Raw genomic sequence first — 56,150 nt, forward strand, 5'->3', positions numbered from 1 at the left:
AGGACCACACGCCCGACGCCCGCCCTCAGGCACGCATCACCCAGCTCATCCTGCGAACGCGACGACCTGGTCAGACATCCATGTGCCGGCGAGCAAGCGAGACGCGCACGTCGCGCTCGTGCCGGCTCGCACGCGCTCCCCAGCGATGCTCCCCGCGCGCGATCAGTGCCAGCAGCCCCTTGCTCACGGCATCCCACTCGCCCATCACCATCGAGTAGCTCAGCCGGAACACGAGGTACCCGCGCATCGTCAGCTCGAAGTCGCGTCGACGGTCTCGTTCGAACTCGGGCCCGGTGTGGAATCCCTCGCCATCGATCTCGACCACGAGGCGATCCCCGACGAGCACGTCGACGCGGCCCACCCCGGCGATCTGCGCCTGCGTTCGGTGCGGAACCCGCCGTCCGCGAAGCAGCAGACGCACGATCGTCTCCGTTCCGGATTGGCATCCGGCATCGGCCCGGTCGACGATTCGGCGTCGACTCGGTCCGAGCCGGCCCCGGAGTTCGTCGAGATCGTCGATCTTCAGCGTGCCCAGCGAGAGGGCGGAGTCGATGGCGATCTGCGCATCGAGGAGCGGCGCGCACGAGGTCATCTCCGCAATGGCGAGTGCGACGCCGTCACGCGCGGTGGGTCGACCCGGCACCGTCCGGTAGTGGATGCAGACGCCGTGCTTCGCACGATCGAGCGGCACCCGGCCTTCCGTCGATCCTTCAGGCGACCACAACCGGCCGGCTGTACTCGGAACCCGAACGTGCAGCTGTCGGTCGTCCCGAATCCAGAGCCCTTCGAGTCGGGCGACGGATGCCGCGGTGAGGCTGCCGCCGACGCGCACGGCGCGAACGACGTCGACCGGCGCATCCGGGACGGCGAACCAGCGTTCCCTGACCTGAACGAGCTTCCGCTCGCTGAGCGCGGCCCTGAGTGCCCGGCGCGACACCCCGAGTTCATCGAGTGCCCGGTAGGACAGGGCGCCGCCGTTCGCTCGAAGGACATCGGCGGGACGAGCTGCTGGGGCGGCCGCAGCGGACTCGGAGGTGGGAACGGGAGGGGCTGCGGGGGCGGGACGGGCGGCGACCGGACGGGCGGGGGCGACAGCGGCGGAGGCGGGCACGCCCCGAAGTCTGGCCGACCGTCAAGCGCGAAGGCGACGGCTGTGCACAGGCGGACCGCGGCGAGGCATCCGTTCGCGGCAACGAGTTCGCAGGACCAGCTGGGTCATGTCGCCGATCGGAGCCCCATTCTGCGTCTCATCCTGCGAATCGACCACGACTCCCGCGCTCGACCGGCCGCCGGAGCACCTCGGTCCGAATGAGTTCGCAGGATCAGCGCGGCGATGCCGCCGCGGAGCGACCCGTGAGGCGCCCCATCCTGCGAACGCACTGCCCGGAGTAACCGACGCGCGAGGTCCGCCGAGGCCGACACCGACCCCGAGCGACACTGAGCGACGGAGGCCGCGTCAGTTCGTGTTCGCGTAGAGCCACTCGAGCGGGTCGACCCAGTACCCGTCGATGCCGCCGATTCGGATCTCGAAGTGGAGGTGCGGGCCGGTCGACATGCCCGTGTTGCCCGTGGTGCCGAGCACGTCGCCGACCTCGACCGTGTCGCCGACCTCGAAGCGTCGCGAGCCGTACTCCATGTGCGCGTACACGCTCGTGACGACCTGCCCGTCGATCACGTGGTCGATCATGGTGACGACGCCGAGCGACCCGCCCGCGTCGGTCGAGTTCGAGACGACGCCGTCGGCGATCGCCTGGATCTGCGCGCCGAGGCCCGGGTTGAAGTCCTGCCCGTGGTGGTCGGACGAGCATCCGTAGCAGTTGCGGTACCCGAACCGGTCGCCGATGTGCACGCCGACCGCGAAGGGCCACTGGATCGTGCCCAGCGGATTGTTCGTGAACGTCGCCTCGGCGCGGATGCCGGCGGCCTGCGCGTACTCCTCGATGGTCTGCGCCTGGTAGTCCTCACGCCCGATCCCCGCGGCGAGCGTTCCGCCGGAGATGTCGACGCGCTGCCCGTCGAGGGTAGTGCCCGTGGTCTGCGACAGCGCCATCGCCTGCACCTCCTCGGGGGTGAGCAGCGAGAGCGAGGGGACGGATGTCGCGACGGCGAGCATCGCGACGAATCCCATGGCGACGACGCTCGCGAATCGCGTCGTCAGCGTGCGCTTGCGCGAGCGCGGCGCCGCCTTCGACGCGAACGGGCCGTCGTCGGGGCGCCCTTCGGGCCGCTGCGGCGCGCGCCGGTCGGCCGGGGTCCGACGACCGACGGGCGTGCGGTGGGCGGATGCCGCGGCCTCGCCGCGCCGGTGCGAGCCCGCGTTCGGCGTGGTGCCGTGCTCGTCGGCGCGGGCGGCGGCGAGGCTCGCGTCGAGGTCGCGGTCCTCGCGTCGGCCCAGCCCGAACAGGTCGCTCACGTCGTTCGCGGTGATGACCGCGGGGTCGGATGCCGCTGCCCGCCTGGCTTCCGCCGGCCGTCCGTCGAGCGGCTGGAGTGCACGCTCGGCGCGACGGTCCCCGGGCTGACCCACGGGACGCGTGGGCCGCGGCCCACGGGCGGGCTCCGAAGCCGGCCGCGCCGCGAGACGCGGGTCGCGAGCCGCGGCCGGGGCGTCTGCGCGGTCCATCGGCGCGCCGGGGCGGGCGGCCGCGGGCTGTGCTCGAAGGTCGCGAGTGTCGCCCGGCGTGGCCTGGCGCGGATGCCGCTCCGCGCCGGCTTGCGGTCGGCCCTGTCGCTGGGCTGCCTGCTCGTGACCTGGACCCTGCCCGCGCTGCGCGTCGTCGGACGCGCCCGCCTGCGGGCGTCGCTGCGGCTGCGGAGCACCCGGTCGCGCGAACTGCGCGTCGGTCGAGGCCGGGCGCACGGACGGGTTGGCGGCCGAACCCGCGCGGGCGTTCGGCGCGTCGGCCGGGTTCGGGCGGCCGCGGCCCGGGTCGCCCTGGGCGCCGGATGCGAAGCGCGTCTCATCGGAGCGGAGTCCGGCGGGCGAGGCTCCGGGGTGCTGTCGTTCATGCACGCCATCCGGACGCGGGGCGCGCTCGAGCTGCGATGACGGCCCGCGCTGCGCGGCGTCGGGGCGGCGCTGCGGCGTCCATTCGGCCGACGGCGCCCCGGGCACGGGCCGGTTCGGCCATGCCGCGGCCGGGGCCGACGTGTGGCCCGGTGCAGGCGAGGAGCCCGGTGCCGGCGGGGAGTCCCGGGCCGCCGTGCGACCAGGTGCGGAGGCAGCAGGCCCGGCGCCGGCTGCCGGCGGGCGCGCGGCGGAGCTCGCGGGCGGGGAAGGTCGGGGGGCCGTTTCCGGGCGGTCGGCGCGAAGCCCTGCGCCCGGGACGTCGACCGGTCCGGCGGCCGCGCGACGGCCGCTCCGGGGAGCGGGGTTCGCGGGAGCGGAGGCGGTTCCGGCCGGGCTCGGAGCGACGGGACGGGCAGTGCTGTCGGTCGAGCCGGGCGTGGCGGCGCGCGACAGGCTCGGGGCGTCGGGCCGGGCAGGGCCGTCGGTCGAGCCGGGCGTGGACGGGCGCGTGGGCGCCGACTCTTGTGCGGGGAGCGGGTCGCGCCGCAGGCGGCGCGACTCCGTCGGCGGAGCGGGCGGCGTCGCCGAGCGCGCCGCGCCGGACGGGACGTGGGCCTGGCCGGCGTCGACCGCCGCCTCGCGGCGATCCCGCGGACGCAGCGGCCCCGTGGCATCCGCCCGCCGTCTCGGTTCGCCCGCGGAACCGGGACCCGCGGACCCCGCCGAACCAGCCGACCCCTGCCGCGACGGCAGGTACGACTCGAACGAAACGCCCCCGGACACACCGACGGCCGAGTCGCCGACCCGCCGGTCGGCCGGCTCGGCCGGTGAGGAGGAGTGGGAGCGGTCCCGCAGTTCGCGGCGCGACGGCGTGCGCTCGGACCGCAAGCGGTCTCTGGTGCCTGGCGCTGAATGGTCGGGCACGAGGGGGTTCTCGGGCACGTGGGGGACTTTCGCTCGTTCGGGGGGCTGACGGGGGCTCGTGCTCTCGGGAAGGGCCGAGGTCACGGATCGATAAAGCGTAACCGGTCGAGGGCGGGTTCGCCATGCCGACGCGGTATACGGAGGAGGTCGTCCGGATGGTGCGGCCGAGCCACGCACGCGCCGCGCGCGGGCGCACCGCGCACGCTCGCCCGGGCGGTCCGAACCGCCCTCAGGCGCCCGCCTCCTCCAGCAGCGCGGCGAGCTCGTCGAAGAGCGACGGCGCCGCCGCGATGAGCATCCGGTCGCTCTCGGCCGCCCCGCCGAGGCCGCCGACCCGCCCGCCCGCCTCGCGCACGATGAGCGCGCCGGCGGCGTGGTCCCACGGGTTCAGGCCGAGTTCGTAGAACGCGTCGAGCCGTCCGGCGGCGACGGCACCGAGGTCGAGCGCGGCCGAGCCGATGCGACGGATGTCGCGGATGCGCGGCAGCACGCTCACGAGCACCTCAGCCTGGCTCGCGCGCCGTTCGGCGGCGTACCCGAACCCGGTCGCGACGAGCGCCCGCGAGAGGTGCACGTCGTCGTTCACGCGCAGGGCGCGTTCGCCGAGCCGCGCGTCGACGAGCCGGGCCCCGCCGCCGACGCTCGCCTCGAACACCTCCCCCGTGACCGGGTTCACGACGACCCCGGCGAGCGCGTGCCAGTGCCCCGGGTCGGGCGGACCGTCGACGACCGCGATGCTCACCGACCACGACGGGATGTCGTAGAGCAGGTTCACCGTGCCATCGATGGGATCGACGACCCAGTTCAGGCCGCTCGAGCCGACGTGCGTGTCGTCCTCCTCGCCGAAGATACCGTCGTCGGGGCGCGCGTCGAGGATCATCGCGCGGATGCGCTCCTCGGTGTCGCGGTCGACGGCCGTGACGACGTCGGTCGGCGTCGACTTCGTCGCGGCGACCGAGATGCCGCGGCGACGTTCCTCGAGGGCGGTCTCGGCGACGTCCGTCGCGATCCGGCGGGCGATGGCGAGCAGGTCGACGGATGCCGCATCCGCGGCGTTCTGGGTCATGCCCCCACGCTACTGCGGGAGCACTGCGTCGCTCACCCGCAGCGGGACGCCCTCACGCTCCTCCGACTCGTACGCCGCCTCGACGACCGCCATGGTGTGCAGCACGTCGTCGACCGAGGTCGGCAGGGTCGGCACCGAGCCTTCCACGAAGCGCTGCACCGCGCCCATCGAGCCGATGAACGCCTCGGGGAACCACGAGCCGTCGAACGGCACGGGAACCCAGCCGCGCTCCTTCTCGGCGAGCAGGGCCAGTTCGAGCGCGTCGGGCCCGCCCGTCGGATAGTCGAGGAGCAGGCCCATCTGCGCGCGGATGGCACCCCTGGTGCCCTCCCACTTGATGAAGCTCTCCTCGTGCGCCGGGCCGTACGCATGGTCGTGGTTCGTGCTCACGGTCACCCGGATGGGACGGTCGCGGTACCGCATGACGATGAGGGAGCGCGTGTTCGCGACATCCGCCTTCTCGGGGTGGTGGCTGGTGACGGCGCTCACCGAGTCGGGGTCGCCGAGGAAGGAGCGGATGAGGTCGACGTAGTGCACGGAGTGCATGTTGATCTCGAGCCGCTCGAGCCCGAACACGTGCGGGAAGAGATGCCACGGCGTGTCCACCGAGACGCGGATCTCGAGGTCGTAGAGCTCGCCGATCACGCCGTCGGCGATGAGCCGCCTGGCCTCCGCGACGTAGGGGGCGAAGCGCAGCTGCGTGTTGACGGCTGCGACGAGCCCCTTCCGATGGCAGAGGTCGCGCAGTTCGACGCCCTGCTCGTACGTCTGCCCGAGCGGCTTCTGGATCAGCACGGGGGCACCATCGGGCAGCTGCTCGAGGGTCTCGAGATACTGCTCGGGCATGAGCGCGATGTCGTAGACGGCATCGACCGGCGCGGCGGCGACCGCCTCCGCGACCGAGCCGAACACCTGCTCGATCCCGTACTCGTCGGCGAGCGCCTGCGCGCGGGCGACGGTCCGGTTGACGAGCGCCCACACGGGGTAGCCGGCCTTCCGGTACGCCGGCAGGTGGGCGTCCTTGACGATACCCCCGGTGCCGATGATGACGATCGGGCGCGGATGCCTCGGAAGCTCGAGCGTGTACGCCTCGGCCGGGTGGAACTCCGGCCGGTCGGCGGGTCGGGATCGATCGGTCTCGTCGACGGGCGCGATCTGGTCGGTCACGGACGTCATCCCTTCACGGCTCCCACGGTCTGCCCGCGGATGAGGAATCGCTGCGCGCCGAGGAACACGACGAGCAGGGGCACCATCGAGATCACGGTGGCGAGGGCGAGCTGCGGCATGTACAGCTTCACGTCGAGGCCTGCGGCGACGGTGGCGTTGAAGAGCGGGCTCGCGCCGATGAGCTCCTGGATGCCGATCGAGATCGTCTTGTTGTCCTGGTTCGACGTGAGCAGCGCGAGCGGCAGGAAGAAGTTCGTCCAGTTCGCGACGAACGAGAAGAACGCGATCAGGGCGACGACCTGCTTCGAGATGGGCAGCGCGACCTGGAAGAAGATCGCCACCTCGCCGAGGCCGTCGATCCGGGCCGCCTCGACGAGCTCGGGCGGCATGGTCGTCATGAAGTGGATGTACGCGAGGTACACGCCGAACGGGAAGAAGCCCATGATGACCGCGACCGGCCACAGCTGCCCGACGGCGCCGATCGCGTTGACCTCGAGGAAGAGCGGGATCACGAGCACCGTGTTCGGCATCACCATCGCCAGCAGCGTGGCGAAGAGCCAGAACCGGCGCGATCCGAACCGCAGCCGGGCGAGGGCGTATCCGGCCGGCAGGGCGGCGACAAGGGCGAGCACGCCCCCGACGACGGCGACGATCAGCGAGTTCATGATCCAGCGCAGGAACACGCCACCGCCCGCCGGCCCGAAGCCCATGAGCTGCTGCCAGCTGTAGACGACGTTCTCCCACGACATCCCGCCGAGACCGAGGAATCCGTCGCCTCCGGCGACGATCCCCTCCTGGCTGCGGAACGCCATCGCGATGAAACCGATGATCGGCAGTACGAACAGCGCGGCGAACGCGAGCATGATGGCGATGCGGGCGATCCGCCCGACGCCCCAGTGCCGGGAGCCGACGATCTGGTGGGTCTCGTGCGAGGTGGTGGTCATCGGGCCTTCTCCTCGCGCTCGCCGAAGAGTCCGCTTCGGAAGACGATGATGATGCCGATCGCGAGGGTGATGACAAGCAGGATGATCGACATCGCCGCCGCGGCGGGGAAGTTGCGGTTGGTGAACGCGAACGCGTACCCGAGCTGGGTGGGCGCCCATTCGCTGTCGATCGAGCCGGCCGAGATCTGCCGCATGAGGTAAGGCTCGAGGAACAGCTGGAATCCGTAGGCGAGGTTCATGAGCGCGGCGTACCCGATCCACGGGCGGATCAGCGGCAGCTTGATGCGCCATGCGAGTTGCCAGGCGTTGGCGCCGTCGAGGGCCGCGGCTTCGAAGATCTCGTCGGAGATCCCGTTGAGGCCGCCGTTGACGATGACGATCCAGGTGCCGAGCCCCTGGAAGAACAGCATCGCCGTGAGGATGAGCGGCAGGTTCTCGGTGGTGACGACCTCCTTGAGGGTGGTCAAGCCGAGGTCCTGCCAGAGGAAGGCGATGGGCGACTGCGAGGGGTTCAGCAGGTAGACCCACAGCACGAAGTTCGCGATGCCGGCCAGGGCGCCGGGGATGTAGTAGACGAAGCGCATCGCCCCGCCGAAGCGGCCCGGGCTCGCGTGGATGAGCAGCGCCATCGCGACGATGCCGAGGATCATGATCGGCAGCCAGATGATCATGACCGTGAAGATGTTCACGAAGGTGCCGAAGAAGCGGTAGTCCGTGACCACCGTCACGAACGACTCGAAGCCGCCGAACCCGGTCTGCGGGTTCACGAGCGTCGGCGCCTTCTGCAGGCTGATCCAGAAGGCGTAGCCGATCGGGATCGCCGCGGCGACGACGAACAGGAGCAGGTACGGCGCCATGAGGATGAACGCTCCGCGTCGTTCGACGCGGTGGGGCGCGCGCCGCTTGGCGGCCCGGCGCTTCGCGGCCGCTTCGATCGGTCTCGACCGATCGGCCGCACGCGGCCTCTCGGCCCGGGTGGTCGCTGTCGTCATGTCGTCATCCTCTGTGATGCGGAACGAGTGGGGGTGCGCCCCGGGGGAGTCGCCGGACTCCCCCGGGGCGCGAGTCGTCACTGGACGGTGTAGCCCACCGACTCTGCCTGATTGACGAGCTCCTCGCCGAATGCGGCGATGGCATCGGGCATGGTGCCGCCGGAGATGAGCGTGGGGCTCACCTTCTCGGTCCAGACCGAACCCGTGTCGTACAGCATGTAGGCGTAGGGCTGGACTGCGGACGCGGCGTCCTTGAAGGCCTGCTGCACGGTCGGGATGTCGGCGAAGTAGGCGTCCGCTTCGATCTTGGCCAGCCACGCATCCTGCACGGGGCCGTATCCGGGAAGGCCCGTCGAGAGGTCGACCTGCCAACGCGGGTCCGTGGCGACGAAGGTCGCGAACGTGAGGGCGTTCTCGAGCTGCTTGCCCGTGATGTGCGAGGAGACGCCCCAGAGGCCGCCGCCCTCGTTGCCGGTCGACGGCGACGACTCGCCGTCCCAGGCGAGCGGCGCGACCGCGCTCATCTCGCCGGCCGGGATCTGCCAGGTGTCGCGGAAGAGGTAGTTGCCCCACCACACCGCTCCGGGGCTCATGACCAGGTTGACGCCCGCCTCGGCCGCGTCGCCGTCGAAGATGCCCTGGGTCGAGAGCGCACCGCCGTCGTACATCTCGGTGAGGAGCTCGGTCGCGCGCTCGCAGTTCGGGTCGGAGAGGTCGATGTGCGCCTCGCTCTCGGACACGCGATCGTTCGTCGGGCAGTTCGCGCCCTGCAGGTAGCGGTTGATCGCGTAGGCGTCGCCCAGGAAGCCGCTGATCTTGCCGGGGTGCTCCTCGGCGATGGTCACGGCGAGGTCGGCGTACTCCTCCCACGTGGTGGGCAGGGTGTAGCCGTTGTCGTCGAAGAACTTCTTGTTGTACCAGAAGACGTCCGGAGCGGCGTCGTTGCGGAGACAGCGGATCTGGCCGTCGATCTCGCAGAACGAGAGGACGGCGGGGTCGTAGCCCTCGATGACGTCCGGCAGGAGGTCGGTGAGGTCGGCCGCGTAGTTGCTCGACGAGTTCGTCGCCCACGCGATGTCGTCGTTCGACGGGAAGAAGATCGCGTCGGGCCATCCGGAGCCGGCCGAGTCGAAGTTCGCGAAGGACTGCTTGACCGTCTTGCCGCCGACCGTGCCGTCGATCTGCACGACGTCGATCTCGATGTCGGGATAGGCCTCCTGGAAGGCCTCGGCCGCGGGGACGCGGGGCGGGTCGACCCAGACGGTGATCTTGCCGCCGGAGTCGGTCTGGGCGGAGGTCTCGGCTGTGTCGCCGGCGGCGCACCCGGACAGGACGAGCGCGGCAGCGGCGATCGCCGCGACCCCCGCGCTCGCCGAGAGGAACCTCGTGGTCTTCATTGACACTCCTTGGATGAGGTGGCGCGGACATCACGCCGTCGTGGTTGTCGTGGTCGGTCGGAGCTTGCCGGGTCCCGGCCTTGGGGTGCTCAAACGTTATACCACCCTTGCACCTCAAAGCAAACGTTTGAGCAACTTCTGAGCCGGGAGTTTCCAGCGCGGTCGATCGTACTAGAGATCAGATGAATATGGGAACGGCAATCGAAAATCCGCCCCGAATCGGAATGATTGGTCGGAGAGATTGGATAAATCGGGTGCGAAGCGGCCGGAGGCGCAACCTGTCGCCTCCGGCCGCCCTCGTCTCGTCAGAGCACGCGGTGGCGGTCCCAGACCGCCCTCAGCGACTCGCCCGCGAGCAGCTCCGCGAGCACGGTCGACTCCCGCGCCGCTCGGTCGCGCGCCAGTGCGAGCACGGTTGCCTCGTGCTCGCGCGGCACGACCACCGCGCCGTCGTCGTCGGCCATGAGCAGGTCGCCGGGAGCGATGCGCACCCCGCCGAGCACCACGTCGACGTCGTGCGCGATGACGCGCATGCGCGCCCGGTAGTCGATCGGCCGACGAGATGCCGAGAACGCCGGGAACCCGAGCGCGGCGATCCGATCGGTGTCGCGCAGGTTGCCGTCGGTGACGACGCCCGCAGCACCCGAGCCAAGCGCTGCAGCGCTGAACAACTCGCCCCAGAACGCCGAGTCGTTGCTGCGATCGGTCGCGACGACGACGAACTGGCCCTCCCCGATGCCGTCGATGAAGTCGATCGCGTCGCGGTAGGGATCCTCCGGGTCGTCCTCGAGCGCGGGCGCGAACCGCACGGTGCGGGCCCGCCCGATCGCACGGGTGCCGGGCACGAGCGGTGCGAGCCTCTGCTGCAGCACCTGGTCGCGCAGGCCAGTCGCGTCGCACGAGTCGCTCAGGATGGCCGTGGACAGCCGCTCGTCGCCGGGCAGCGGCGTGAAGCCCGAATCACCGGATGACATGTCCACCCCCCGGGCGGAAGGCGAACCGCTGCTCGATGTCCGCGGTGAGCTGCACCCCGAGGCCCGGTGCCGACGGCGCGCCGATCGTTCCGTCGACGAAGTCGACCGGCTCGACCCTGAGCGCGTCACGGAGCGGGTTCGGCAATGTGCAGAACTCGAAGAGCTCGACCGACGGCTCGGCGAACACGGTGTGCAGGTTGGCCGCGAAGGTCACCGCGCTCCCCCACACGTGGGGAACGCAGTCGACGGATGCCTCGCACGCGATGGCCGCGACGCGCGAGAACGCGCGCGGCCCTCCGACGAACGTCACGTCGGGCTGGACGATGTCGACACCGGCGGCGGCGACGAGTTCGGCGAACTCGCGCACGGTGCCGTTCGACTCGACGCCCGAGACGGGCACGTCGACCGAGGCGCGCACGCGGGCGAACCCGGCGACGTCGTCGGCCTGGCAGGGCTCCTCGTACCAGCGTGCGCCGAGCCCCGCGGCATGCCGTCCCACGCGGATGGCGTCCTCGACCGACCAGGGCGATGACGCGCAGGCCTGGACCGCATCGATGATGAAGCGCCCACCCTCCGGCAGCCCGGCGACGACATGGTCGAGCAGGTCGATCGTCGTGTCCGGGTCGGACATCGCGCGGAACTTCACGGTCTCGAAACCGGTGGCGAACTGCTCCGCGGCCCATCCGGCGACCTCGTCGAAGGTCGTTCCGAGTCCGCCGCTCGCGTAGGCCTCGATGCGCCTGCGCTTCGCGCCGCCGAGGATCTCGTACGCCGGCACCCCCTCGCGCTTCGCGACGGCGTCGAGCACGGCGGTCTCGATGGCGCCGGCGACGCCGCTCAGGATGCCGCCGCGCGACCAGAACGCCGTGTAGGCGCGGAGGTGATCGGCGACGTCCAGCGGGGAGCCGAACGCGACGTCGACGAGGTACGGGCGGAAGGCCTCGACGATGCCGGGGACGGCCGTCGCGGCCATGATCCCGGCGCCGGCCTCGCCGATCCCGCGCGTGCCGTCGGCGAGTTCAACCTCGACGAGCGCGGCATCCCACGATCGGATCGTGCCGCCGACCCAGACGAGCTCGTCGCCGCGGTCGTAGCGGTGCGACAACAGCACAGCTCGGACATTTCGGACGGTTGCGGACAGGTCGCTCATCGTCGAGGCGCTCCTCAGGCTCTGGATCGGTTGCATGTCGGCGACGATAGCTGCTCAAACGTTTGATCACAAGAATTGGTCCGATGAACCTGGCGGATGGCCACGAGGCCGCGCCCTAGGATGACGCCATGTCCGAAGCGCCCGGCACCGCCCGATCCCAGACCGACGTCGTCATCCAGGGGATCAAGGACATGCTGACGCGGGGCGAGCTGAAGCCGGGGTCGCGACTGCCCATCGAGAAGGACCTCGCCGCGATGCTCAACGTCTCCCGCGGATCGCTGCGCGAGGGCGTGCGCGCGCTCGCGACGCTCGGCGTGCTCGAGACGCGCCAGGGCGACGGCACGTACGTAACCTCGCTCGACCCGGCCGCACTGCTCAGCCCGCTCGGATTCCTCGCCGACCTGCAGCAGCCCGCCCACGCCGCCGACCTCCTCGCCGTCCGCCGCGTGCTCGAGGCCGAGAGCGTCTCGCTCGCGGCGACCCGCATCACCGACGAGCAGCTCGAAGACCTCGAGGCGATCCTCGCGAGGGTCGACCGCACGCTCGAGGACGAGGACGAGGACGAGATGGACCTCGAGGAGTTCATCAACACCGACACCGAGTTCCATCGCGCGATCGCGGCGGCGAGCGGGAACCCTCCCCTGGCCGCGCTCGTCGACGCCCTCGTCGGGCGGACGTTCCGCGCGCGTCTCTGGCGCGCCATCAGCAACCGCGGGTCGGTCCGCGAGACCCAGCGCGAGCACCGGGCCATCCTCGACGAGCTCGCCCGTCGCGACCCGGGTCGCGCGAGCATCCGCATGTCGACGCACCTGCTCGGGGTCGAGCAGTTCAGCGCCGAGCACGCGGCCGAGGATCCGGAAGCGGGCTGAACGGCGGCCGTCGGCGGCGCGCGCTGCGCCCCTACGCCGCGGGCCGCGACACCGGCGCCGTCGGGTTCGCCCAGTACTCCCCGTCGGGGAAGGCGTACTGCGCGACGGACGCCTCGTGCATCTCGGCGCTGTATCCGGGCTGCGACGGCATCGTGTAGTGGCCGTTCTCGACGATGCACGGGTCGACGAAGTGCTCGTGCAGGTGGTCGACGAACTCCGTCACCCGGTTCTCGAGCGTGCCGGAGACGCACACGTAGTCGAAGATCGACAGGTGCTGCACGAGCTCGCACAGGCCGACGCCCCCGGCGTGCGGGCACACGGGCACGCCGAACTTCTGCGCCATCAGGTACACCGCGAGGATCTCGTTGACGCTCGCCAGGCGCGCCGAATCGAGTTGGCAGTAGTCGATCGCGCCGGCCTGGAACATCTGCTTGAAGAGCACCCGGTTCATGCCGTGCTCACCCGTGGCGACGCCGATCGGCGCGACCGCCTTCCGCACCGCCGCATGGCCGAGCACGTCGTCGGGGCTCGTCGGCTCCTCGATCCACATGGGCTCGAACTCGGCGAGCCGGCCCACCCACTCGATGGCCTGGGGGACGTCCCACACCTGGTTCGCGTCGATCATGAGGTTCGCGTCCCAGCCGATCACCTCGCGCGCGATGCGCAGGCGGCGGATGTCGTCCTCGACGTCCGACCCGACCTTGAGCTTCACGTGCCGATAGCCCTCATCGACCGCCTCCTGCAGCAGTCGTCGCAGCTTGTCGTCCGAGTAGCCGAGCCACCCGGCGCTCGTCGTGTAGCAGGGGTACCCGCCGCGGGACTCGAGGTCGGCGATGCGCTCGGCCCGGGTCGGCGCCTTCTCGGCGAGGATCGCGATGGCCTCGTCGCGCGTGAGGGCGTCGGAGAGGTAGCGGAGGTCCGCGGCGTCGACGAGCTGCTCGGGGCTCATCTCGGCGAGCAGGCGCCAGAGCGGCTTCCGTGCCACACGGGCCGCGAGGTCCCACATCGCGTTCATGACGGCAGCCATGGCGAGGTGGACGACGCCCTTCTCGGGGCCGAGCCAGCGCAGCTGCGAGTCGGACGACAGTTCGCGGTACACCGCACCGAGGTCCGCCACGGACTCCTCGACCGATCGTCCGACGAGCGGCAGCCCGCGCTGACGGGCCGCCTCGACGCACAGGTCGTTGCCGCGGCCGATCGTGAAGGTGAATCCGTAGCCGTGCACGTCGGGATCGTCGGTGTGGATCACCACGTAGGCGGCGGAGTAGTCGCCGTCCTTGTTCATGGCGTCGGACCCGTCCATGCTCAGCGAGGTCGGGAACCGGACGTCGTGCGCGGTCACGGCGGTGATGGTGGTCATGTCGTGGGCTTCCTGGGACTGCCGCGCGACGGGCGAGATCGCTGCACCGAGGGCGGGGACGGACGTGTGTGAGGTCGTTCGAATCGCCGACCGACGTACGGGGAACCGCGCCTCTTCGCGAGGGACCGCATCCGCGCCGTTCGACGATTCCCCACTCTAGCCGATTCATTGGATGAATTCATCGATTTTCTCGGCAGCACGAGAGAATCAGACCGGATGGTCGCGAATAGATCAGTCCTATCGGCGAGCGGCCGTCGGCTCGGCCGTGGACTCGCGCACGATGAGCTCGGGGGCGGGCTCGCGCACCACGTGGTCGGCGAGGTCGCCCGTCTCGATCCGCTTCAGGATCGCCTGCACGGCCTGCCGTCCCAGCTCCGCGAGGGGCATGCGGACGGTCGTGAGCGGCGGCCAGGCATTCGCGGCCGTCCACGCGTCGTGCATCGCCACGATCGACAGGTCGTGCGGGACGCCGAGCCCGAGGCGCCGCGCCTCCAGCAGGGCACCGTGCGCCGCGTTCACGTTCGCGACGACGATCGCCGTCGGCGACTCGTCGAGTCCGGCGAGGAGCGCCATCGCCGCTCCGCCCTGCTTCGGCTCGTATCCGAGCCGTGTCACGAGACCCTCCGCGACCTCCAGCCCCGCGTCCGCCATCGCCGCACGGAACCCCGCCTCGCGGCGCTGGCCCGAGTCGGAGCGCGGAAGCCCGCCGACGAATCCGATGCGCCGGTGCCCGAGCCCGATCAGGTGCTCGGTCGCGATCCGGATGCCGCGACCGTCGTCGAGGGTCACCGAGCCCACGTGGTCGGGGTGCACGGAGTTGATGAAGATGATCGGCAACGGCGCCGCGAGGAGGATCCTCAGGTCCTCGGCCCGCATGGCGTCGCCCACCTGCAGCAACACCCCGTCCACGCGGCCCTCGCCGATGAGCCGCGGGATGGTGTCCTCGCCCTCGGGCATGCCCTCGGTGCGCGCGATGAGCACCATGTTCCCGTGTGCGAGCGCCTCCTCCTCGACCCCGCGCATCAACTCGGCGAAGATCGCGTTCGTCACGTCGGGCACGACGAGGCCGATCACGTTGGTGCGCGAGGACTTCAGCGCGCGTGCGGCGAAGTTCGGTCGGTAGTCGAGTTCGCGGGCCGCGTCGTGGATCCGCTGTCTCGTCGCGGCACTCACGCGGGCGCTCGGCGCGTCGCTCAGGACGCGCGAGACGGCCGAGACCGAGACTCCCGCGCGGGCGGCGACGTCGCTCAGGGTGGCCATGCGCTCAGTGTAGGGACTCGACCGCGGCGCGACGGTTCACGAGGTAGAGGTGCGTCAGCACCAGGACCGTCTCGCCGCGCTGGTTCACGACCGTCACGAGCTCGTGCACGTACCCGTACTGGTCGGGTCGCTTCGCGTGGCCGGCCTTGTCGGTGATCTCGGCCGTCACCGTGATCGTGTCGCCGATGAACACCGGGCGGATGAACCGGATGCGGTCGTACCCGTAGCTCATCGACTGCGGATTGATTTCGCCGGCCGTCATGCCCACCGCGACCGACAGGATGAGCGTGCCGTGGGCGATCCGCTGTCCGGCCGGCTGCGTCGCCATCCACTCCGCGTCCATGTGGTGCGGGAAGAAGTCGCCCGTCTGGCCCGCGTGCAGCACGATGTCGGCCTCGGTGATCGTGCGGCCGACGGTCTCGCGCCGCTCGCCGATCTCGATGTCCTCGAACCAGCGGTCGATCGTCTGCATGTCAGTCCTCCAGGTGGCGCTCGGTCGCCTCGTCGAGTCGCGCGATGAGCTCGTCGTCGGTCAGCCGCCCCGCGAGGGCGGCGGTGATGAGTGGTCCGATCTCGTTCTGCAGATCGGGGTAGTCGGGATGCCGCGGGCGCACGTAGGCGGATTCGAGCGTCGCCCTCGTGCCGCGGAAGAAGTCGAGCGCGAGCTCGTTCGTCCGGTCGGACTCCCAGGCCACGGCGTTGCCCGGCTGCCCGCCGCCGTCGAAGTAGACGCCCTCCTGCACCGCGGCCGAGTCGAGCCAGAACGCGTGCGCGATCGCCGCTTCCGGATGCCGCGTGTGCGCCGACACCGCGATGCCGGCGCCGCCGAGCAGCGAGCCTCGGACCCCGGCCGATCCTGCTGGGATGTCGACGTACGCGAGGCGATGCTCACGGAAGCCGGCGCGCGAGTAGTTCGTGTAGCCGAAGAGCAACGGACTGTACGCGAACCGGTCGCCCTCGGCGAGCCGGTCGGCGACGTCGATCGGGTTGAGCCCGAGGTTGTCGTCGGGCGTCAGCTCCGCCAGCCGTCGCATGATCCCGAGCACCTCGAGCGCGGCATCGCGCCGGAGGAACACGCCGGGTTCGCGCATGGGCTCGGAGCCGTGGCTGGCCGCGATGGTCACGAGGCTCGAGAACGCGTCGACCGGCTTCGCCGGCCAGAGCACGCGGCCCTCCGCGGCGAGCGCGAGCACCTCATCCCACGTTCGCGGAGGCGCGTCGAGCAGGTCCGGCCGCCATGCGGCGACCTGCGCCGCGGCATCCGTCGCCAGGCCCCACTGCCGCCCCCGGTGCTGGTACGACGCGTGCGACGCGCCGACCGACTGCGTCGCGAGCACGGCGAGCTCGTCGTCGTGGCCCTGCCCGTCGAGCGGCAGCAGCAGTCCGCGCTCGGCGGCGAACGGGATGTGCGGGTGGTCGATGACGAGCAGGTCGTGCCCCTCGACGAGTTCGTCGAGGCCCTGGTCGCCGAAGGCCAGGAGAGAGCGGTACTCCCAGACCACCTCGACGTCAGGGGCGACCGCACGGTACGCCTCGGCCGCGGCGGCGACGCTGCCGTACCCGCGCTCGTGCTCCCAGGTGATGCCGCGGAGCACCGTGGTCATGCCGACACCTCCACGGGCGGGAACTCGGCCCGGACCCGTGCGTCGTCCTCGCCGAGCCTCGGCGCGGCCTTCGGGCTGGTGAGCACCTCGCCGTCGATGCGGATCGGACCTCGCGTCGTGGACAGGGTGGTGTCACCGCGGCGCACCTGCTGCGTCATCCGGATGGCGGCGAAGCCGTCGGACTCGAGGAGCTCGTCGAGCGTCAGCACCGGCGCGCACCACACGTCGGCGGCGTCGAGGACGTCGAGCCAGGACTGCGTGGTGCCGGTCGCGAACCGCTCGGCGAGCACGGCCTCGATCCACTCCTGGCGGTCCCAGGCCTCCTGCGGATCGACCATGGCCGCGAGTTCGGGGAGGTCGAGGAGCTCGCCGATCTTCGGGATGGGGTTCATCGCGAGCGCGATGTAGCCGTCGGCGGTCGGATACGTCCCGTAGGGCGCCGCGAGGAACGCGTGCGCCGAGTGCGGGCCCCCTCGCTGCACGCTGATGGTCTCGTCGTTCAGCCGCGTGCTGAGCAGCTCGAACTGCAGGTCGAGCATCGACTCGAGCAGGCTCGACTCGGCATGGCCGCCTTCTCCCGTGCGGAATCGGCGCACGAGCAGCGCGGTGACGCCCTGCGCGATGTGGCAGCTGAGCAGGTGGTCGGCGATCGAGAGACCAACGGGCACGGGACCGTCGTCGTGGCCGCCGCTCAGCCAGGGCAGGCCCGAGATCGACTGCGCGAGGAGGTCCTGACCCGGGCGGTCCTTCCACGGCCCCTCGGTGCCGTAGCCGGTGGCGCTCGCGTAGACGATCGACGGGTTGATCTCCCGCACCGACGCGTAGTCCAGTCCGATCCGCTCCATGACACCGGGCCGGAAGTTCTGGATGACGACATCCGCCCGCGCGACGAGCTGCTTGACGTAGGCCAGGTCGACCGGGGACTTGAGGTCGGCGGTGATCGACTCCTTATTCCGGTTCATGGCGTGGAAGGAGACGGTGTCGCCATCGGCCGTGCGCCCGGCGAACGCGAGGGTCCTGCCGATGTCGCCCGTGCCGGGACGCTCGATCTTGATCACGCGCGCGCCGAGGTCGGCGAGCCGCATCGCGGCGACCGGTCCGGCGAGGAACTGGCTGAAGTCCAGCACGAGGATGCCGTCGAGCGGCAGGGGCTTCGTTGCGTTCATGCAGGTGCCTTCGAGGTGTCGTCGCCCGACGGAGGCCGACGCGGCGATGCGTCGGGCCGTGGGGCGCAGTGGTGATCAATCGTTTGATTGCTCAATCGTTTGATCAGAGTAGACGATCGTGCGGCCGCACCGCAACCGGTTTCGCGGCGCGGCACTCGCGTGCCGGCGGTCGCCAGCGGCCGGAGTCCGGTACATGAGATTCCGTGCGCCGCCTACCCTGGGCGCCCCACCGAGCGGGATCTCATTGCATCACGCGGCGATCCGCGGCATCCGCCCCGGAAACGGAAGAAGCCCCGGCGAACCGGGGCTTCCAGATGGTGGCGAGTGAGGGATTCGAACCCCCGAAGTCGTAGACAGCTGATTTACAGTCAGATCCCTTTGGCCGCTTGGGTAACTCGCCGAACGCCCGACCACGTTCTTCACATGACCGGGGGCCACACAAGGATACCCGCGGCGGGCCGATGCGTGAAATCGAGGCGAACAGCGGGCCCAGCGACCCCGGCGGGGCAACCCCGCGGTCTCAGAGCCGCTGGATCGGGACCGTGTCGTTGGGGCCGAGGCCGTCGGGTCGTTCGGCGGCTCCGGAACCGTCGCGCGGTACCGCGCCCGTCGCCGACGCGGCCTGCGAACCGGTCGCCGCGGCGGACCCGCCCGGGCCCAGTGGCACCCCCGTCGCCCGGTTCACCGGACCGCGCAGACCGGCCCGCGCGATGACTCGCTGGATCGTGAGGTCGCGCTCGTTCGGCGAGCCCACGAAGCGGATCTCGTTGAGCCCCTGCCGCTGCGCGGCCGATTCGAAGATGATGTGGCCGAAGCCGAAGATGCGGCCGACGACGGGCCGGTGCACCGAGATGTCGAGGATCCGCGAGAGGGGCATGGTCGCGATGTTCTGGCTGAGGATGCCGTGGACCCGGAACACGCGCATGTTCGTGATCACGAACCGGTCCATCTGGGCCTGCAGGATCCGCCACAGGCAGTAGCAGGCGAGCCCGATCGCGAGCACCGCGGGCAGCCACCACGCTTGCGGCGGCACGACGAACGCGAGCAGCAGCAGCGGTACGGATGCCACGAGCCCGAGCACCGGCGTCACGATCGCCGCCCAGTGCTTCGCGACCTCGTCGACGACGACCTCGCCCTCGTCGGCGATGAGGAACCGCTCGACGTGGGGGTCGAAGATGCTGCGGGCGTCGGAGCTCACGGGGACTCCGTCAGGATGCGAGCGAGGTGAAGAACCGGCCGACCGCCTCGGCGGCACCCCAGACGGCGGCGAACGCGCCCTGGACGGCGTTCGCGGCATCCTCGGGCCGGGTGATCGTGTAGAACAGGGCGAACCCGACGACGAGCCCGATGGCGATGCGCTTGACCCACTTCACGGCGGTGTTCCCTTCGAGTAGAGGTGGGTATGGGCAAGCCAGGCCCCCCGAAGGCCCGCCCCGGACCCGCTCTTTTCTACCGCACGCCGGGGAGGGCCTCAACGCGCCACTCCGCGCGGCGATAGGATCGGCTGGCCCGGTCCGCGTTCCCGGCGGACGGCGTCAGGCGAGGAATCCATGGTCGGCATCGAAGAGGTGGCCAAGCTCGCGGGGGTCTCCACCGCGACGGTCTCGCGCGCCCTGAGCGGCCGCGGCCACGTCTCCCCGGCGTCGAAGGCGAAGGTGGTGGATGCCGCGGCGCAGCTCGGCTACGTCGTCTCGTCGAACGCGTCGAGCCTCGCGTCCGGGCGCACGCGCAACGTCGGCGTGGTGATCCCGTTCCTCAACCGGTGGTTCTTCGCGTCGGTGCTCGAGGGTGCGCAGCAGGCGCTGCTCCGGCACGGCTACGACGTGACGCTGTACAACCTGTCGGGCGACGGCCGCGAGCGTTCGAGCGTGTTCGAGCACTTCCTGCTGCGGCAGCGCGTCGACGCGGTCGTGGCGGTCTCGCTCGAGCTCACCGAGCACGAGGTGCAGCGCCTGCACGACCTCGGCAAGCCGCTCGTCGGCGTCGGCGGTCCGATCCCGGGCGTCCGCACGCTGACGATCGACGACGCGGCGGTGGCCAGGCTCGCGACCGAGCACCTCATCGCGCTCGGGCACCGCCGCATCGCCCACATCGGCGGCGACCTCGAGTTCGACCTCGACTTCCACCTGCCGACGAACCGCCGCCTCGGGTACGAGGCCGCACTGCGCGACGCCGGCGTCGAGCCCGACCCCCGCATCTTCGCGCCCGCCGACTTCACGATCCAGGGCGGCTACCACGCGGCGAAGCAGCTGCTCGGCGTGCCGCACGACCGGCCGACGGCGATCTTCGCCGCGTCCGACGAGATGGCGATCGGCTCGATCCTCGCGGCGCGCGACCTCGGCATGGTCGTGCCGCGCGACGTGTCGATCATCGGCATCGACGACTACGACCTCTCCGAGTTCTTCGGCCTCTCGACGGTGGCGCAGTTCCCGCGCGGCCAGGGCGAGAAGGCGGTCGACATCCTGATGGAGCAGCTCGAGCCCGGTCCGGATGCCGCGCCGCCGGCCGCGACTCCCCTGCCGTTCGAGCTGCGCGTGCGCTCCTCCACGGCGGTCCCGCCGGAGCGCTGACCCGCGGTGCGCCGAGCGCGCGTCAGGCGGGCAGGCGCAGGCGTGCCAGCGACGCCTGGATGGCGACGGCCGCCGCACCGCGGGCCCACGAGCTGAAGCCGGCCGAGTCGACGAACACCTCCACCGGGGTCGCCTCGGGGTCGCGGTCCGCGGCGAGCGCGGCGAGCGCCGTGTCGCCGGCGACCTCCCAGAGCCCGACGCCCTCGCCCGAGAGCACGATCGACTCGACCATCGTGAGGTTCGCGATGTACCCCATCATGCGGCCGAGCGCGCGGCCCGCGGCATCCGTCACCGATCGGGCGGCCGGATGCCCCGCCGCCGACAGTTCGAGGACCTCGTCGTAGCCCACCTCGCGTCCGAGCGCGATGCCGACCTGCGCGCAGATGCTCGGGATCGCGAGCATGGCGGTCGAGCATCCGCGGTGGCCGTCGAGGCACGGCGGTCCGCTGGGGTCGAGCGGCAGGTGGCCGCCGAGGCCGAGGCCCGTGTCGGGGGTCGTGACGACGCGGTCGTGCATGACGAGCCCGTAGCCGACGCCCGCGCCGACCGTCACGACGGCGAACGCGTCGTGCGCCCGGGCCGGGCCGAACCACTGCTCCGCGGTCGTCAGGGCGGTCACGTCGTTCTCGAGGTCGACCGGCACGCCGAGCCGCGCCTCGAGCAGGTCGGCGAGCGGCACGTCGCGCCAACCGAGGAACGGGGCGCGCGTCACGACCCGCTGGCCGGTGACGTTGCCGCCGATGCTGAGGCCGATGCCGCCGAGGTCGGAGAGGTCGCCCGGGGCAGTAGGGCCGGCGACGTCGGATGCCGCGGCGCTCGCCGCCGCGTCCATAGGGCCGGCACTGGCGCTACCGGCCGCCCCCACGAGCTCCCCCACCAGCCCCACGATCACGTCGACGACCGCGTCGACGTCGTGCCCGTCCAGCTCGCGCGACGCCTGCGCGACCGCGGTCGCGCGCAGGTCGGTGAGCGCACCATACGCCGCCTCGCCCGTGACCTTGATGCCGATGAACCACTGCGCGTCGACCCGCACGTCGAGCGGCCGCGCCGGCCGTCCGGTCGCGCCCTGCACGGCCTCGACGGCCTCGACGAAGAGCCCTCGGTCGAGGAACGGCTTCGACAGTCGCGTGAGGCTCGCGGGCGAGAGTCCGAGCCGGCGGCCGAGCTCGGCGCGCGAGATCGGGCCGTGGATGAGCACCTCGCGGGCCAGTTCGCGCGCGGAGTCGCCGAGTTCGAGCTGGGTCATCCGCGCCTCCTTCACCACGATTCGTTCCATGATGACACGAACCGGAGCCATTCGACCCACTTCGAGCAATCGGATCGCAGGCATTGACATCACGTTATTTTCGTCGTAGAAATTACTCATGCTCCGATCAGCGCCGATCCATCTCCGCAACGGCGGCACCAGCGTGGTCCTCGACCCCACCCGCGCGGCCCTCCCGACGATCGTCCACTGGGGCGCCGACCTCGGCGCGGTCACCGGCGACGACCTCGAGGCGATGGCTCTCGCGGCGCTCCCCCAGCGCGTCTCGGGCAACCTCGACCGCCCGGCACCTCTCACGCTCATCCCGCAGGAGTCGGCGGGCTGGCTCGGCACCCCCGGCCTCACCGGGCACCGCGGCGGCCGCGAGTTCTCGACGCGGCTCGCGACCGAGGCGATCGACGTCGACCTCGACGACGCGTCCGCCGTGATCAGGGCGACGGATGCCTCGGCCCGCCTCGCCGCGACGATCGAGCTGCGCGTGACCGACTCGGGCCTCCTCCGCCAGCGCATCACGCTCGAGAACCTCTCCCCCGAGCCGTACGCGCTCACCGCGCTCGCGCCGACCTTCCCGCTCCCGCAGTCCGCCGACGAGCTCCTCGACACGACGGGCCGCCACCTCCGCGAGCGCAGCCCGCAGCGGCACTCCTTCACGATCGGCACGCACCTCCGCGAGAGCCGGCGCGGCCGCCCGGGCTCCGACGCGAGCCTCCTGCTCGCCGCCGGCCGCACGGGCTTCGGCTTCGAGCGCGGGCTCGTGCACGCCGTCCACACCGCGTGGAGCGGCAACCACCGCCTGCTCGCCGAGCGCACCCCGACCGGCGACGCGTTCCTCACCGCCGGCGAGTTGCTCGCCCCCGGCGAGGTCGAGCTCACCGAGGGCGAGTCGTACACGACGCCCTGGGCGATCGGGTCGTGGGGCGACGGCCTGAACGAGCTGTCGAAGCGGTTCCACGACGAGCTCCGCGCCCGGCCGCAGCATCCGCGCCGCCCTCGCCCGGTGACGCTCAACACGTGGGAGGCCGTCTACTTCGACCACGACCTCGACACCCTGACGGCCCTCGCCGAGCGGGCCGCGCGCGTCGGCGTCGAGCGATTCGTGCTCGACGACGGCTGGTTCCGCGGCCGCCGCGACGACACCGCCGGGCTCGGCGACTGGACCGTCGACGAGGGCGTCTGGCCCGACGGGCTCGGGCCGCTCATCGAGCGCGTGCGCGGGCTGGGAATGGAGTTCGGCCTCTGGGTCGAGCCCGAGATGGTGAACCTCGACAGCGACCTCGCGCGCGAGCACCCCGACTGGATCCTCCGCGGCCGCGACGAGCTGCCCGTGCCCGCCCGGCAGCAGCACGTGCTCGACCTCGCGAACCCCGACGCGTGGGAGTACCTGCTCGACCGGCTCGACGCGCTGCTCGCCGAGTACGACATCGCGTACCTCAAGTGGGACCACAACCGCGACCTGCTCGAGGCCGGCGCCGCCGACACCGGGCGGCCGCGCGTGCACGAGAACGTCCTGGCGCTCTACCGCCTGCTCGCGGCGCTGAAGCGCCGCCACCCGGGCCTCGAGATCGAGTCGTGCGCATCGGGCGGTTCCCGCGTCGACCTCGGAATCCTCGAGCACACCGACCGCATCTGGACCTCCGACACGCTCGACCCGATCGAGCGCCTGCAGATCCAGAAGTACACCGGTCTCCTCGTGCCGACCGAGCTCATGGGCGCGCACCTGACGAGCCCCGAGGTCCACTCCACCGGACGCTCGGTGAGCCTCGACCTCAGCGCCGGCGTCGCGATGCTCGGCCACTTCGGCATCGAGTGGAACCTCACGAACCTCGACGACGCCGGCCTCGACGCCGTCGCCGCGTGGGTCGCACTGCACACGCGCCACCGCGACCTCATCCACTCTGGCGTGCTCGTGCACGGTGACGTGACGGATGCCGCGACCGACGTCCGCGGCGTGGTCGCACGCGACGCGGCATCCGCCCTCTTCACGTTCACGCAGGTGACCACCGGCGTGACCCTCCCGCCCGGCCGGTTCACGCTGCCGGGCCTCGACCCCGACCGCCGCTACACCGTGCGCGTCGCCGCAGGCAGCCCGGCGGCGGGCCCCGGCCAGTCGCCGCTGCCGTGGGCCGAGCAGCCGATCACGCTGACCGGCCGCCAGCTCGGCACCGTGGGCCTCCAGGCCCCGGTGCTGTTCCCCGCGCAGCTCGTGCTGCTCGAACTCACCTCCCCGTTCCCGCTGGTCGGGTAGGACGCGAAGCGCCCGTACCGAGACCGGGTCTCGATACGCGCTTCGCGCTACTCGACCACCATTTCCGACCACCTCGCGCAAGGAGGCGCATGATGACCGACCACCCCACCCGCCGGCAGCCGCATCGGAGACGACGCGCCCGCCGCCGAGCGCTCGCCGCGGCATCCGTCGCCCTCGCCATGGCCGCGAGCCTCGGCCTCGCCGGCTGCGCGAGCGGCAGCGGCGACGACCGCGTGAAGCTCGACTTCTTCCAGTTCAAGGGCGAGGCCCTCGAGGACTTCGAGCAGATCATCGCCGACTTCGAAGCCGAGAACCCCGACATCGACGTCGTGCAGAACCAGGTCGCCGACGCCGACACGCTGATCCGCACGCTGCTCGTCAAGGACCGCACGCCCGACGTGATCACCCTCAACGCGAACGGCAACTTCGGCCGGCTCGCGCAGGCGGGCGTCTTCCACGACTTCACGGGCGACCCGGTGCTCGACACCATCAACCCGGCTGTGCAGGAGATCCTCGCCGACCTCGGCACGTACGGCGACGAGGTCAACGGCCTCGGCTACGTCAACAACGCCAACGGCATCATCTACAACCGCGACATCTTCGAGGAGCAGGGGCTCGAGGTGCCCGAGACCTTCGACGAGCTGATCGCGGTGTGCGATGCGTTGGCGGATGCCGGCATCACGCCGTTCTACGGCACGCTCGCGGATTCGTGGACCGTGCTCCCGTCGTGGAACGCGCTCGGCGCGTACCCCGCGCAGGGCGACTTCTTCGACGAGATGCGCGCCGAGGGCGAGGACGTCGGCCCCGACTCCCCCGTGTCGTTCGAGAAGGACTTCCCGACCGCCATGGAGCAGCAGGCCGAGCTCTACTCGTACGCGCAGGAGGGCTACCGCGGCCGCACCTACGACGACGGCAACGCCGCGTTCGCGAACGGCGAGGCCGCGATGCTCATGCAGGGCATCTGGGCGGTGAATCCGATCCTCGGCATCGACCCCGACGTGAACCTCGGCATCTTCCCGTACCCGGGAACCGACGACCCCGACGACCGCCTGCTCGTCTCGGGCGTCGACGTCGTCGTGACCATGGGCAAGGACGGCCCGCACCAGGAGGAGGCGCAGCGGTTCATCGACTACCTCTTCGAGCCCGAGGTGATCGAGGCGTTCGCGGCGTCGCAGAACATGGTGCCCTCCGTCGAAGGTGCCGAGCTCAGCGACTCGGCGGCGATCCAGTCGGTCGCGCCGTGGTTCGAGGAGGGCCGGATCACGGGCTTCATCGACCACCAGGTCCCGCCCGGCATCCCGCTGGATGCCACGGTGCAGGAGGCCCTCTTCACCGGCGATCCGCAGTCCGCGCTCGCCACCCTCGACCGCGAGTGGGCGAAGGTCGCCGCTCGCACGATCCCCGTGACGGGAGAGTGATCATGTCCACGCTGACCCAAGCGGTGCGCACGTCTTCGACGGGCGGCACCAAGCGGGGCCGGGCGACGCGCAACCGCGTCGAGACCCGCCGCGCGATGCCCGCGTTCTACTGGATGGTGTGGCCCGCCGTGATCGCGTTCGCCGCGTTCCACACCCTCCCCGTGCTCATCGGCATCTTCTTCAGCTTCACGAACTACGCGGGCTACGGCGCGTGGAACTTCGTGGGCCTGTCGAACTACGCCAACCTGTTCCGCGACGACCGCGTGCTCGCGGCGTACGGCTTCTCGTTCCTGTTCGCGATCGTCGCGACGATCCTCACCAACGTGATCTCGCTCGCGATCGCGCTCGGGCTGAACGCGAAGATCGTCGGCCGGAACTTCTTCCGCGGCGTCTACTTCGTGCCGTACGTGCTCGCGATCCTGGTCATCGGCTACGTGTTCCAGTTCTTCTTCTCGAACTCGCTGCCGAAGATCCTCTCGGGCATCCCCCTGTTCCGCGACAACATCCTGACGAGCCCCGACTGGGCGTGGACGGCGATCGTCGTACTCGCCGTGTGGCAGGCCTGCGCGTTCGCGATCATCATCTACCTCTCGGGGCTGCAGACGATCCCGGGCGAGCTCTACGAGGCCGCGTCGCTCGACGGCGCCGGCGCGTGGCGCCAGTTCCGCTCGATCACGTTCCCGCTCATCGGCGCGTTCTTCACGATCAACGTCGTGCTGAGCCTGAAGGGCTTCCTGCAGGTGTTCGACCCGATCGTCTCGCTGACGAACGGCGGCCCGGGCACCTCGACCGAGTCGGTGACACTGCTCATCTTCCGGGGCGGCTTCTCGGGCGGCGAGTTCGCCTACCAGACGGCCAACGCGGTGATCTTCTTCATCGTGATCACGGTCGTCTCCCTCTTCCAGTTCCGGGTCCTTCAGCGCAGAGAGGCCGATTTCTGATGACCACCGCAACCACCACCCTGGCGCAGGCCGAGGAGGCCGTGCCCACGGGCGCCACCGACGCCGTCGGCGGCGGACGACGCCCCCGCCGCGGCCGCGGCCGCGAGACCGACGACACCCGCCGCATCAACTGGTGGGCGACCGCCCTCATCGCGGTGTGCTCGCTGACCATCATCATCCCGCTCTACCTCGCGGTCGTCGTCGCCCTCAAGACACCGGACCAGCTGGTGTCGGGCACCGGCTTCGAGTGGCCGAACCCCGTCAACTGGAGCAACTTCGCCGAGGCATGGGAGCGCACGAGCTTCCCGCAGGCGCTCACGAACACCGCCCTCATCACGGTCGGCTCGGTCGTGTTCACGCTGCTGACGAGCTCGATCGTCGCGTACGCGCTGGCCCGCAACATCCACCGGCCGTTCTTCAAGGGCGTGTTCTTCTACCTGCTCGCGGCCCTCTTCATCCCGTTCCCGATCATCATGCTGCCGCTCGTGAAGCAGACCGCGATCCTCGGCCTCGACAACCAGGCCGGCATGATCGTGCTCTACACGATCTACGGGCTCTCGCTGAACGTGTTCATCTACACGGCCTACATCCGCTCGATCCCGATCGAGCTCGAGGAGGCGGCGCGCGTCGACGGCGCCTCGACCTGGCGCGTGTTCTGGCAGGTGATATTCCCGCTGCTGACCCCGATGAACGCGACGGTCGGCATCCTCACCTGCGTGTGGGCGTGGAACGACTTCATCATGCCGCTCGTCGTGCTGACCGACCCGGCCGCGCGCACCCTGCCGCTCGCGCAGTACGTGTTCCAGGGCCAGTTCAACACCGAGTACACGACGGCGTTCGCGTCGTACCTCATGGCGATGGCGCCGCTGCTGGTCGTGTACATCTTCAGCCAGCGCTGGGTGATCTCCGGCGTGACCCGAGGCTCGATCAAGTAATGTGCGCGGATGCCGCGGGGCGGGCGCCCCACCGCCGGTCGAGGAGCGCGAAGCGCGTCTCGAGACCCGTCCCGCGGCATCCGTTCGATCTCTTCGAAAGGAACCACCACCGATGACCGACGCCCGGACCTCGACGACCGACGCGCCTGCTGCGGCCGCTGACGCCGCACCCGCGCCCGCTGCCGCCGACGCCACGCCCGCGCCCGCCGCCCTCGCCGACGCCACCGTGCTCGCCGCCGACCCTGACTGGTGGCGCCAGGCCGCGGTCTACCAGATCTACCCGCGCAGCTTCGCCGACGCGAACGGCGACGGCATCGGCGACCTGAAGGGCATCACGTTGCGCGTGCCGTACCTCGTCGAGCTCGGCGTCGACGCGGTGTGGCTCTCGCCCTTCTACCCGTCGGCGCTCGCCGACGGCGGGTACGACGTCGACGACTACCGGAACGTCGACCCGAAGCTCGGCACGCTCGCCGACTTCGACGAGCTGATCGCGGCGCTGCACGCCGCCGGCATCCGCCTCATCGCCGACATCGTGCCGAACCACTCGTCGAACCGGCACGAATGGTTCCGCGAGGCGCTCGCGTCGCCGCGCGGGTCGGCTGCGCGCGAGCGCTACATCTTCCGCGACGGCGAGGGGCCGGATGGCTCGGAGCCGCCGAGCGACTGGCAGTCGATCTTCGGCGGCTCGGCGTGGGAGCCCGTGGGCGACGGCCAGTTCTACCTGCACCTGTTCGCGCCCGAGCAGCCCGACCTGAACTGGGCGAACCGCGAGGTGCGCGACGACTTCCTGCGCACGCTGCGCTTCTGGTCCGACCGCGGGGTCGACGGCTTCCGCGTGGACGTCGCGCACGCCCTCGCGAAGGACCTCACCTACCCGCTGCGCTCGCACGCCGAGCTCGAGGCGACGAAGCTCGCGACCGACGGCTCGCACCCGCTCTGGGATCGCGAGGAGCTCGACGAGATCTACGCCGAGTGGCGTGCGGTGTTCGACGAGTACGACCCGCCGCGCATCGCGGTCGCCGAGGCGTGGGTCGCGCCGACCCGCCGTCACCGGTACGCGGCGCCGACGAGCCTCGGCCAGGCGTTCAACTTCGACCTGCTGCGCGCGAACTTCTCGGCCGCGGAGTTCCACGAGATCGTCGACCGCAACATGGCCTTCGCCGGCGAGACGGGCTCGTCGAACACGTGGGTGTTCTCGAACCACGATGTCGTTCGGCACGCGACGCGGTACGGCCTTCCCGACGATGGCACGTTCGAGTACGACCTCGGCAAGGCGTGGCTGCTCTCGGGTGGGGTCGAGCCTGCGGTCGACGCGGCTCGCGGCCTCCGGCGAGCGCGCGCGGCGACGCTCTTCCTGCTGGCGCTGCCCGGCAGCGCGTACCTGTACCAGGGCGAGGAGCTCGGGCTGCCCGAGGTCGCCGAGATCCCCGACGCGTCCCGCCAGGACCCGACGTTCTTCCGCAACGCCGGCGTCGAGGTCGGCCGCGACGGATGCCGCGTGCCCCTGCCCTGGGACGCCGACGCGCCGTCGTTCGGCTTCGGGCCCGCCGGCTCGGATGCCTCGCACCTGCCGCAGCCCGCCTGGTTCGGGTCGTACGCGGTCTCGGCGCAGGACTCCGACCCGGCCTCGACGCTCTCGATGTACCGAAGCGCGCTCGCGATGCGGCACCAGCTGCAAGGTGCAGAGAAGCTCGCGTGGATCGCGCTCGACGAGCCATCCGTTCTCGCCTTCCAGCGCCCGACCGGATGGACCGTGGTGACGAACTTCAGCACGACCCCGTTCGCGCTGCCCGCCGGGCTCGCCGGCCTCGAGGTGCTCCTCTCCAGTGCCCCGCGCCCCGACAAGGCGACGATCCCCGGCGAGACGACCCTCTGGCTCCGCTGAGGGCGCCCCCGCCACCCATCGAGATTCGACATGTGAGCGCCGGCTCACATGTCGAATCCGACGTGCAACCTCCGCCGACACGCGAGCCGTGGCATCCTCTCACCCCCTCGCTAGACTGGCCCGCATGGCTGATTCGACGTTCGACATCGTGAGCAAGGTCGACAAGATGGAGGCGGAGAACGCCGTCAACCAGGCCCGCAAGGAGGTCGAGCAGCGCTACGACTTCAAGGGCGTGGGGGCGTCGGTCGAGTGGTCGGGCGAGAAGATCCTGCTGAAGGCATCGACCGACGAGCGCGTGAAGGCGGTGCTCGACGTGGTGCAGTCGAAGTTCATCAAGCGCGGCATCTCGCTGAAGTCGCTCGACTCGGGCGAGCCCTACCCGTCGGGCAAGGAGTTCCGCATCGAGATCGCCCTGAAGAACGGCATCGACCAGGAGCATGCGAAGAAGATCGGCAAGCTGATCCGCGACGAGGCGCCGAAGACGGTGAAGTCGCAGATCCAGGGCGACGAACTCCGCGTCTCGTCGAAGAGCCGCGACGACCTGCAGGAGACCATCCGCCTGCTGAAGGCCGCCGACCTCGACGTCGACCTGCAGTTCGTCAACTTCCGCTGACGCGCGCTTCCCGGTTCGAGGGCGAGCGGATGCCGCGCTACGGCGTCTTCACGCGCTGGCGACGAGCGGCGTGATCGCGTCCAGTTCGCTCTGATGCGCCGCTCGCTCGACGTCGAGGTCGTATCGATTCTGGAGGTTGAGCCAGAACCGTTCGCTCGTCCCGAGCGCGCGCGAGAGCCTCAGCGCTGTGTCGGGCGTGATGGCCCGCTTGCCGTGGACGATCTCGTTGATCCGCCGCGGCGGAACTCCGACGGTGAGCGCGAGACGGTACTGGCTGATCCCGAGCGGCTCGAGGAACTCCTCGAGCAGGATCTCTCCTGGGTGGATGGGGTCGTGTGCGGTCGTCATCACATCACCTCCTCAGTGGTAGTCGACGATCTCGACGTCCTCGGCTCCCGTCGAGGTCCAACGGAAGCAGATCCGGTATTGGTCGTTCACTCGTATGCTGTGTTGTCCGGCACGATCTCCGCGGAGCGCCTCAAGGCGATTTCCCGGTGGCACGCGGAGGTCATTCAGTTCATCGGCTGCCTCGATCAGGAGGAGTTTCCGATGTGCCATCCGCTGCAGATCGTGGCCGAACCTCGCCACTCGCTCGCGGTCGAACACCTTCCGGGTCGCGTCATCTGCGAACGAACGGATCACACCACCGATAGTAACGCGCCGCGCTAATATCGCCAAGCGTTATTACTCCGTCAGCGTGACAGCGGGTCTGCCTCATTCACGACCGCGGCGCGTACCCCTCCAACCACCGCGTCACCGCCGCATACGCCGCCGCCCGCGCCGGCTCCCGCGACAGGAACACGTCGTGCAGCGCCCCGTCGATGCGCGCGACCGTGACGTTCGGCCCGAGCTTCAGCGACTGGCGCGCGATCTCGTCGACGACGAGCACGATGTCCGACGTGAGCATCGCGTCATCCCACGTCGCCTGCAGCACCGACCGCGCCGACACGAGGGTCAGCACGGGCGCCCCCACGTCGATGCCGGCGGCGACGGTCGCGTGCCCGGCGAGGATCGCGGTCAGCCAGGCCGGATGCGTGCGGAACCCGCGGTCGGGCCGCCACGCGTGGTCGTACTCCCACTCCCCGTCGAGCTCCTTCGCGACCGACCGCGTGTAGAACCCGAGGTCGACGTTCGGCAGCGGCCCCATGGGGTCGAGCCGCGCGCGGAACCCGATCATCGGCTGGATCGCCTGCCGCCCGATCCCGCTCAGCTGGAACTCCAGCCACGGACTGTTCAGCACGAGCGCCGCCGCCCGCCCGGCATTGCGCGCCGCCCACAGGCTGAGCGTGAGCCCGCCCGTCGAGTGCCCGACGAGAATCAACGGCCGAGCGGATGCCTCCGGCCCACCCTCGCGCGTGATGACGCCGAGCGCGGCCTCAATGTCCTCGTCGTACACGGCCAGGTCGGTCATGTACCCGGGCGTCTGCCACTCCCGCAGGCTCCGCCCGTACTTCCGCAGGTCGAGCGCGTAGAACCGCGCCCCCGCATCGCTCCAGAACCGCGCCAGCTCGGGATTGAAGAAGTAGTCGCTCCACCCGTGCACGAACAGCACATCGCACCGCGATGCCGCTGGCCGCCGCTCCGGCTCCTCCTCGCGTTCCCACGGCCAGCGCCACCGGCGCCGAGCGAATGCCGCGGCCTCGCCACTTGCGCCTGCGGTGTGCCGCACGAGCGTCGCGACGACCTCACCTTCGTCGTCGTCTTCGATCGTCAGCGTCAGCTGATCGAATCCGGGCCCGAGCACATCGGGTCGCCACTCGGTTGCATCCCCCATGCAAACCCCCTCAGGGGCAGCCTACGGAACGAAGTGGACTGGTCAGGAGAAGGCGTCGATGAGACCTAGGACCGCTGGGAACAGGAGAACGATGAACAGGACCGGGAGGATCGCGAACACGAGCGGGAAGACGACCTTGATCGGCACCTTCATGGCCGATTCTTCGGCGCGCTGGCGCCGCCGGATCCGCATTTCGCCAGCCTGCACGCGAAGGACGTCCGCGATCGCAATACCGTAGCGATCGGCCTGCTGTACCGCACGGATAAACCGCTTGAGGTCGTCGCAATCGGTGCGTGCCAGGAGAGCGGAATATGCGTCCGTGCGTGAGCGGCCGATCGACATGTCTTGGAGAGTCCGGATCAGTTCCTCCGCGAGCGGACCGCGGCCACCCTGAGCGGCTCTGGCCATCGCGCCCTCGAATCCCAAACCGGCCTCGACCGCGATCGTCATCTGGTCGAGCGTGTCAGGGAGCGCAAGCAGGATGGCCTTCTGCCGGTCGTCCGCGCGGCTCGTCACGATGACTTCCGGCAGCAAGAAGAACAGCACTGCGAAAAGCAACCCAATGATCTTTCCGACCAGGTTCGGTGCTGCAAGGAGGCTCGTCAGCCCGATGAGAAACGCCACAATGGAGACAACCACGCGGATCACCAGAAAGCCTCCGACAGACCATCGGCCGGCCATCCCTGCGTGGATGATCTTGCGCTGGACCCAGCCGACATACCCGGCAGGCATGACTGCCCGCAGCGTCTCCGCAAACGTCCGGCGTTCGACGCGCTGGAGCTCGGCCTCGCTTGCAGGTGCCACCACCGCTACAACATCAGACTTGACGGGTATCGCGCGAACAACGAGGTAGACCAGCACGCCGATGCCGAGCGAGACCGCAGTGATGGCGAGGATCGGAAGGAGTGTCATCGCATTGCCTCAGAACTTCACGCGGACGGCGAAGACCATCCATACGGTGCCGACGATCATGAGCAGTACGGCGACTGCCAATGCAAGCCACCCGAGCAGCGTCTCGAAGAATGGCGCAAGATACTCTGGGCGAACCACGACCACGAACGCGAATACAACGATCGGCAGCGCGATGAGAATGATCGCAGAGAGCCGGCCCTCTGCACTTAGAGCCTTGACCTGTCGGCGAATCTGATTGCGTTCCCGGATGGTCGCGGCGGTCCGCTGGAGCGTCTCGGCGAGATTTCCACCGGTCTCACGGTTCACCGCTATCGCTTGCGCCGCCCAATCGAAGTCCGCTGACTCCATGCGAGCGGCGGTGTTTGCGAGCGCGACATCAAGATCACGTCCGATACGCACCTCGTTCACGATCCGTGAGAACTCCTCAGACGTAGGCGGATCGGCGTACCGTGCAACCGAGTCGATCGCTTGAGTGAGACCGTGGCCGGCCCGAAGGTTGCCCGACACCAACGTCAGTGTGTCATCGAGTTGATCCGCAAACTTCGCGCGACGGCCCGCGGTTCGAACGGTCAGATACACGTGCGCAATGAGCGGAGCGAGCAGAGCGAAGACAACACCCCAGAACACCGCGGCCCAGCTGCCGAACCCAAGAATCACACCCAGCAGGGCGAGGACCGATGCCATGGAGAAGACAACGAGGACAAACGCGGAGGGCGTCATCCGGATGCCCGCGAGTTCGAGACGCTCCTCTCCGAAAAGGGTTCGGTCACGTCGCGACATGACGGCCTCGATCGTCTCAACCGTCTTGTCCGTCGCCTTGGTCAGCGGAGATACATACTCCTCACCGGGCGCCAACCTGCGCTGGACCGCAACGCGCCGCGCCGGTGGAACGATGACGAGGAATACCAATGCGAGCAGCGCGATCAGGCTGAGCAGAACGCCCGCGATCAGCAGGGCGTTCATCCAACTTCTCCCAGCACGACGCGGTCTCGGGGTTGGTAGCGGAAGATGCTCGCGGGCACCTCGATCCCAAGATCATTGAAGTGGTCGACGAATCGCGGCCTCACGCCCGTAGAGACGGCGTGGCCCCTGAATCGACCCTCCTCGTCGACACCAGCGGCATAGTCGAAGGCGAAGGCATCCTGGAGGGTAATGACATCGCCCTCCATTCCCTGGACCTCGGTGATGCTCGTCACGCGTCGGGTTCCGTCGCGGAGTCGGGTGATTTGAACAATGATGTCGATCGCCGAGGAGATCTGCTCACGGATTGCGCGGAGAGGCAGATCCATGCCTGCCATGAGAACAAGCGTCTCAAGCCGCGCAAGGGCGTCGCGCGGCGAGTTGGCGTGAATAGTCGAGATCGAACCCTCATGACCGGTGTTCATTGCCTGAAGCATGTCGAGACTCTCACCACCACGAACCTCGCCGATGACGATCCGGTCGGGTCGCATGCGAAGCGAGTTGCGGACGAGGTCACGGATAGTAATCTCGCCCCGGCCCTCGATGTTCGCCGGCCGAGACTCGAGTCGGACCACGTGCTCCTGTTGCAGTTGGAGCTCGACGGCGTCCTCGATGGTGATAATGCGCTCGTCCCCAGGTATGAACGCAGAGAGCACATTCAGCAGCGTCGTCTTGCCGGTGCCCGTTCCGCCGGAGACGAGGATATTGAGCTTGGCACGCACGGACGCGTCGAGAAGGGTCGCCATTTCGCGAGTCAGTGTGTCGAACCCGACGAGGTCGTCGACGCCGAAGGGTGTGCGCGAGAACTTCCTGATCGTCAGCGACGAGCCGTCGACCGCGAGGGGCGGGATGATCGCGTTGACGCGGGAACCATCCGCGAGCCGCGCGTCGACCAGAGGCGAGGACTCGTCGATGCGGCGGCCGACACGCGACACGATACGCTCAATGACGCGCCGGAGTTGAGCCTCGCTCGTGAATCGGCTCCGCGATTCATACAGGCGACCCGCCCGCTCGACGAAGATCTGGTTAAAGCGATTGACCATGATCTCTGTCACGGCGGCGTCGTCGAGCAGCGGCTCCAGAGGACCGAACCCGAGCACATCCGCACCGATTTCGGTGATCAGACGGTTGCGTTCACCGCTGGTCAGAGCGACCTGCTCCGACTCGACGATCCGGCCGAGCTCCTCGCGCGCGAGTGCATGAAGCCGTTCCTCGGTCAGCGACGGGTCATTCAATCGAGCGCCGATCCTCCGGAAGAGCTCCTCCGCCGCGCGCTCTTTCAGCTCGACCAGCGCGTCCGTCGGACCATCCGGCTCGACCGGCCCGGCAAGGGCATTCCAGGTGCTTGTGTGCTCGTCGGCGCGGTTATCGGCTAGCGACACGTCGGCCTTGTCTTCCGCGGCCTCCGACGGTAGCGCGTTGGTCACCGCAGGATCGGGGCCCGCCGCATCATCGATGGTGGGGGGATCGGCGGGGATGCCACCCGTCGATCGGTGTGCACCGCGTGCACGCTCAAGGCGATCACTGAGACTCACTTGGTCCTCGCTTTCCTGTGGATGCGTCGGCGAGTGGGGACGGCTGAGGGGTCGATGCGCTGCACGACCGTGCGGAACGCCTTCGCGGCTGCGTCGCGCACGTCGTGGTGAATGAGCGGGGCGCCTTCGTTGGAGGCCAGCACCACAGCGGTGGAACGCGGGACTAGAACGTCAATCGGCGTACCGATTATGGCTGCGACGTCCTTTGCCACCAGCCCGGTATTCTTCTCCACGAAGTTGACCACGACGTGTCGGTTGTTGGGCACAAGGTTGAGCGCGAGTAGCAGCTCGAACTCTTTCCGGAGCGCGCGAAGGCTCGGAACGGTCATGTTCGACACGAAGACGCCGTCGGTCGCGTGTTCGAGTGCCGTCAGTGTGTGGTCGGGCAGACCAGGTGTCGTGTCGACGATCACGTAGCGGAACATGGTCGCAAGGCGGTCGAGCAGCGCGCCAAGGGCGCCGGTCGCTATTCCGTCCGCAAGTTCGGGTGAGGGCGGCGCGGCGATGACAAAGAAGTCGTCGTCGTGATGGGTCAGCAGCGCCTTGAGTTCGACCTCGTCGGTCCCCGTCCGGACGACATCGGCGAGCGAGTACTGGGGATGCAGGTCGAGGGCGTTGGCGATGTCGCCGAATTGCACATCGGCGTCGACAAGTACCACAGAGTTCGGTTCAACTTCGGCGAGCCCCGCAGCGAGGTTGATCGCCGTCGTGGTTTTCCCCTGACCGCCCTTTGGCGCTGCGACGACGATGACCTCGCTTCGCACGTTCTCGGCCATCGGAGGCAAGACCCACTCCGCCTCAGCGGGCTCGGACTCGGGCTCAAGCTCCGGCGCGGAAACCAATTCTGATTCGACATCGATCGCGCCCACGCCGTGCGCTGTATCCAGATCCGCGATGCCGCTGGATGTGCTGGCGTAGGGAGTGCTCGGCTCGAAGTCGGCTCGACGCATCTCCGGCCCGAGCAGCGCGAACACCCCGGCGATGTCATCCTGCTCGGCTTCAACTGCCTCCTCCGCCTCGGTTACCGGCTGCAATCGCCCCGAGGACACGAGCCAGTCGTCGAGCCGCGCAAGGAGAGCCTCGGTCGTCGCATCGGACGCCTCCGGGCTGAGGACGGCGTGAATCTCCATGCCGTCGACCCAGTCTTCGAGGTCCGAGCGTTGCTCGCGCACGACGATGACCCCGATGCCCGGCCATCGTGCAGCGAGCTTCTCGCTCAGGCGCTTGGTCTCTTCGAAGCTCAGGAGCGGCCCGAGCAGCGCGACTCGTGGTGCCGAGGCGAGCCGGCGCATCGCTGACTCGACGCCGAAGGTCAGGTACTCGCCGGGCACTGTCTGGAGGCGGCCGCGAAGAAGCCGGCGGAGTCGAGTCTCATACTCCGCGCTGCGACTGACCAGCAGATACCGCGTCACTGGAAAGCGGCGTTTCCATCGACCGGAGAAGTGCCGCTGTTGTCGGTCGCCTCGTTCTCCAATGTGAGCCACATCTGCGCATAGTCGGCGGCCTCACCTTCGGTGAACCACACCCAGCGTTCGATGTCGTGCGCAGAGAGCGCAATCGTCAGCATGATCGCCGAGTCCGAACTCTGGTCTGTCTCCTCACCTGTCTCCGGGTCAACGCCTACCACGCCCTGCACTCTCGTGACGAGGACGCCGTGGAACGCGAAGCTCGAGATTGGGTTGACGACGTCTTCCTGATCTCCGACCTCGTCAGGGTCGATCGTGCCGACGAGGCCAATCTTGTCACCGGGAGCCACTTGGCCGCCTACGACGCGGTCGGCGGGGAGCGTGAACGACATGAGTTGCATGCCCTCAGGAACAGCGACTCCGCCGGCAACCGCATCCGCGGGATCGACGAATCGCGCCTGCCGAAGTACATCGCCCGGCAGCAAGTCGGCCGAGGTGACGAGCCCGTCCAGGTCGCCCAGGTCGGTCACCGCATCTTCCGGCACGGCATTTCGTGGCAGTTCGTCGACCGCAAGCGCCTCTCGCAATGCCTCGCTCGCCGTCCCCTGCGGGACTGGCTCAGTCACGACGTAAGCCTCGATAAGCTCCGCTCCGCGGGACGCCCGCGCATCTGCGCCCGCAACGTACATGTAGATCGCGACGCCTCCCGCGACGGCGAGAACGATGGCGAGGATCGCACCGATGATTCGGGTCTTCATGTGCTGCTTTCTGTAGGGCGCTCGGCGGTCAGCCGATCAAGGCGGATCGCTCATTCTCGGTCAGGATCATGCGGACCACGCTGAGGCTGTCCGAGTCGGAGCCGCCGTCTCCGAGTTCGAATGCGTCGTCGACGGCAACGTACTTCACGAACTCCCCCTGAAGGCAACCCGCTTTATCGCACGGCGGTGCTGACTTGTCGATGTGCGTAAAGGACGTGAGTTTTCCACCAGTGAGCTTGAACGCCGCGAACTTCGCGATGTGGTAACACTCCTTTGGCGCCTTAGGGTCAGGAGCCTCGTCGCAACTCTTCAGGACAGCCTTGAAAGAGTCGAAGATCGGAATCAGAATCACTGTGTCAAGAAGCGGCGTGAAATCATTCTTCGGATTACAACCAGACGAACCGCCGCCCATTCCGCTCTCGCCCAGATGCCAGAGCTCCCCATCGCTGAGATCGAAGTGCACGAAGCAGTCCTCCGCGTTCAGCCACCCGAACCCACCGGGGTTGTCGGTCACGTCCGGGCACTCGGCGCGGGCCTTGACACCAAGTTCAACTGTGATCTTCTCTCCAGGCGCGGCGCCCTCAAACTCACAGCTACCGAACCCTACAGGGAGCACCCCACCGGCGATCGGGGTACCCCACTCCGCGGAGCCTGATGCGTATACGTTGCTGGCGTCGTCGCCGACGATCAACTGAGCAAGCATGTGGTCGACCCCGGTATTCGCTGTCACAGTCACCGTGTTGTTCGACGTGCTGATGCTCGGAGCATCAGCGACTGGCTCGCGGAAGATCGCGGCGTTGTCGTCAACGTACTGCTGGGCGAGCACTGTGGACCCCGCTCCGCACGCGGACTCATCTCGAGCGCACGACGCAGCAACGGCCAGGGCCGCAGCGTCGACGCCGTTCTGCAACTGAGCACGCTCGGCATAGAGCGCTCCGACGTCGATCGCGATCGCGCCAGCACCGAGTAGCGGGATTATGGCAAAGGCGACGACAGTCGCAGTCGCGCCCCGCTCGGCGCGCAGTCCACGAATCAACCTCCGCATGGTGTCACTCCTCTTCCAGTGAGGCTGATCGTTTCGAGGCCGGGAACCCAAGTCTCGAGACCGGTGATCGTGTCGAGCGCGAGCGTAATCACGACGGTGGCGTCGCCGGGGCCAGTCTCGGGGCACACGGTGGGTGTTGTGATGACGGGAGTGCCGACCAGCGTCGATGCGGCATTCGTCGCCGCGCTCACTGCGTCGCCAGTGTCGCGTGTGATGGCCAGCACCCGTGAACCTTCGCGGGCGGCATTTGTGACGGTGAGTTGCTGGTTGAAGATGTAGCCGAACTCGATGATGCCGAGCAGGATCAAGACAAGCGGGAGCACCACCAGCGCAAACTCGACCGCCGAAGCACCCTGTTCACCACGTACATCAGACCTGCGCCTAACACGCATCCGACACTCGCTCTCCCATCGATACCTGAGTGCGCGACCGCGAAGGCGGTCGCGCACTCAGAGCGCTTCAGCAGCTGCTATTCAATCGCACCGCCGAGGCCCTCGGTCACGTCGTCGAAGACACCTGCGAGCGCCGCGCCGAGGAAGCCGAGCGCCGTGATGATCCCAAGCGCGACCAGCGCGAGGATCAGACCGTACTCAGCAGCGTTGCCGTCCTCCTCCGAGCGGAGCGAGTTCAGGCGAGCCTGGGCCTTCGTGTAGAGCTTGAGCATGAGTGACACCCTTCGGGTCGATCAGAATCTGGGGTGCCGCCCACTCCTGCAAGCGGCCCGACGAACTTATCGATGCGAACGAATCAGACGCTATGCCCCACTTCGGGGCACCCCCTGATTGGGTACAGGCAGGGGTACAAACGTGACCTGCGCGTAACTCAACGTTGGCATTCGGGGTGCTACAGTCCGCTTTTCGGGGGACACGACTCAGAAAGTCAGGGGACAGGCGAGATCGGTCCGTGAGCGAGTGATGCTCAGCGCGCGAGGAGGAGCAGAGCCAGCATCGCCCCCGCCACCATCGACGGCCCGAACGGCACCGACCCCTTCAGCGTCACCCGCCGCAGCGCCAACGCCACGATCGCCACGATTCCGCCGATCAGGAACGCCCCGAACAATCCAGCGATCCACATCACCCAGCCGAACCACCCGAGCGGCAGCCCGAGCGGCAGCCCGAACTTCACGTCGCCCATGCCCATCGCCTTCGGCGAGATGAGCGCGAGCACGAAGTAGAAGAGGAACATGCCGGCGGAGCCGGCGGCCGCCCAGGCGAGCGCGAGCCAGTCGCCCGTGAGGGCGGACGCGGGGACGAGCAGCACCGCGACCACGAGCAGGGTCGGGAAGACCATGGCGTTCGGCAGGCGCTTCTCGGTGAGGTCGACGATCGAGAGGGCGACGCCGGCGGCGGCGAGGGCGAGGAGCGCCGGCAGCACCGGGTCGAGGCCGTAGCGCCAGGTGAGCAGTCCGAATAGGAGGGCGGTCGTGCCCGCCGACCAGGCGCGGAGGGCGCGCAGCGGCATCCGCTCGGTTGGATCGCGACGGATGTTGCGGTCGGTCCAGGCGGCGAGCGGCCACCAGCCGAGCACGGCGCCGAGGAGGGCGGCCCCGACGACGAGGGCGACGGGGGCGAGGGGCATGGTGTGCAGCGTAGCGCGGCGCGCGCCGCGCGCGCGGCGTAGGCTCCCCCGCGAGGGCACCGACAGGGGGATGACATGGATGACGTGCAGGCGACCTACGACGACGTGGCGAACGAACTGCTCGAAGATGCCGACTACGACGTGGATGCCACGCCCGACGGGCTGCTCGTGAAGGGCAGGCTGTTCGCGTTCCTCGACGGCGGGCAGCTCGTGGTCGACCTGCCGGCCGCGCGGTCATCCGACCTGCAGCAGCGCGGCATCGCGGAGCCTTTCCACTCGACGCGCGGCGGCGACAGCCGCACGTGGGTGCGCGTCAGCGACCGCGAGCTGTGGTCGGAGCTGGCGCGCGAGGCGCACGAGTTCGTCGGGGAGCCGCCGGTCGGGCATCAGTCCTGAGGGTCTGATCGGGATCGCTCGAGGGCGCGAAGCCGGACTCAGCCGTCGGTCGTCCGGACCGATCTCCTCAGCTTGTCCTCGAATTCAGGAAGGTCCTGCTCCACGGTGTCGCGGATGATCGCCAGGTCGATGTATGCATAGCCGTGGGCGATGCGGTTGCGCGTCGCCCAGATGACTTTCCAGTCCGTGCCGAACGTTCGCTCGCGATATCCGTCACTGGCCTGCGAGACGGCCTCGATGGCCGCCGCCAGCCGCAAGCTGACCGCGTCCGCGACGGTCTCGTCGTCAAGGTCGCCGCGCTCGAGATGCCGCTTCAGAGCCGCGAGATGTGCCAAGGCGTCGTCGACGAGCTCTCGATCCGACCGGCTCACAGCGGAACCGCCTCACTCAGCACTCGCTCGGCGAGGTGTTCTCGCAGCCCGCGAGCCGGAACGACGTCGACCTCGGCGCCGAGGAGATCTGCGAGTTCGGCCTCCAGGCGTGCAAGCGAGAACAGGCCTGTTCCCGGCTCGAGGTCGACGAGGAGATCGATGTCGGACTCAGCAGTGTCGGCGCCGGTCGCGACGCTGCCGAACACCCGCACGTTTCGGGCACCACGAGCGGCGGCGAGCTCGATGACCTTCCTGCGGTTCCGGGCAAGTGCGCGCCCGCGAGCCGATGCCCCGTGGAAATGCAGCAGTCGGGAGACCTCGGGCTGACTCCGCCCGACCGCAGCGGCGATCTCCCGCTGGGAGAGACCGGCCCGCGCTCCGGACCGGACGGCATTCACGAGCATCGTGCGCGACCGCTCGTGCAGCTCATCGGCGGCGCGCGCGTCAGCGCGAATCCGGTCGATGGTGTCGGTCAGGTCTGGCTGCATATAGCAAATACTATCAGTGAGGAGGAATCACTGAACAGGCGATGTCGATCCCGGCTCGCGCCATTCGACGTACGAGATGAAGGCGACATCCGTCTCGACTCGAAAGGGAGATCGTGAGCACCTCGACATCCGACACCACGACCACGTTCGACCGGTCAGCCGCGATCACCCGGAGCATGCTCGGCTGGGGCGTGGTCGCCGGACCCTTCTACCTCGTCGTCGGCCTCGCGCTCGCACTTACCCGGCCCGGGTTCGACCTCAGCCGGCACGCGCTCTCGCTGCTGATGCTCGGCGAATGGGGGTGGCTGCAGCGGGCGAACCTCGCGCTCGCGGGCGTCATGACGATCGTCGCCGCCGTGGGGATGATCCGAGCCATCCGGAATGGTCGCGGCCTCGCGCTCGGCGTGCTCACGTCCGTCTACGGCGGGGCGCTCGTACTCAGCGCGGTGTTCGCACCCGACCCGAGGGGCGGCTTCCCCGCGGGCGAAGCGGATGGTACGGCGAGCCTCAGCGGCATCCTGCACCTCGTGTTCGGGGCCGTGGGGTTCGCGGCCGTCGCAGCGGCAGCGTTCGCGTATGCCGGGTGGAGCCGACGCGTCGGGGCGCCGAAGCGGGCGGTTCTCGGGGTCGTCCTCGGCGTCGTTATCGTCGCCGGGTTCTTCGGCGGCGCGGCGCTGTCGACGAGCGCGGCCGGCGTTGCCCTGCTTTGGCTGGCGGTCGTCGCCGCGTGGACGTGGCTCGCCGTGGCGTCGGCGCACGTGTACGCGTGGGCGCCGCATCCGCTCGGGGCACACTGACTGAGGTCTCGATACGGGCGCTGCGCGTCCTACTCGACGACCGAGCAGGCAGGTCTCGATACGGGCGCTTCGCGTCCTACTCGACCACCGGGCGGGCAGGTCTCGATACGGGCGCTTCGCGTCCTACTCGACCACCGGAAACGATACGGGCGCTGCGCGCCCTACTCGACCACCGAGGAACGAGGGCGGGTCAGACCTCGCCCCGCGAGATCGTCACCATCTCGTCGCGTGGCACGACCTTGATGCGCGTGCGCTCCTCGGCGGAGCCGAGGGCGAGCTCGTGCTCGTCGAGGCGGTGCCATCCGTCGAGGTCGGTCCACTGGATGCCGCGGGCCTCGAGCATCTCGATCACGGACTCCTCCGACGGCGACTCGGGCCGCCACCAGTTGCCGAGGTCGTTGATGAGGTGCTTGATCGTCTCCATGGCGTCGGACTTCGTGTGGCCGATGAGGCCGACGGGGCCGCGCTTGATCCAGCCGGTCGCGTAGACGCCGTACATCTGGCGCGACTGTCCGGTCTCCTTGTCGCGCATCAGCACCTGGCCCTCGTGGTTCGGGATGACGCCGAACTTCTTGTCGAAGGGGATGCCCGGCAGCGGCGAACCGAAGTAGCCGACCGCGCGGTAGAGCGCCTGGATCGGGATCTCGCGGATCTCGCCGGTGCCCACGACCCCGCCCTCGCCGTCGGGCGCGGTGCGCTCGTAGCGCAGCGCCGCCACGTGCCCCGACTCGTCGCCGACGACCTCGAGCGGCTTGGCGAAGAAGTGCAGGTGCAGACGACGTGACGCCTGTCCGGTTTCGCGCTGGCGCCACTGCTGCAGCACCTTGTCGATCACGAAGACCTGCTTGTTGCCCGCGACGGCCGCGCGCGCGGCGTCGTCGTAGTCGAAGTCCTCGTCGTAGACGATCATGTCGACGTCGCGCAGCTCGCCGAGTTCGCGGAGCTCGAGCGGCGTAAATTTTACGGACGTCGGGCCGCGCCGACCGAACACGTGCACGTCCGTCACGGGAGAGCGCGAAAGCCCCTCGTACACGTTCGCCGGGATCTCGGTCGGCAGCAGGTCCTCCGCGTGCTTCGCGAGCATGCGGGCCGCGTCGAGCGCCACGTTGCCGTTGCCGATGACGCCGACCGACTGCGCGTCGAGCGGCCACTCGCGCGGGTAATCGGGGTGCCCGTCGTACCAGCTGACGAAGTCGGCCGCGCCGTACGAACCCTCGAGCTCGACGCCCGGGATGTGCAGGTCGGCATCCTTCACCGCGCCCGTCGCGAAGATCACCGCGTTGTAGTGCTTCTTCAGGTCGGCGAGCGTGATGTCCTCGCCGAAGCGCACGTTGCCGAAGATGCGGATGTCGCCGCGATCGAGCACCTCGCGGAGCGCCGTGATGATCCCCTTGATGCGCGGATGGTCGGGCGCGACGCCGTAGCGGACGAGCCCGTAGGGCGCCGGGAGGTGATCGAACAGGTCGATCGAGACGTCGAAGTTCCGCTCCGACTTCAGCAGGATGTCGGCGGCGTAGATGCCGGCCGGGCCGGCGCCCACGATGGCCAGGCGCAGCTTGTTCCTCGTCACCGGTCGGGTCCTCCTGTCGTCTCGGGCGTTGTCGTCTCGGGGCTCGTCGTCTCGGGAGCCGGGCTCAACTCGAACGCTCCACGATGGTGTCGGCGAAGCGCGTCAGCGCCTTCTTCACGCTGCCCTCGGGCACCGGTGCAAGCGCCTCGACGGCCTCGCGCGCCCAGCGGTGGGCCTCGGCGAGCGTCGCGCGCGTCGCCTCGTGCTCGCGCAGCTCGTCGACGAGTGCGTCGACCGTCGCGCGCGACGGCACGATGCGGGCCGCGAGCGTGTTCGTGTCGAACGGGTCGCCCGCCTCGTCGGCCGGCGCGGGCAGCACGTCGCGACGGATCCGGTCGAGCAGGTCGGCCGACGAGGCATCCGTCTTCGCCAGGTCTTGCAGCCGCAGCAGCGGCAGCGTCACGACGCCCGCGCGCAGGTCTGTGCCGGGAACCTTGCCCGTCTCCTCGGGCTGCGGCGAGAGGTCGATCACGTCGTCGATGAGCTGGAACGCGACGCCGATCTTCTCGCCGAACTCGATGATCGGCGCCTCGAGCGCCGGGTCGGCGTTGCCGAAGATGATGCCCGACTGCGCGGCCGCCGCGATGAGCGACCCCGTCTTGTCGGCGAGCACCTGGATGTAGTGCTCGATCGGGTCCTCGTCGGGGTCTGGCCCGACGGTCTCGTTGAGCTGGCCCAGCACGAGGCGCTCGAACGTGTCGGCCTGCATGCGGATCGCGCGCTCCCCGAGCTTCGCCATGAGCTGGCTCGCCCGTGCGAACAGCAGGTCGCCCGTCAGGATCGCGACCGAGTTGCCCCACACCGTCTGCGCGCTCGGCACGCCGCGTCGGCGCTCCGACTCGTCCATGACGTCGTCGTGGTACAGCGAACCGAGGTGCGTGATCTCGATGGCCATGGCCGCCGTCACGACGTCGTCGACCGAGCCGTCGCCGAGCTGCGCGGTGAGCAGCGTCAGCATCGGGCGCACGCGCTTGCCGCCCGCCTCGAGCAGGTAGCGGCTCGTGACATCCGCCACCGCGTCCGCGAAGCGGACCTGCTCGACGAGCCCCGCCTCGACGCGCTCGAGCCCGTCGTCGATGGCCCGGGCCATGGCTCGATCGGCCGCGGAGGCGAACACCCGCTCGCTGAGGCCGAGGTTGGCCGCGAGCGAGGAGGCGCGACGGACCGTGTGGCTCGGATTCACGAGCCCCAGCCTACCGAGAGGCAGCCGAGCGGATGCTGCGAGCTTGTCGAACGCGCCGACTCCGACGCTCCACGGCGGCGGGTCCCGGTACGGTCTGCCGAGGTCTCGATACGGGCGCTTCGCGTCCTACTCGACCACCGACGCGACCACCCGCGGGTCTCGATGCGGGCGCTTCGCGTCCTACTCGACCGGCGCGGTCAGCGGCTTGCGCGCCCGGTGCAGCGCGACGATGCCCGCCGTGAGGTTGCGCCACGCGACATCCGCCCACCCCGCCTCGCGGATCCAGCCCGCGAGCGTCGGCTGGTCGGGCCAGGCGTTGATCGACTCGTTGAGGTAGTCGTACGCGTCGTCGTTCGAGCTCGACAGCTTCACGAGCGGCGGCATGACGACCTTCTGGTAGAAGTCGTAGCCCGCGCGCACGACGCCGACCGGAGGGTGCGAGAACTCGCACACCACGAGGCGCCCGCCGGGCTTCGTCACTCGCAGGAACTCCGCGAGCGCGACCTTCGGCTCCTTCACGTTGCGCAGGCCGAACGAGATCGTGACCGCGTCGAACTCGGCGTCGCCGAACGGCAGCTTCATCGCGTCGGCCTCGACGAACACGAGGTTCGGCACGTGCGCCTGGCGGCGGCGGCCGACCTCGATCATGCCCGGCGAGAAGTCGGCGGCCACGACGCTCGCACCCGACTTCGCGAGGCTCGCGCTCGAGGTGCCCGTGCCCGCGGCGACGTCGAGGATCCGCTCGCCCGGCTTCGGCGCGACCGCCTTCGTCGTGGCGACGCGCCACAGCGCGGCGTTGCCGACCGACAGCACCGCGTTGGTGCGGTCGTAGCGCGCCGCGACCCGGTCGAACATCGCCGAGACGTCACGGGGGTCCTTGCCGAGGTCTGCGCGCGTCATGCCTGCGAGTCTACGGTCGCCCGGCTGGGCGGCCCCGGTGAGGTGTGCCGGCCTGCGCCGGTTCGCCCGCCGCCTCCCCGCCCGCCCCCGCCCCGGCCGTCGTGCTCGCCCCCGCGAAGTTCGCAGGACCTGACGCCCCATCCCCCCGCATACGAACCTATGGCGCGGCTCATCCTGCGAATGGAACGAGCGGATGCCGCGTCACCGCACCGACCCACCACCCTCGCCGCCCTCGCCCCCGCGAAGTTCGCAGGACCAGACGCTCCATCCCCTCGCATACGAACCCATCGCGCGGCTCATCCTGCGAACGGAACGAGCGGATGCCGCGGCCGGCGGCGGCCGGCCGAACCTGAGAGTTTCCATGCATCGGGATGGAACTGCGGCCGGACGGCGTTGAATCGAGGTGGACGGCGCGGATGCGCCATCCGCTCGAAGCTCGAAGCTCGAAGTTCGAAGCTCGAAACGCACGTAGGAAGGAACTGCTGGGCATGAAGGCGATCTGGAACGGCACGGTCATCGCGGAGTCCGACGACACCGTCGTGGTGGAGGGCAACCACTACTTCCCGCGTGAGGCGATCCGCCCGGAGTACTTCGTCGCCAGCGACAACCGCACCGTGTGCCACTGGAAGGGCACCGCGAACTACTTCCACGTCGAGGTCGACGGGCAGCGCAACCCGAACGCCGCCTGGACGTACAACACCCCGTCCGACGCCGCCGCGGAGATCCGCGAGCACGTCGCCTTCTGGCACGGCGTCGACGTCGTCCCGGCCTGAGGCCGCGAACCTGGACGTCCGCGGCCGACCGCGAGGCGCGGCCCGCGGCCGGCCGCCCCGACAGACCCGCGTGAATCGCCCGTGCACCCTCCGGCGTAGGCTGGTCCGGTGACGCGAACGGATGCCGCGGCGCCTCCCGCCGCCGACACGAGGTTGCGCGTTCGCACCGTCGCGGTCGACGAGACCGCGCCGCTCGTGCCGCGTCTCGACCCGCGGCATCCGCTGCTCTGGATGCGTCGCGGCGAGGGCATCATCGGCCTCGGCGAGGTGCTCCGCATCGAGACGCACGGGCCCGATCGGGTGGCCGACGCCGCCCGCGAGTGGCAGCGCGTCGCCGCGAACGCCGACGTCGACGACCGCGTCGGGCTCCCCGGCAGCGGCCTCGTCGCGTTCGGCGCGATCGCGTTCGCCGACGAATCGGCGGCGACGAGCGTGCTGGTCGTGCCCGAGATCGTGCTCGGCCGCCGCGAGGGGCGCGCGTGGGTCACCCGGATCGAGCTCGTCGACGAGGCATCCGCCGCGCCGCCCGCACCGGTCGAACTGCCCGCGCCCGCGCCGAAGCGCGACGTACCGCGCGTGCGCTTCGCGCCAGGGACGATGCCGCCCGAGGCATACACCGACGCCGTCGGCGAGGCCGTGCGCCGCATCGACGACGGACGCTTCGAGAAGGTCGTGCTCGCCCGCGAGATCGTCGGCACGCTGCACGAGGACGCCGGGCTGCGCGCAGCACTCGCGAAGCTCGCCGACGACTACCCCGACACCTGGGTGTTCGCGGTCGACGGCCTCATCGGCGCGAGCCCCGAGACGCTCGTGCGCGTCGACCACGGAACGGTCTCGGCACGCGTGCTCGCCGGCACGGCGTCACGCGGACGGGACGCGGCATCCGATCGCGCGCAGGCCGCGCGCCTCGCGGCCTCGCACAAGGACCTCGCCGAGCACGCCCTCGCGGTCGAGAGCGCCGTCGCGACGCTCGCGCCGCACACCGCGCGGCTCGACGCGAGCCCCGAGCCGTTCACGCTGCAGCTGCCGAACCTCTGGCACCTCGCGACCGACCTCAAGGGCACGCTCGGCGACGGATCGAGCTCGCTCGACCTCGTGCGCGCGGTGCACCCGACGGCCGCGGTCGCAGGCACGCCCCGGGGCGTCGCGCTCGCGGCGATCGCCGAGCTCGAGGGCTTCGATCGCGGCCGCTACGCCGGCCCGGTCGGCTGGGTCGACGCCGACGGCGACGGCGAGTGGGCGATCGCGCTGCGCTGCGCGCAGGTGTCGACGGATGGCACGGTGCGCGCGTATGCCGGATGCGGCATCGTCCACGACTCGGTGCCGGCCGACGAGCTCGCCGAGACCGACATGAAGTTCCGGCCGATCGTCGAGGCGTTCGGCGCGCCGCCGCCCTCGCCGCCCGTGCCGTAGGCGGCGGGCGTCGGCCCGCCCGCGCGCCGCTCGCCCCGGCCGATCGCCGCGAGCCCCGGCCGCTCGACCCGGGTGCGCGCGCCGCTCGCCCCGGCCGCCCTCCCCGGCCGCTCGACCCGGGTGCGCGCGCCGCTCGCCCCGGGTGCGCGCGCCGCTCGCCCCGAGTGCGCGCTTTCGCGACGGGTGCGCGCCCCGGCCGCTCACCGCGAGCCCAGGGTGCCGCGCCCCGAGCCCCGAGTGCGCGCTTTCGCGACGGATGCGCGCCTCCCGACCCGCGCACTCGTCGCGAATCCGCGCAGTGGCTCGCGCCGGCTGCGCCGCATCCGTAGCGGTTCTGCGCACTCGCCGGGTCATCCGCGCGCAGCGTAGCGCCAGTCGCACGGCGGATTCGGCGCGGAGGCTCGAATTCCTCATGTGCACGCGGCTGCACATGAGCGATTCGGCACATGATCCCCGCTCGGCTCAGGCCGGCCGGATCCGCCGCCGCCCCGCGGCATCCGCCCGGCCCGCCCGCACTCAGCCCGTCGCGAGCCGCGCCTTCTGCTCCTCGATGTCGTAGTCGGCGAGCGGCCAGTCGAGCTTCATGCCCTCGAGCGCGTCGATGAGCAGGTGCTGCACGGCGAGGCGGGCGTACCACTTGTGGTCGGCCGGCACGACGTACCAGGGCGCGTACGGCGTCGTCGTGCGGTCGAACACGACCTGGTAGGCCTCGCGGTACTTCGGCGCGAGCATCCGCTCGTCGATGTCGCCCGGGTTGAACTTCCAGTGCTTGTCGCGGCGCGAGAGCCGCTTCAGCAGGCGCTTGCGCTGCTCGTCCATCGAGATGTGCAGCATGACCTTGATGATGGTGGTGCCGGATGCCGCGAGCTCGGCCTCGAACTCGTTGATCGCGTCGTAGCGGCGCTCGATCTCCTCGGGCGGGGCGAGTTCTCGGACGCGGCCGATGAGCACGTCCTCGTAGTGCGACCGGTCGAACACGCCGATCATGCCCGCCTCGGGCACCTCCTTGCGGATGCGCCAGAGGAAGTCGTGCGCGAGCTCCTCCTCGGTCGGCTTCTTGAACGTCGCGAGCTGCACGCCCTGCGGGTCGACCGCGCTCATGACGTGCTTGACGATGCCGCCCTTCCCGGCGGTGTCCATCGCCTGCAGCACGAGCAGGATGCGGCGCGGGTCGTCGCCCATCTGGTGCCCCGCGAACAGCTGCTCCTGCAGTCCTGCCAGGATCTCGGCCCCGACCGCGAGCGACTTCTCGGCCTCGCGCTTCTTTCCCTCGAACCCCGGCGCCGAACCCGTGTCGACGTCGGCGAGCACGAAGTCCTGCCGCACCCGCAGCACGTCCATCGGATCGCTCGCCCAGTACTTCTCCAGCCCCACGGCGCTCCCCTCACGGCCGCGACGGCCGCGGCGCTCCCCCATCATCGAGTGCCGACGGATGCCACGGCAAGGGGTCGCGCGGCCCGCTCAGCGCGCGAGCGGGACCTCGAGCAGCGTCGGACCCGTGACGGCCGTGCCGAGCGCCTCGTCGAGCTCGCCGCGCGTCGCTGCACGTCGGTACTCCCAGCCGTAGGCGCTCGCGAGCGCCGAGAGGTCGACCGACTGCGGCGTGTACTGCACGCGGTCGAACGCGTCGGCCGGGGCGGATGCCGCGACCTCGAGCGCGTCGAAGATCGTGCCGCCGCCGTCGTTGCCGACGATCACGAGCACGCGCGGACGCGCCTCGCCGGCGCCGAGCAGGAGCGAGCCGACGTCGTGCAGCAGGGTCAGGTCGCCGATGAGCACGCGCGTGGTGCCGGCAGCGGTCGGCGCGGCATCCGTCTGGCGAGCGCCGCTGCCATCCGCCGCGACGCCGGCGCCGCCCGCACCCGGCGCCGCCGCCTGACTCGCGATCGCGATGCCGATCGCCGTCGCGACGGTGCCGTCGATGCCCGCGAGCCCGCGGTTCGCGTGCACGGGAATGCGTCGGCCGGGTACGTTCCGGTCGGCGTCGCGGATCAGGCGCGATGCGCCGAACACGAGCCGGTCGTGCGGCCAGGTCGCCGCCCAGAGCGCCTCGACGAGCATGCGCCGGTCGACGGGCGTGCGGATGCGCGCAAGCTGGTCCTTCAGGTACGCGCGCTGCGCGGCGTAGTCGCTGACGTGCCCGGTCTCGTCGACCCCGCTGCGGAGGCCGCCGGAGCCGGCGGTGCCCCCGGAACCGGCGGTGCCGGAACCGGCGGAGCCTGCAGCACCCGGCGCGCCGGCGCCATCCGCACCGGCCCCGACCTCATCACGCCGATCCAGCAGGATGCGACTGGCCCGGACCCAGCGCCCGGTCCACGCGCGCTCCTCGGCCGTCGGCTCGTGCGGCTCGACCGTCACGGCACGCTCGAACCGGTCGACCGCGTGCCCCGGGTCGAACCACTCGATGCCCCACGGCGCGACCGCGATCACCTCGACCCCGTCGCGCTGCACGAGCGCCGGCACCTCGCGCGACAGCGTCGGATGCCCGAACACGACCGCCCGCTCGACCTCGTCGCCGAACCCGGGCTCGCGCAGCAGCTCGCGGTACGCGACCACGAGGTTCGGGCCGAAGCGCGCCCCGCTCGTGACCTCCGCGATGAGCGGCCAGCCGCCGGCCCGCGCGAACTCCTCGGCCTCGGGCCCGGCACCGGCGCCCGCGATCACGATCGTGCGCGGGCCGTGCTCGAGGCGGGCCACGTCGGCCACCGCGTCGGCCCGCGCGTCGGCGGTGATCGAGGCGACGGATGCCGCGGCATCCGCCCGCACGACCGGCGCCGCGTCGAGCGACTCGGCCGACGAGAGCGGCTCGCGGTACTGCAGGTTCAGGTGCACCGGGCCCGGGCCGGGGTGCGGCACGAGCACGCCGTCGGCGTCGACGCCGAGTGCGGCGCGCACGGCGTCGCGCGCCAGGTGCGCCGCGGCATCCAGTTCTCCCGCGCGCCCCTCGGGCGGCGCGACGTCGCGCTCGAGGCGCACGGCGCCCGCGAAGATCCCGGGCTGTACGGTCGTCTGGTTCGAGCGGATGCCGCGCAGCTCGGCCGGCCGATCGGCGGTCGCGACGATCAGCGGCACGCCCGCGTGGTGCGCTTCGAGCACTGCCGGGTGCAGGTTCGCGACCGCGGTGCCCGAGGTCGTGACGACCACGGCGGGGCGGCCCGTCTCGACGGCGAGGCCGAGCGCGAGGAAGCCCGCGCCCCGCTCGTCGATGCGCACGTGCAGGCGGATGCCACCGACGCGCTCGAGTTCTGCGGCGGCGAGCGCGAGCGCCTGCGAGCGCGAACCGGGCGCCACGACGACGTCGGTCACGCCGGCGCGCACGAGGTTCGACAGCAGCGCGAGCGCGGCTGCGGTGGCGGGACTCGCGACGGTCCGGGCCTCAGCCATTCGGCCGCGGTGAGGGGCCGGCGTCGCCGGGACCGTCGGTTCCGTCGTTGCGGCGACGGTCGGTGCCGAGCGCGTCGTCGCCGCGCGGCCGCGCCGCGCCGTGCCCGTCGGCATCGGCGTCGCGGTGGTCGCCGTCGGCCTCGAGCTCGTGGTCGAGCTGCTCGAGCTCCTGCTCGAGGCGGCGGATCCGCTCCTCGTGCTCGGCGTCGGCGCGCAGGCGGCGCAGGAACTCGGGGTCGTCGTCGGGCGCGTTGCTGTGCGGGTTCACGCGGCCGACGCGCACGGCGCGACCACGACCCACGATGAACCAGAGCGCGGCACCGATCACCGGGACGAGCAGGATCACGACGATCCACCAGCCGCGCGGAAGTCCGCGGATACGGGTGCGATCGAACAGCGCGCAGTCCACCGCCGCGTAGATCGTGAAGACCACGGCAGCGACACCGGCGATCAACCAGAGGCGGACCATGCACCGATTCTAGGCGCGTCGCATCACGTTCGGCTGGGAGCGAGCACCCAGACTGCGCCGCCTACACTGATCGGGTGAAGGCCCTCCCCGTCTGGCTCCGCTACACGCTGCTGCGCGTGCTCCTCTTCGCCGCACCGCTCGTGGTGCTGCTCGTCGCGGGCGTCACTCCGTGGATCTCCGTGATCGTGGCCGCGCTCTTCGGATTCAGCGCGTCGCTCATCTTCCTCCGCACGCCGCGCGAGGCGATGGCGAAGGACCTCTACGAGGCCCGCCATCGCGAGCAGCCGACCGTCACTGCCGACGACGAGGCCGAGGACTCCGCGGTCGACGAGGCGGAGCAGCGCCGGGCCGAGTAAAGCGGATGCCACGGCATCCGCCCGATCGCAGGCGCCGCCCCGCGGCATCCGTCTCGGCTAGAACGCGAAGGCCAGCCCCATGCCGACGCCGTACGCGAGGGCCGTCACGCTCGCGAGCTGCAGGCCGATGATGAGCTCGCGCGGCGTGCGCGCCCAGCCCACGATGACGCATGCGGGCAGCGCAGCGAGCAGCGCGAAGAGCACGAGCCAGGCGGGCGGATAGAGCAACGCCCAGAAGACGGTGATCGCGAAGGGCGCGAGCATGAAGACGGCGAAGAGGATGCGTCCGACGAACGGCCCGACGAGCACCGCGAGGGTGCGCTTGCGGGCGAGGCGGTCCTGGTCGACGTCGCGCAGGTTGTTCGCCATGAGCACCGCGCACGCGATGAGCCCGACGCCGGCGCCGCCCGTCCACGACTCGAGGTTGACGTCGAGCGCTTGCACGTACGTGGAGCCGGCCGTCGCGACGAGGCCGAAGAAGACGAACACGAACAGCTCGCCGAGTCCGTAGTAGCCGTACGGGCGCTTGCCGCCCGTGTAGAACCAGGCCGCGACGATCGCGGCGGCGCCGACGGCGAGCAGCCACCACTGCTGGGTGATGACGACGAGCGCGAGGCCGGCGAGCGCGGCCAGGCCGAAGAACGCCAGCGCGACCGTGAGCACCTGCTTCGGCGTCGCAGCGCCCGAGCCCACCAGTCGGGCGGGGCCGACCCGGTGTTCGTCGGTGCCGCGCACCCCGTCGGAGTAGTCGTTGGCATAGTTCACGCCGATCTGCAGCGCGAGCGCGACGACGAGCGCGAGCACCGCGCGCCACGGATGGAACGGCTCGTCGAGGTAGCCGAGCAGCACGACCGCGGCCCCCGTGCCGAGCGCGACCGGCGCGATCGCGAGCGGAAGGGTGCGGAGGCGCGCGCCGCCCACCCAGTCGCGGAACGTCGCCGGTCCGCGCTGCGCGCGCGGGGCACCCGCGGCGACCTTCGCCGGGTTGCCGGAGCGCCCGTTCGTGCGGGGCTTGGACGGCTTGGCGGCCTGGTCGGGTCGGGCGGACTCGGCTGACTGGGTGCGGGGGGTCTTCGGGCGTGCCACCCCGACATGCTATTGCGCGCCGCTATGGATGGGCTCTGCCGGGCGGAGCCGGCGGCGACGGCTGCGCCTGCGCGGGGCGCCGCGCGAGTCCGCCGGATCGTGCTCGCCTGCAACAGCCGCTCGCTCGCCGCGACGATCCCTCGCTCACATCGCAGGGAGAAAGGTAGACGCGGAATACCTTTCTCCCGCCCTCGAGCACTGAACGGTCACCTGACGTCCACGTCGCCGGCCCGCGCCGTGGGTTCGCAGGACCAGACGCGACGTGGGCTCCACAGCGAGGGCATCGCGTCTCTGATCCTGCGAACCGCACGAGGCGGTGCCGCCGACCGCGCTGGTGCAACCGATCCCGCCCCGGCTGGCGCCGGCGCGCCGGAGGCCGCGGTGTCGGGCCCCGCGTCAGGCGCCGGCGGCGCCCCTGGCGAGGGCGGATGCCGCGACGCGGTCGGGCTTGCCCGAGGCGAGTCGCGGCAGCTCGTCGACCACGACGACGCGCACGGGTCGGCCGGCGGGCGGCAGCCCCGCGGCATCCGTCGCCCCACGCAGCGCGTCGAGCGCGCCCGGCGCCTGCGCCGCCGCACCGGCGCCGACGACCGCGGCCCGCTCGCCCCACTCGGCGTCGGGCACCGCGACCACGACGGCGTCGGCGAATCCGTCGACACCGTGCACCGCGCGCTCGACCTCGCCGAGCACGACCTTGACGCCGCCCGAGATCATCACGTCGTCGGCGCGACCGGTGATCCGAAGTCGACCGTCGTCGCCGATCGAGCCGAGGTCGCCGGTGCGGTACCAGCGACGTCCGTCGGCGTCGGTCGCGAAGGCGCGCGCGGTGCGTTCTGGGTCGTCGAGGTAGCCCTCGGCGAGCATCCGCCCCGCGAGCTGCACTTCGCCGTCGACGGTGCGCACGTCGACGCCGGGCAATGGGGTGCCGTCGTAGACGCATCCACCCGCCGTCTCGCTGGAACCGTAGGTGCGGTGCACCCGGGCGCCCATCGCGGCGGCGCGCTCGACGAGCCCGGCCGGGGCGGCCTGGCCCCCGAGCAGGATCGCCTCGAACGAGCCGAGCGCCGCGCGCACCGAGCGATCGGCATCGGCCGCTTCGACGAGGCGCGCGAGCTGCACGGGCACGAGCGAGGTGAACCACGGCCGATCCGGGTCGAGCGTGCGGGCCGCGGCGACGAACGCATCGGGTGTGAACCCGCCCGCGGGCATGACCGCCGGTTCGGTGCCGGCGACGAGCGAGCGCACGAGCACCTGGATCCCGGCGATGTAGGTCCCGGGGAGCGCGAGCAGCCACTGCCCGTGCGCGCCGCCGAACCAGGCCGAGGTCGCCCCCGCGCTCGCGCGGAGCGCGGCACCCGAGAGTGCGACCCGTTTCGGCCGGTCGGTCGATCCACTGGTCTCGACGACCACGGCGACCTCGTCGTCGACGAGCGTCCCGATCGGATCCGCCGGCTCGATCTCACCGGGGATCGGCAGCACGGCGAGCCCATCGAGGAGCACCGCCTCGCGCAGCTGCGCGATCAACCGCGGCACGTCGCCGGCCGGAACCCGGATGAGGGGTTTCATCGCGACTCCGGTAACCGGCAGATGCGGTTGCGGCCCGGCCGGCCCGACCCTCCGCTCAGTAGTGCCACGGGTACGGACCCCAGTCGGCCTCGCGCTTCTCGAGGAACGAGTCGCGCCCCTCGACCGCCTCGTCGGTGCCGTACGCGAGCCGCGTCGCCTCGCCCGCGAACACCTGTTGGCCGACGAGCCCGTCGTCGACCGCGTTGAACGCGAACTTCAGCATGCGGATCGCCGTCGGCGACTTCGTGAGGATGGTGCGCGCCATCGCGATCGCCTCGCGCTCGAGGTCGGCGTGCGGCACGACCCGGTTCACCGCGCCCATCTCGTACGCACGGTCGGCCGAGTACTCCTCCGCGAGGAAGAACACCTCGCGCGCGAACTTCTGCCCGACCTGCCGGGCCATGTACGCCGACCCGTATCCGGCGTCGAAGCTGCCGACAGCGGCATCCGTCTGCTTGAAGCGACCGTGCTCGCGCGACGCGACCGTGAGGTCGCAGACGACGTGCAGCGAGTGGCCGCCACCCGCCGCCCACCCGGGCACGACCGCGATGACGACCTTCGGCATGAAGCGGATGAGCCGCTGCACCTCGAGGATGTGGAGTCGACCCGTCGCGGCGGCGGCCGCCGGGTCGCGCACGACCTCGCCCTCGGAGGCCGAGTACTGGTACCCGTCGCGGCCGCGGATGCGCTGGTCGCCACCCGAGCAGAAGGCCCAGCCGCCGTCCTTCGGGCTCGGCCCGTTGCCGGTGAGCAGCACGACGCCGATGCGCGGGTTCGTGCGGGCGTCCTCGAGCGCGCGATACAGCTCGTCGACCGAGTGCGGGCGGAACGCGTTGCGCACCTCCGGCCGGTCGAACGCGATGCGCGCGATGCGGCCGTCCGTCGAGTGGTGGTAGGTGAGGTCGGTGAAACCGGCTCCGCCGGTGACGGATGCCGCGGCATCCGCCCACTCGCTCGGATCGAACAGTTCCGACACCTCGACAGCCATGCCGTCCAGCCTATGCTCGATACCTTTCTCAGGATCGGGCGGCCCCTCCGCACGTTTCTCAGGACGACACGCCGGGCCCGGCAGGCGCCGCCCGCGTGTCGTCCTGAGAAACGTACCCAGCCCGCGCGGGTGGCAGACTCGACGCATGAGCGCCGATGCCCTGCCGCCCCTGCACGACCTGCTCGCGACCGCCAGGGTCGTCGCGCTCCCGCTCGTCACGCGGTTCCGCGGCATCGACGTTCGCGAGGCGCTGCTGCTCGAGGGCCCCGAGGGCTGGACCGAGTTCGCGCCGTTCGCCGAGTACGACGACGACGAGGCCGCGACCTGGCTCGCCGCCGCGATCGACTTCGGCTGGAATCCGACCCCGGCCGCGCACCGCGACCGCATCCCCGTGAATGCGACGGTGCCGGCCGTCGACGGCGACGCCGTGCCGGCCGTGCTCGAGCGGTTCCCGGGCTGCCGCACCGCGAAGGTCAAGGTCGCGGCATCCGACCAGACCCTCGAGCAGGATGTCGCGCGCGTGCGCGCCGTGCGCGAGGCGATGGGGCCCGAGGGGCGCATCCGCGTCGACGCGAACGGCGGGTGGAACATCGACGAGGCCGAGCACGCGATCCATGCGCTCGCCCCGTTCGACCTCGAGTACGTCGAGCAGCCGTGCCCGAGCGTCGCCGAGCTCGCCGAGATCCGC

54 protein-coding genes and 1 tRNA gene (1 of these 55 running past the window's edge) are annotated in these 56,150 nt (G+C 70.4%); 14 read left to right on the forward strand and 41 right to left on the reverse strand.

The genetic code is table 11. The annotated features are described in order from the left end of the window. Positions 1 to 70: 70 nt before the first annotated feature. From GJ743_RS20310 to GJ743_RS18425, 9 genes are all read right to left on the reverse strand, one after another. Complete coding sequence (locus GJ743_RS20310) at positions 71 to 937, reverse strand: endonuclease domain-containing protein (RefSeq protein WP_155053361.1); 867 nt, start codon at positions 935 to 937, stop codon at positions 71 to 73. Positions 938 to 1,456: 519 nt separating this feature from the next. Further along, positions 1,457 to 2,527 carry a M23 family metallopeptidase gene (locus GJ743_RS20315; RefSeq protein WP_155053362.1) on the reverse strand — a complete coding sequence of 357 codons (1,071 nt, stop codon included), beginning with the start codon at positions 2,525 to 2,527 and terminating at the stop codon, positions 1,457 to 1,459. 1,636 nt (positions 2,528 to 4,163) lie between these two features. Beyond that, positions 4,164 to 5,000, reverse strand: a complete 837-nt coding sequence (locus tag GJ743_RS18395) for an inositol monophosphatase family protein (RefSeq protein ID WP_155053363.1) — start codon at positions 4,998 to 5,000, stop codon at positions 4,164 to 4,166. Between the two features lie 9 nt (positions 5,001 to 5,009). Continuing rightward, positions 5,010 to 6,167 (reverse strand): Gfo/Idh/MocA family protein, encoded by a 1,158-nt coding sequence (locus GJ743_RS18400; RefSeq protein WP_328289339.1) that lies wholly within the window; start codon positions 6,165 to 6,167, stop codon positions 5,010 to 5,012. Positions 6,168 to 6,172: 5 nt separating this feature from the next. Further along, positions 6,173 to 7,111 carry a carbohydrate ABC transporter permease gene (locus GJ743_RS18405; RefSeq protein ID WP_155053365.1) on the reverse strand — a complete coding sequence of 313 codons (939 nt, stop codon included), beginning with the start codon at positions 7,109 to 7,111 and terminating at the stop codon, positions 6,173 to 6,175. Beyond that, positions 7,108 to 8,103: a carbohydrate ABC transporter permease gene (locus tag GJ743_RS18410; protein WP_155053366.1), complete on the reverse strand. Its 996-nt coding sequence runs from the start codon at positions 8,101 to 8,103 to the stop codon at positions 7,108 to 7,110. The genes GJ743_RS18405 and GJ743_RS18410 overlap by 4 nt, the downstream gene beginning before the upstream one ends. A gap of 77 nt (positions 8,104 to 8,180) precedes the next feature. Then, positions 8,181 to 9,500 (reverse strand): ABC transporter substrate-binding protein, encoded by a 1,320-nt coding sequence (locus GJ743_RS18415; RefSeq protein ID WP_155053367.1) that lies wholly within the window; start codon positions 9,498 to 9,500, stop codon positions 8,181 to 8,183. A 305-nt stretch (positions 9,501 to 9,805) separates the two neighbouring features. Next, on the reverse strand, positions 9,806 to 10,474 hold the full coding sequence (locus tag GJ743_RS18420; RefSeq protein ID WP_155053368.1) for an RraA family protein: 669 nt from the start codon (positions 10,472 to 10,474) through the stop codon (positions 9,806 to 9,808). After that, positions 10,461 to 11,660 (reverse strand): mandelate racemase/muconate lactonizing enzyme family protein, encoded by a 1,200-nt coding sequence (locus GJ743_RS18425; RefSeq protein ID WP_230386916.1) that lies wholly within the window; start codon positions 11,658 to 11,660, stop codon positions 10,461 to 10,463. The genes GJ743_RS18420 and GJ743_RS18425 overlap by 14 nt, the downstream gene beginning before the upstream one ends. Before the next feature lie 92 nt (positions 11,661 to 11,752). Here GJ743_RS18425 and GJ743_RS18430 point away from each other — a divergent pair, with 92 nt between their 5' ends. Next, the gene (locus tag GJ743_RS18430) at positions 11,753 to 12,493 is read left to right on the forward strand and encodes a FadR/GntR family transcriptional regulator (RefSeq protein WP_155053369.1); all 741 of its coding nucleotides are present in this window, start codon (positions 11,753 to 11,755) and stop codon (positions 12,491 to 12,493) included. A 31-nt stretch (positions 12,494 to 12,524) separates the two neighbouring features. Here GJ743_RS18430 and GJ743_RS18435 read toward each other — a convergent pair whose 3' ends face one another. The 8 genes from GJ743_RS18435 to GJ743_RS18470 form a co-directional block, all read right to left on the reverse strand. Further along, on the reverse strand, positions 12,525 to 13,853 hold the full coding sequence (locus GJ743_RS18435; RefSeq protein ID WP_155053370.1) for an L-fuconate dehydratase: 1,329 nt from the start codon (positions 13,851 to 13,853) through the stop codon (positions 12,525 to 12,527). Positions 13,854 to 14,090: 237 nt separating this feature from the next. Continuing rightward, entirely contained in the window at positions 14,091 to 15,113 is a 1,023-nt protein-coding gene (locus GJ743_RS18440; RefSeq protein ID WP_155053371.1) for a LacI family DNA-binding transcriptional regulator, read from the reverse strand. Between the two features lie 4 nt (positions 15,114 to 15,117). Further along, positions 15,118 to 15,585, reverse strand: coding sequence for a MaoC family dehydratase (locus GJ743_RS18445; protein ID WP_155053372.1), 468 nt, complete (start codon positions 15,583 to 15,585; stop codon positions 15,118 to 15,120). A gap of 1 nt (position 15,586) precedes the next feature. Next, positions 15,587 to 16,717: an extracellular solute-binding protein gene (locus GJ743_RS18450; protein ID WP_155053373.1), complete on the reverse strand. Its 1,131-nt coding sequence runs from the start codon at positions 16,715 to 16,717 to the stop codon at positions 15,587 to 15,589. Beyond that, positions 16,714 to 17,883 (reverse strand): CaiB/BaiF CoA transferase family protein, encoded by a 1,170-nt coding sequence (locus tag GJ743_RS18455; protein ID WP_155053374.1) that lies wholly within the window; start codon positions 17,881 to 17,883, stop codon positions 16,714 to 16,716. The genes GJ743_RS18450 and GJ743_RS18455 overlap by 4 nt, the downstream gene beginning before the upstream one ends. Positions 17,884 to 18,198: 315 nt before the next feature. Then, positions 18,199 to 18,283, reverse strand: a tRNA-Tyr gene (locus GJ743_RS18460). 120 nt (positions 18,284 to 18,403) lie between these two features. After that, positions 18,404 to 19,081: a PH domain-containing protein gene (locus GJ743_RS20320; protein ID WP_328289340.1), complete on the reverse strand. Its 678-nt coding sequence runs from the start codon at positions 19,079 to 19,081 to the stop codon at positions 18,404 to 18,406. 10 nt (positions 19,082 to 19,091) lie between these two features. Next, entirely contained in the window at positions 19,092 to 19,256 is a 165-nt protein-coding gene (locus tag GJ743_RS18470; RefSeq protein ID WP_230386917.1) for a hypothetical protein, read from the reverse strand. A gap of 177 nt (positions 19,257 to 19,433) precedes the next feature. Between GJ743_RS18470 and GJ743_RS18475 the strand changes: the two genes are divergently transcribed. Beyond that, positions 19,434 to 20,453 (forward strand): LacI family DNA-binding transcriptional regulator, encoded by a 1,020-nt coding sequence (locus tag GJ743_RS18475; RefSeq protein ID WP_155053376.1) that lies wholly within the window; start codon positions 19,434 to 19,436, stop codon positions 20,451 to 20,453. 22 nt (positions 20,454 to 20,475) lie between these two features. Here GJ743_RS18475 and GJ743_RS18480 read toward each other — a convergent pair whose 3' ends face one another. Then, on the reverse strand, positions 20,476 to 21,699 hold the full coding sequence (locus tag GJ743_RS18480) for an ROK family transcriptional regulator (protein ID WP_196217063.1): 1,224 nt from the start codon (positions 21,697 to 21,699) through the stop codon (positions 20,476 to 20,478). 118 nt (positions 21,700 to 21,817) lie between these two features. On the opposite strand from GJ743_RS18480, the gene GJ743_RS18485 reads away from it, so the two are divergent. The 6 genes from GJ743_RS18485 to GJ743_RS18510 all read left to right on the forward strand — a co-directional run bounded on the left by GJ743_RS18485 (position 21,818) and on the right by GJ743_RS18510 (position 29,754). Beyond that, on the forward strand, positions 21,818 to 23,962 hold the full coding sequence (locus tag GJ743_RS18485; protein WP_155053378.1) for an alpha-galactosidase: 2,145 nt from the start codon (positions 21,818 to 21,820) through the stop codon (positions 23,960 to 23,962). Between the two features lie 92 nt (positions 23,963 to 24,054). Continuing rightward, positions 24,055 to 25,380, forward strand: coding sequence for an ABC transporter substrate-binding protein (locus GJ743_RS18490; RefSeq protein ID WP_155053379.1), 1,326 nt, complete (start codon positions 24,055 to 24,057; stop codon positions 25,378 to 25,380). Positions 25,381 to 25,382: 2 nt separating this feature from the next. Continuing rightward, positions 25,383 to 26,321 (forward strand): carbohydrate ABC transporter permease, encoded by a 939-nt coding sequence (locus GJ743_RS18495; RefSeq protein WP_155053380.1) that lies wholly within the window; start codon positions 25,383 to 25,385, stop codon positions 26,319 to 26,321. Beyond that, complete coding sequence (locus tag GJ743_RS18500; protein ID WP_155053381.1) at positions 26,321 to 27,256, forward strand: carbohydrate ABC transporter permease; 936 nt, start codon at positions 26,321 to 26,323, stop codon at positions 27,254 to 27,256. The genes GJ743_RS18495 and GJ743_RS18500 overlap by 1 nt, the downstream gene beginning before the upstream one ends. A gap of 112 nt (positions 27,257 to 27,368) precedes the next feature. Then, positions 27,369 to 29,141: a glycoside hydrolase family 13 protein gene (locus GJ743_RS18505; protein WP_155053382.1), complete on the forward strand. Its 1,773-nt coding sequence runs from the start codon at positions 27,369 to 27,371 to the stop codon at positions 29,139 to 29,141. A 124-nt stretch (positions 29,142 to 29,265) separates the two neighbouring features. Beyond that, positions 29,266 to 29,754 (forward strand): YajQ family cyclic di-GMP-binding protein, encoded by a 489-nt coding sequence (locus GJ743_RS18510; RefSeq protein ID WP_155053383.1) that lies wholly within the window; start codon positions 29,266 to 29,268, stop codon positions 29,752 to 29,754. Between the two features lie 48 nt (positions 29,755 to 29,802). Here GJ743_RS18510 and GJ743_RS18515 read toward each other — a convergent pair whose 3' ends face one another. From GJ743_RS18515 to GJ743_RS18570, 12 genes are all read right to left on the reverse strand, one after another. Beyond that, positions 29,803 to 30,102, reverse strand: coding sequence for a HigA family addiction module antitoxin (locus GJ743_RS18515; protein ID WP_155053384.1), 300 nt, complete (start codon positions 30,100 to 30,102; stop codon positions 29,803 to 29,805). A 12-nt stretch (positions 30,103 to 30,114) separates the two neighbouring features. Beyond that, positions 30,115 to 30,396, reverse strand: a complete 282-nt coding sequence (locus GJ743_RS18520; RefSeq protein WP_328289341.1) for a type II toxin-antitoxin system RelE/ParE family toxin — start codon at positions 30,394 to 30,396, stop codon at positions 30,115 to 30,117. A 76-nt stretch (positions 30,397 to 30,472) separates the two neighbouring features. Then, positions 30,473 to 31,528 carry an alpha/beta hydrolase gene (locus GJ743_RS18525; protein ID WP_155053386.1) on the reverse strand — a complete coding sequence of 352 codons (1,056 nt, stop codon included), beginning with the start codon at positions 31,526 to 31,528 and terminating at the stop codon, positions 30,473 to 30,475. A gap of 42 nt (positions 31,529 to 31,570) precedes the next feature. Then, on the reverse strand, positions 31,571 to 32,440 hold the full coding sequence (locus GJ743_RS18530; protein ID WP_155053387.1) for a type II secretion system F family protein: 870 nt from the start codon (positions 32,438 to 32,440) through the stop codon (positions 31,571 to 31,573). Between the two features lie 9 nt (positions 32,441 to 32,449). Beyond that, on the reverse strand, positions 32,450 to 33,403 hold the full coding sequence (locus GJ743_RS18535) for a type II secretion system F family protein (protein ID WP_155053388.1): 954 nt from the start codon (positions 33,401 to 33,403) through the stop codon (positions 32,450 to 32,452). Further along, positions 33,400 to 34,935, reverse strand: coding sequence for a CpaF family protein (locus GJ743_RS18540; RefSeq protein WP_343871577.1), 1,536 nt, complete (start codon positions 34,933 to 34,935; stop codon positions 33,400 to 33,402). The genes GJ743_RS18535 and GJ743_RS18540 overlap by 4 nt, the downstream gene beginning before the upstream one ends. Then, a complete protein-coding gene (locus GJ743_RS20325) occupies positions 34,932 to 36,266 on the reverse strand; it encodes an AAA family ATPase (protein WP_155053389.1) in 1,335 nt (444 codons plus the stop codon). The genes GJ743_RS18540 and GJ743_RS20325 overlap by 4 nt, the downstream gene beginning before the upstream one ends. Before the next feature lie 77 nt (positions 36,267 to 36,343). After that, positions 36,344 to 37,099: a Flp pilus assembly protein CpaB gene (gene cpaB / locus GJ743_RS18550; protein WP_155053390.1), complete on the reverse strand. Its 756-nt coding sequence runs from the start codon at positions 37,097 to 37,099 to the stop codon at positions 36,344 to 36,346. Between the two features lie 28 nt (positions 37,100 to 37,127). Further along, entirely contained in the window at positions 37,128 to 38,144 is a 1,017-nt protein-coding gene (locus tag GJ743_RS18555; protein WP_155053391.1) for a pilus assembly protein TadG-related protein, read from the reverse strand. Further along, complete coding sequence (locus GJ743_RS18560) at positions 38,132 to 38,536, reverse strand: TadE/TadG family type IV pilus assembly protein (protein WP_155053392.1); 405 nt, start codon at positions 38,534 to 38,536, stop codon at positions 38,132 to 38,134. Before GJ743_RS18560 ends, GJ743_RS18555 begins: the two co-directional genes overlap by 13 nt. 77 nt (positions 38,537 to 38,613) lie before the next feature. Beyond that, positions 38,614 to 38,808, reverse strand: coding sequence for a Flp family type IVb pilin (locus GJ743_RS18565; RefSeq protein WP_155053393.1), 195 nt, complete (start codon positions 38,806 to 38,808; stop codon positions 38,614 to 38,616). 254 nt (positions 38,809 to 39,062) lie between these two features. Further along, a complete protein-coding gene (locus tag GJ743_RS18570; protein WP_155053394.1) occupies positions 39,063 to 39,722 on the reverse strand; it encodes a prepilin peptidase in 660 nt (219 codons plus the stop codon). Positions 39,723 to 39,797: 75 nt separating this feature from the next. Between GJ743_RS18570 and GJ743_RS18575 the strand changes: the two genes are divergently transcribed. Beyond that, entirely contained in the window at positions 39,798 to 40,118 is a 321-nt protein-coding gene (locus GJ743_RS18575) for a hypothetical protein (RefSeq protein ID WP_155053395.1), read from the forward strand. A 38-nt stretch (positions 40,119 to 40,156) separates the two neighbouring features. Here the strand turns inward: GJ743_RS18575 and GJ743_RS18580 are convergent, their stop codons facing one another. Then, positions 40,157 to 40,489 carry a HepT-like ribonuclease domain-containing protein gene (locus GJ743_RS18580; protein ID WP_328289343.1) on the reverse strand — a complete coding sequence of 111 codons (333 nt, stop codon included), beginning with the start codon at positions 40,487 to 40,489 and terminating at the stop codon, positions 40,157 to 40,159. After that, on the reverse strand, positions 40,486 to 40,977 hold the full coding sequence (locus GJ743_RS18585) for a nucleotidyltransferase family protein (protein WP_328289344.1): 492 nt from the start codon (positions 40,975 to 40,977) through the stop codon (positions 40,486 to 40,488). The genes GJ743_RS18580 and GJ743_RS18585 overlap by 4 nt, the downstream gene beginning before the upstream one ends. Before the next feature lie 113 nt (positions 40,978 to 41,090). Here GJ743_RS18585 and GJ743_RS18590 point away from each other — a divergent pair, with 113 nt between their 5' ends. Beyond that, positions 41,091 to 41,774, forward strand: a complete 684-nt coding sequence (locus GJ743_RS18590) for a DUF998 domain-containing protein (protein ID WP_328289345.1) — start codon at positions 41,091 to 41,093, stop codon at positions 41,772 to 41,774. 190 nt (positions 41,775 to 41,964) lie between these two features. Here GJ743_RS18590 and GJ743_RS18595 read toward each other — a convergent pair whose 3' ends face one another. The 3 genes from GJ743_RS18595 to GJ743_RS18605 all read right to left on the reverse strand — a co-directional run bounded on the left by GJ743_RS18595 (position 41,965) and on the right by GJ743_RS18605 (position 45,427). After that, on the reverse strand, positions 41,965 to 43,344 hold the full coding sequence (locus GJ743_RS18595) for an FAD-dependent oxidoreductase (protein WP_328289346.1): 1,380 nt from the start codon (positions 43,342 to 43,344) through the stop codon (positions 41,965 to 41,967). A 64-nt stretch (positions 43,345 to 43,408) separates the two neighbouring features. Further along, on the reverse strand, positions 43,409 to 44,527 hold the full coding sequence (locus GJ743_RS18600; RefSeq protein WP_328289347.1) for a polyprenyl synthetase family protein: 1,119 nt from the start codon (positions 44,525 to 44,527) through the stop codon (positions 43,409 to 43,411). Between the two features lie 180 nt (positions 44,528 to 44,707). After that, positions 44,708 to 45,427: a demethylmenaquinone methyltransferase gene (locus GJ743_RS18605; protein WP_155053396.1), complete on the reverse strand. Its 720-nt coding sequence runs from the start codon at positions 45,425 to 45,427 to the stop codon at positions 44,708 to 44,710. 488 nt (positions 45,428 to 45,915) lie between these two features. Here GJ743_RS18605 and GJ743_RS18610 point away from each other — a divergent pair, with 488 nt between their 5' ends. After that, entirely contained in the window at positions 45,916 to 46,200 is a 285-nt protein-coding gene (locus GJ743_RS18610; RefSeq protein WP_155053397.1) for a DUF427 domain-containing protein, read from the forward strand. A 108-nt stretch (positions 46,201 to 46,308) separates the two neighbouring features. Then, on the forward strand, positions 46,309 to 47,613 hold the full coding sequence (locus GJ743_RS18615) for an isochorismate synthase (RefSeq protein ID WP_328289348.1): 1,305 nt from the start codon (positions 46,309 to 46,311) through the stop codon (positions 47,611 to 47,613). A gap of 516 nt (positions 47,614 to 48,129) precedes the next feature. Here GJ743_RS18615 and GJ743_RS18620 read toward each other — a convergent pair. The 3 genes from GJ743_RS18620 to GJ743_RS18630 all read right to left on the reverse strand — a co-directional run bounded on the left by GJ743_RS18620 (position 48,130) and on the right by GJ743_RS18630 (position 51,466). Further along, positions 48,130 to 48,954: a PPK2 family polyphosphate kinase gene (locus GJ743_RS18620; RefSeq protein ID WP_230386925.1), complete on the reverse strand. Its 825-nt coding sequence runs from the start codon at positions 48,952 to 48,954 to the stop codon at positions 48,130 to 48,132. Positions 48,955 to 49,074: 120 nt separating this feature from the next. Further along, positions 49,075 to 50,997 carry a 2-succinyl-5-enolpyruvyl-6-hydroxy-3-cyclohexene-1-carboxylic-acid synthase gene (menD, locus tag GJ743_RS18625; protein ID WP_155053399.1) on the reverse strand — a complete coding sequence of 641 codons (1,923 nt, stop codon included), beginning with the start codon at positions 50,995 to 50,997 and terminating at the stop codon, positions 49,075 to 49,077. Next, a complete protein-coding gene (locus GJ743_RS18630) occupies positions 50,990 to 51,466 on the reverse strand; it encodes a PLD nuclease N-terminal domain-containing protein (RefSeq protein WP_155053400.1) in 477 nt (158 codons plus the stop codon). Before GJ743_RS18630 ends, menD begins: the two co-directional genes overlap by 8 nt. A gap of 74 nt (positions 51,467 to 51,540) precedes the next feature. Between GJ743_RS18630 and GJ743_RS18635 the strand changes: the two genes are divergently transcribed. Further along, the gene (locus tag GJ743_RS18635; RefSeq protein WP_328289349.1) at positions 51,541 to 51,822 is read left to right on the forward strand and encodes a DUF4229 domain-containing protein; all 282 of its coding nucleotides are present in this window, start codon (positions 51,541 to 51,543) and stop codon (positions 51,820 to 51,822) included. Between the two features lie 57 nt (positions 51,823 to 51,879). On the opposite strand, the gene GJ743_RS18640 is transcribed toward GJ743_RS18635, so the two are convergent. The 3 genes from GJ743_RS18640 to GJ743_RS18650 form a co-directional block, all read right to left on the reverse strand. Next, complete coding sequence (locus GJ743_RS18640) at positions 51,880 to 52,908, reverse strand: 1,4-dihydroxy-2-naphthoate polyprenyltransferase (RefSeq protein WP_328289350.1); 1,029 nt, start codon at positions 52,906 to 52,908, stop codon at positions 51,880 to 51,882. 396 nt (positions 52,909 to 53,304) lie between these two features. Further along, positions 53,305 to 54,474 carry an AMP-binding protein gene (locus GJ743_RS18645; RefSeq protein ID WP_155053401.1) on the reverse strand — a complete coding sequence of 390 codons (1,170 nt, stop codon included), beginning with the start codon at positions 54,472 to 54,474 and terminating at the stop codon, positions 53,305 to 53,307. A gap of 55 nt (positions 54,475 to 54,529) precedes the next feature. After that, on the reverse strand, positions 54,530 to 55,462 hold the full coding sequence (locus tag GJ743_RS18650) for a 1,4-dihydroxy-2-naphthoyl-CoA synthase (protein ID WP_155053402.1): 933 nt from the start codon (positions 55,460 to 55,462) through the stop codon (positions 54,530 to 54,532). Between the two features lie 145 nt (positions 55,463 to 55,607). Between GJ743_RS18650 and GJ743_RS18655 the strand changes: the two genes are divergently transcribed. Then, positions 55,608 to 56,150, forward strand: the 5' portion of a protein-coding gene (locus tag GJ743_RS18655) for an o-succinylbenzoate synthase (RefSeq protein WP_155053403.1). Its footprint extends 459 nt past the window's final position; 543 of the gene's 1,002 nt are visible here — the first part of the coding sequence; it begins with the start codon at positions 55,608 to 55,610; its stop codon lies beyond the right edge, outside the window.

This window comes from Agromyces bracchium (assembly GCF_009709675.1).
Classification (GTDB): domain Bacteria; phylum Actinomycetota; class Actinomycetes; order Actinomycetales; family Microbacteriaceae; genus Agromyces; species Agromyces bracchium.

What these genes read in the sequence shown, in the direction of transcription:
- GJ743_RS18475 (WP_155053376.1), top strand. Translation starts at nt 19,434, where the DNA reads ATGGTCGGCATCGAAGAGGTGGCCAAGCTCGCGGGGGTCTCCACCGCG.
- GJ743_RS18425 (WP_230386916.1), bottom strand. Translation starts at nt 11,660, where the DNA reads ATGCAACCGATCCAGAGCCTGAGGAGCGCCTCGACGATGAGCGACCTG.
- GJ743_RS18495 (WP_155053380.1), top strand. Translation starts at nt 25,383, where the DNA reads ATGTCCACGCTGACCCAAGCGGTGCGCACGTCTTCGACGGGCGGCACC.
- GJ743_RS18440 (WP_155053371.1), bottom strand. Translation starts at nt 15,113, where the DNA reads ATGGCCACCCTGAGCGACGTCGCCGCCCGCGCGGGAGTCTCGGTCTCG.
- GJ743_RS18650 (WP_155053402.1), bottom strand. Translation starts at nt 55,462, where the DNA reads ATGGCTGTCGAGGTGTCGGAACTGTTCGATCCGAGCGAGTGGGCGGAT.
- GJ743_RS18500 (WP_155053381.1), top strand. Translation starts at nt 26,321, where the DNA reads ATGACCACCGCAACCACCACCCTGGCGCAGGCCGAGGAGGCCGTGCCC.
- GJ743_RS18570 (WP_155053394.1), bottom strand. Translation starts at nt 39,722, where the DNA reads ATGCCCCTCGCCCCCGTCGCCCTCGTCGTCGGGGCCGCCCTCCTCGGC.
- GJ743_RS18525 (WP_155053386.1), bottom strand. Translation starts at nt 31,528, where the DNA reads ATGGGGGATGCAACCGAGTGGCGACCCGATGTGCTCGGGCCCGGATTC.
- menD (WP_155053399.1), bottom strand. Translation starts at nt 50,997, where the DNA reads ATGGCTGAGGCCCGGACCGTCGCGAGTCCCGCCACCGCAGCCGCGCTC.
- GJ743_RS18405 (WP_155053365.1), bottom strand. Translation starts at nt 7,111, where the DNA reads ATGACCACCACCTCGCACGAGACCCACCAGATCGTCGGCTCCCGGCAC.
- GJ743_RS18620 (WP_230386925.1), bottom strand. Translation starts at nt 48,954, where the DNA reads ATGGACGTGCTGCGGGTGCGGCAGGACTTCGTGCTCGCCGACGTCGAC.
- GJ743_RS18560 (WP_155053392.1), bottom strand. Translation starts at nt 38,536, where the DNA reads ATGCGTGTTAGGCGCAGGTCTGATGTACGTGGTGAACAGGGTGCTTCG.
- GJ743_RS18510 (WP_155053383.1), top strand. Translation starts at nt 29,266, where the DNA reads ATGGCTGATTCGACGTTCGACATCGTGAGCAAGGTCGACAAGATGGAG.
- GJ743_RS18565 (WP_155053393.1), bottom strand. Translation starts at nt 38,808, where the DNA reads ATGCTCAAGCTCTACACGAAGGCCCAGGCTCGCCTGAACTCGCTCCGC.
- GJ743_RS18585 (WP_328289344.1), bottom strand. Translation starts at nt 40,977, where the DNA reads ATGCAGCCAGACCTGACCGACACCATCGACCGGATTCGCGCTGACGCG.
- GJ743_RS18530 (WP_155053387.1), bottom strand. Translation starts at nt 32,440, where the DNA reads ATGACACTCCTTCCGATCCTCGCCATCACTGCGGTCTCGCTCGGCATC.
- GJ743_RS18415 (WP_155053367.1), bottom strand. Translation starts at nt 9,500, where the DNA reads ATGAAGACCACGAGGTTCCTCTCGGCGAGCGCGGGGGTCGCGGCGATC.
- GJ743_RS18435 (WP_155053370.1), bottom strand. Translation starts at nt 13,853, where the DNA reads ATGACCACCATCACCGCCGTGACCGCGCACGACGTCCGGTTCCCGACC.
- GJ743_RS18445 (WP_155053372.1), bottom strand. Translation starts at nt 15,585, where the DNA reads ATGCAGACGATCGACCGCTGGTTCGAGGACATCGAGATCGGCGAGCGG.
- GJ743_RS18515 (WP_155053384.1), bottom strand. Translation starts at nt 30,102, where the DNA reads ATGACGACCGCACACGACCCCATCCACCCAGGAGAGATCCTGCTCGAG.
- GJ743_RS18455 (WP_155053374.1), bottom strand. Translation starts at nt 17,883, where the DNA reads ATGAACGCAACGAAGCCCCTGCCGCTCGACGGCATCCTCGTGCTGGAC.
- GJ743_RS18630 (WP_155053400.1), bottom strand. Translation starts at nt 51,466, where the DNA reads ATGGTCCGCCTCTGGTTGATCGCCGGTGTCGCTGCCGTGGTCTTCACG.
- GJ743_RS18395 (WP_155053363.1), bottom strand. Translation starts at nt 5,000, where the DNA reads ATGACCCAGAACGCCGCGGATGCGGCATCCGTCGACCTGCTCGCCATC.
- GJ743_RS18420 (WP_155053368.1), bottom strand. Translation starts at nt 10,474, where the DNA reads ATGTCATCCGGTGATTCGGGCTTCACGCCGCTGCCCGGCGACGAGCGG.
- GJ743_RS18505 (WP_155053382.1), top strand. Translation starts at nt 27,369, where the DNA reads ATGACCGACGCCCGGACCTCGACGACCGACGCGCCTGCTGCGGCCGCT.
- GJ743_RS18480 (WP_196217063.1), bottom strand. Translation starts at nt 21,699, where the DNA reads ATGACCCAGCTCGAACTCGGCGACTCCGCGCGCGAACTGGCCCGCGAG.
- GJ743_RS18645 (WP_155053401.1), bottom strand. Translation starts at nt 54,474, where the DNA reads ATGAAACCCCTCATCCGGGTTCCGGCCGGCGACGTGCCGCGGTTGATC.
- GJ743_RS18605 (WP_155053396.1), bottom strand. Translation starts at nt 45,427, where the DNA reads ATGACGCGCGCAGACCTCGGCAAGGACCCCCGTGACGTCTCGGCGATG.
- GJ743_RS18450 (WP_155053373.1), bottom strand. Translation starts at nt 16,717, where the DNA reads ATGACCACGGTGCTCCGCGGCATCACCTGGGAGCACGAGCGCGGGTAC.
- GJ743_RS18485 (WP_155053378.1), top strand. Translation starts at nt 21,818, where the DNA reads ATGCTCCGATCAGCGCCGATCCATCTCCGCAACGGCGGCACCAGCGTG.
- GJ743_RS18430 (WP_155053369.1), top strand. Translation starts at nt 11,753, where the DNA reads ATGTCCGAAGCGCCCGGCACCGCCCGATCCCAGACCGACGTCGTCATC.
- GJ743_RS18535 (WP_155053388.1), bottom strand. Translation starts at nt 33,403, where the DNA reads ATGAACGCCCTGCTGATCGCGGGCGTTCTGCTCAGCCTGATCGCGCTG.
- GJ743_RS18555 (WP_155053391.1), bottom strand. Translation starts at nt 38,144, where the DNA reads ATGCGGAGGTTGATTCGTGGACTGCGCGCCGAGCGGGGCGCGACTGCG.
- GJ743_RS18575 (WP_155053395.1), top strand. Translation starts at nt 39,798, where the DNA reads ATGGATGACGTGCAGGCGACCTACGACGACGTGGCGAACGAACTGCTC.
- GJ743_RS18610 (WP_155053397.1), top strand. Translation starts at nt 45,916, where the DNA reads ATGAAGGCGATCTGGAACGGCACGGTCATCGCGGAGTCCGACGACACC.
- GJ743_RS18490 (WP_155053379.1), top strand. Translation starts at nt 24,055, where the DNA reads ATGACCGACCACCCCACCCGCCGGCAGCCGCATCGGAGACGACGCGCC.
- GJ743_RS18410 (WP_155053366.1), bottom strand. Translation starts at nt 8,103, where the DNA reads ATGACGACAGCGACCACCCGGGCCGAGAGGCCGCGTGCGGCCGATCGG.
- cpaB (WP_155053390.1), bottom strand. Translation starts at nt 37,099, where the DNA reads ATGAAGACCCGAATCATCGGTGCGATCCTCGCCATCGTTCTCGCCGTC.